Below are 57,671 nucleotides of genomic sequence, written 5' to 3' on the forward strand. Positions count from 1 at the left end.
CTAAAAAGCCGAAGATTTCGCCGTTTTTTACGTTTACCGAAATACCGTCTACAGCCTTTGTTTTAGAAGATCCGTAAGCCTTTGAAACATTTGAAATTTCAATCATAAATACCCCCGTGAACTGTTTATCGTAATTCCCCTAAACTGTTTTACCGTGCCTTGCGCATTTTTTTTATACTTTCTTCAAGATAACCGCACTCAACCAAATATTGTCTGCGAGAAACTACCAAGGCCATAAGCTCCTTGTACATTTCAAAATTAACTTCCAAAGCTATAGGAAAAATATAGAGCTCCGTCTCATTGCAATAGCGTTCAATAAATTCGGGATCCGTCACAAAACCCAAACTTATCATATTGCTTATTCTGTCGGCACATTTTAAAATTTTAGCCTTTTCGGACCCGTTTTTTATTATGTTTTTTAGATATTCGGTCTTCTCTTGACCCTTTTTCTTTGTAACCTCCAAAACAAGCTCATAAACCTGTCCTGATTCGGAATCGATACTTAAAATTTCGTTTACATTAAAATCCTCTATATCTTCGATAACATCATGAATTAAAGAAGCCTTTAAAAGAACACTGTCGATGTATCCGTAGTCTATAAGAATGCCCATAGTATCTACCTGATGCCGGAACATATTTCCTCCTGCATGACGGGCCTTTCCGATTAAGGCGGTAGCAACCTGCATGTAAGGAGCAAGATAAATTCCCTTTAATATTCCTAAATCTCTTGTCAAAGTAAACTCCTTATTATTATAAGCTAAAATTATACTAAAATAAAAAGTTTAGTGTCAAGAAGGGGAGAAAAGTACAAAGGACTTCTCACTTTGTTTCATCGGGGTGGAGGCCGGGTTTGGCATTGGCTAGGAGGAGTTTTAAGCGGTTGAGCTGGTTTACCTCGCTCGCCCCCGGGTCGAAGTCGATGGCAGAGATATTGGCCTCAGGGTAACGGCGTCGCAGCTCCTTTATCATTCCCTTGCCGGTTACATGATTGGGGAGGCAGGCAAAGGGCTGAACACAGGCAATATTTGAAACGCCTGAATGAATGAGTTCTATCATTTCAGCCGTCAAGAACCAGCCTTCTCCCGTCACATTACCCAGCTGCAAAATTCCGTCTACTGAATCAGCTAGTCTGTATATGCTCTCAGGAGGAGTAAAACGCTTGCTTCGCTTTAAAGCTTTTTTTATAGGCTTTCTGTATCTTTCCATGACCCAGATTGTAAAATTTGCAATGAATCGTTTTTTAAACGAATAATCGAGATAGGTATTGTGATAGATACCCGAAACAGAAGAATAAAGAAAAAAGTCCAAGAGATCAGGAACGACACATTCCGCTCCTTCTCTTTCGATTGTACTAAAGATATCGTTATTGGCTGCAGGGTGGAATTTAACCAGGATTTCCCCTACTACGCCGACCCTCGGTTTTCGGATATTTCTTAAGGGGAGATTGTCGAACTCGCTTACAATACCGTTTATTATTTCCCTATATTTTTTAGAGGACATTTTTTTTAACTCATCCTTGATACGGACGGCATATTTTTTATATATTTCGTTTGCAGAACCGGGAACCTTTTCGTATGGGCGGGTACGGTAAAGCACCCTCATCAAAAGGTCGCCTAAGCACATGGCTTGAGCAACCCTGTGTAAAACAGGGAGCTTTAATTTAAAACCGGGATTTTTTTCGATGGACTGGGCACTGATACCTATTACCGGAACAAAGCCCAAACCGGCATCTATAAGGGCCCGCCTGATAAAGCCTATGTAGTTTGTGGCCCGACAGCCTCCCCCTGTTTGGGTAATCGCCAAAGCTGTGGTGCGTAAATCGTAGCGGCCAGATTTTAGGGCTGCTATCATCTGTCCTGCAACAATGATGGCAGGATAACAGGCATCATTGTTTATATACTTTAAGCCGTACTCTACGGCAGTTTGATCTATTTCGGTAAGAATTTCAAGATTATAGCCTGAATGAGAAATAGCTGCCCCTATAAGGTCAAAATGAATGGGAGACATCTGAGGGGCTAAAATAGTGTATCGTTTTTCCATATCCTTTGAAAAAACTATGCGCTCATAGGCCGAGCTTTTTTTTGTTAAAGAAAGTTTATGCCTCTTTCTTTCCTTGACAGCAGCCAAAAGACTACGTACTCTTATTCTCACGGCTCCGAGGTTTGAACCCTCATCTATTTTTATGAGGGTGTACATCTTCCCCTTTGACTCAACTATTTCCTGAACCTGATCGGCCGTTACCGCATCCAAACCGCAGCCGAAGCTGGTAAGCTGTATAAATTCCAGATTATCTTGAGTTGCAGTAAAGTTTCCGGCCCTATAGAGACGGTTATGATAAGTCCACTGATCTACGACACGCAAGGGCCGCTCTATTTTTCCTAGGTGGGCAACCGAGTCCTCGGTTAAAACCGCAAGACCGAGACCGTTGAGCATTTCAGGGATGCCGTGGTTTATTTCGGGGTCAAGGTGATAGGGACGGCCTGCAAGCACAATGCCTTTAAGATTTTTTTCTTTCATTATGCGTAAAACCTCTTCTCCCTTCTCCTCCGTTTCCTTTTTAAAGCCTTCTTCTTCGGTCCATGCCGCATTAACGGCAGTCATTATTTCTTCCAAACGTATCGAAAACTTTGCACCCAGCTCCTCATGAAGACGATCTATCAATCGGTTCTTGTCATAATAGGGTAAAAAGGGATTTAAATAAATTATATTTGCATCCTGCCTGAGAACATCGATATTGTTTTTTAGAACCTCAGGATAGCTTGTAACAATGGGGCAATTATAATGATTTCCGGCTCCGTCATCTTCTTTTTTTTCGTAGGGAATACAGGGATAGAAAATATTTTTTACGCCTAATTTTAAGAGGGCCTCAATATGACCGTGAGCTATCTTTCCGGGATAACAAACCGATTCGGACGGAATAGATTCAAGACCCATCTCGTAGGTTCCTCTGGTTGAGCGGGGAGAAATTCTAACCGAAAATCCCAGCTCAGTAAAAAAGGTAAACCAGAACGGATAGTTTTCGTACATGTTTAAAACCCGCGGAATTCCTATCTCGCCTCGTGGAGCTTCATTTTTAGGAATGGGCTTATATTTAAAAAGCCTCTTATACTTCCAGTCAAAGAGGTTGGGTATATCTTTTTTGTTTACATCTTCTTGATCTTTAGAGGAAACTTGAGATGAACACTCTTCAATTCCGCTGTTTTTATCGAGTTCTGCACCGCGCTCACACCTGTTTCCCGTAATAAAACGGCGCTTTACCCCGCAAATGTCGAAGGTATTTACGGTTAAAAGGCAGTTATTCGGGCATTTGGGACAGCGCAATAAATCAAGCTTTACCTTAAAGTTTTCCAAGCCTTCCATATCGGCAATGTTCGATCTTATTTTTCCTTCGGAAAGATTTTCTTCGTCAAGGTCATGCCATTGATCTTTTGCAATTAAGGCAGCTCCGTATGCACCCATAAGGCCTGCAACATCGGGGCGGACAGCCTGTCTTCCCGAAACGAGCTCAAAGGCACGCAAAACGGCATCGTTATTAAAGGTTCCGCCCTGCACTATTACCTTGCTTCCTACCTCGGAGGCATCGCGCAATTTAATAACCTTAAAGAGGGCATTTTTTATAACGGAATAAGAAAGACCTGAAGAAATGTCTCCTACCGAGGCTCCTTCTTTTTGAGCCTGCTTAACGCGGCTGTTCATAAAAACCGTGCATCGTGTACCTAAATCTACGGGTTTTTCGGCAAGAAGAGCCTTATTTGCAAATTCGCTTATGCTCATTCCGAGGGATCGGGCAAAGTTATCCAAAAAGCTTCCGCAGCCTGAGGAACAAGCCTCATTCAGCTGAATAGAGCTTATGGCTCCGTTTTTCATGCGGAGGCACTTCATATCTTGACCGCCTATATCCAAAAGGAAGTCTACTCCGGGTAAAAAGAATTCTGCGGCACGGTAGTGTGCGATCGTTTCAACCTCTCCTGCATCTACACCCAAAGCAGCCTGAAAAAGCCCCTCCCCATATCCTGTAGAAACGGAGCGGGCTATATAGGCTTTTGGAGGAAGCATTTTGTAAAGGTCTTTTAAAACCCTTACTGCAAGTTCGACAGGATTTCCTGCATTTACATCATAAAAACGCCAGAGAATTTTTCCTTCCCCATCAATTAAAACGGCCTTGGTGGTAGTTGAGCCTGCATCAAGCCCTAAAAAGACGGGGCCGGAAGCAGAGGAAATATCGGCCGAGGGAGCTTTTTCCTTTGCATGCCTTATCCTGAAAGTCTCAAGTTCTTCTTCATTTTTAAAAAGAGGAGGAAGGCGCTGAACCTCGGGCATCTCGGAAGAAGCTATCTTATAAATATCTTTTTTGAATTTTGAAAGTGCTATAAACCGGGGTTTTGTCTCAGGCTCCTCCTCAAAAACAAGAGGCGATTTATTTTCGTCCTTTTTTGTAGAGGTTTTAAACTGAGCCTTTTTTAGGTCCAAGAGAGCAGACCGGTTAAAGGGAGAGCTTGAAGTCTTAGGTATCTTAAAGCCTCCGGCGGCACTCAAGGCTGCCCCCATGGCTACAAAGAGTTCCGAATTTTCAGGAGTGATAATTTCATCTTCTTTAAGCTTTAAGGTTTCGATAAACCTGTGCCTTAACTGATCTAAAAAATGTAAGGGGCCTCCCAAAAAAGCAACCTTTCCCCTTATGGGCTTACCGCAGGCAAGGCCCGAAATAGTCTGGCTTACAACAGCCTGAAAGATGCTGGCTGCTATGTCCTCTCTTTTTGCGCCCTCGTTTATAAGGGGCTGAACGTCGGTCTTGGCAAAGACTCCGCAGCGGGCGGCTATAGGGTAAATGGTCTTAGCATTTTTTGCAAGCTCGTTTAAGCCCAAGGCATCGGTTTCCAAGAGGGCGGCCATCTGGTCTATAAAAGAGCCCGTACCTCCTGCACAGGTTCCGTTCATTCTTTGCTCGATATTGGCGTGCTCAAAATAAGTAATCTTTGCATCCTCGCCGCCGAGTTCTATTATAACATCGGTGTGAGGAATTATTTTTTTTACGGCGGCAGTTGAGGCTACGACCTCTTGAATAAAGGGAATATTGAGCCAGTGCGAAACGGCAAGCCCTCCTGATCCCGTTACAATGAGGGAGAGCTCTACATCTTCTCCGTATTTTTTTTCGACAGCTTCAACAGCAAGTTCGCAAACGGATATAATAGTTGTCCGTATATCGGCCCTATGCCTTTGATACTTACTGAACAAAACCGTTCCGTCATCTTCTAAAACAATAACCTTTACGGTAGTCGATCCGACATCGATTCCAAAACGCAGCACACTCTCTCTATTCATAACACCAACCGATTTTAAATTATAATTTTATATCCATGTCCTTATCCAAGGGATATATTGGACGCGGAGTTTGAGGGTAATCCAAGGTTTCCAAGACCTCGTTTGAACAGCCCTTAGATTCCGCCAGTATCGCCCTCTTTGCTATTTTTTGAAAACAGGGTTCCAAATAACCCAGCTTTACAATGACTATACAATAATCTTCTGCATTTACACCCAAGGCAGGCAAAAGTTCATCATCCCCAAAGCCTATGTGATTTGAGGTTAAAACTATTCTTATGTCTTCCATTTCGACAAAAGCCAATCGGGAATCATAAACGCCGTAGTTTTTTACAAGTTTTAAAACCTTTACGGAGCAAGGAATTTTTTTGCCGTTGATTTTATCCCATGTTCCGCCTATAGTTATTTCTAAGGAAGCCCCCTCCCCTGCCTCAAAGCATTTTTCAACGGCAGCCTTATCGAAAAATCCGGAATAAAGCACCTTAGTGGGTAGAGCTCTTAAAGCTTCTTTTTGTTTTAAAAGAGCCTCAAAGCACTCGGTGGAATCTCCGGTAGAACCGGCTGTAGGATTATCTCCCGAATCGGAGACAAAGACGGGGCATTCTTTATTTTGCATTACCGATTCAACTGCGGTTTTTATTGCAGTAAAGGAATCATAATGCTCTACCTTAAATTTAAAATTATGACGCTCGGCCCAAAATTCCTTGGCTATCTTTAAGGCTGCCCTGTCTGCAAGGGCCTGATCGTTTAAGGCAGTTGTTACAATGTTTACTCCGTTATCCTTGCTGTCTGCCCACGGAAAGCCCAAAAGAACGGAGGCGGCAAGCAAGCCATTATCCTTTTCGGCCTCGACACAAGAGGCGATTAAACTCTTCATAGGCTCGGCGGCGGTTTCGCTTTTTTCTCCTGCCACCAGCATGGGGATTTTTACCCTTCCTATACAAAGTTTATTTGAAGGCTCTAAGGCAGCTTTTAAAAGTTCGGCTGCATGGACACCGGTTTCATAGCAGTCAATATGAGGAGCGGTTTTATAACCTACGATACCGTCACAATATTTAATCATCTCATCGGTTACGGTAGCATGCATGTCCAAAGCTGTCGTTAAAGGAATATGGGGAAGCTTTTCGCGGATTGCTTTTAAAAGGTCTCCTTCGGCAGGTCCTATTTTTTGAACCTTTAAAGAACCGTGAAGGCCTAAGCAGATGCCGTCAATCGGAGCTTCTAAAAGGGCCTTATCTATATAGGCTAAAAAATCTTTTTTAAGCTCGGTATATAGATTATAATCCACCAAGCCGTTCGGAACAGCCCTTGCAACTACGGCAGGTACTACCTCCCAGCCCCATTTTTGAATAGTTTCGATAATTCCGGTAGAAGAGTAATAGGGTTTTAAACCTTTTGTTAAAACTTCTTCTCCTCTAAAAATAACAAAATCTTCAATACCCGTAATAATAGGATTAAAGCTGTTCGACTCGTGATTTATGCATCCTACTAAAATTCGCTTCATTTTATATTCTTACCTTATTTCTTTTTTCCTTGATTTGCAACTGCATTTATTTTTGCGTTTATTTTTTCTTGGTCTCCCAGATAGCGTTTACTCATAACCTTAAAATTCTTATCGAATTCGTAGACCAAGGGAACGCCTGTCGGAATATTTACGGAAATGATTTCTTCATCGCTTAAATTTTCAAAGTACTTGACCAATGCCCTGAGGGAGTTCCCATGGGCTGTTATAAGAATTCTTTTTCCTTCAAGCATTTGAGGCTTTATAGTCTCTTCAAAAAAAGGAACGGCTCTGGCTATGGTATCTTTTAAGCTTTCGGTTAGAGGGAGCTCCGCTTTTTCAATACCCCTGTATTGTTCCTGCAAATAGGGACAACGCTTATCTCCTCCTTCCAAGACAGGAGGGGCAATATCAAAGGATCGGCGCCAAATTTTTACCTGATCCTCTCCGTATTTTTCGGCTGTTTCTGCTTTGTTTAAGCCCTGCAAGGCCCCATAATGCCTTTCGTTCAGCTTCCAAGTTTTTATGACGGGAAGCCATTCTCTATCCATCTCGCTTAAAATATGATTGAGGGTGTGGATTGCCCTTTTTAGATAGGAGGTATAGCATATATCGAAGTCAAAACCTTCTTTTTTTAAGTAAGTTCCGCCCTCCTTTGCTTCTTCTACACCCTTTTCGCTTAAATCTACATCCGTCCAGCCGGTAAATAGATTAAGCTTATTCCATTCACTTTCGCCATGCCTGACCAAAACCAATTTCATATAGTCCTCCAATTAAGGTTAATATTATACGATAGGTGTCATAGTGTCAAGAGAGAAAAAAATAAGCTTAGATAAAAAAAATAAAAAAAAATATATTTTTAAAAAAAGTACTATTGTTTTTAGCTAAAAGCTATAATATAATGGAGGCAGGAGGAAAATTAAGTGATTTCCGAAAGCTTCCATATTTTCTATGCATGGAAAAAATATTTTTTTACAAGGAGAAATTTATGGAAAATGGGAAAGATTTATATCACTTATTAGAAATGGATGATCTGATGAATGTAGTTGGAGGTGCCACCACAGTAAACACAAGGGATATCCATGTATGCAATCCGTCACCGGACCCGATCCATATAATCGATGATGACGGAAACCATCATTATGCACCCACGCCCAGCCCTGATCCAAGTCCTGCACCGGAGCCCGGCACAGACAACCCTGGAAATCCGCCGAACAACAGCAATGATGATGGAGGAAACGGAGATTGTGAAAATCCTGACGGTGATACATCTGAACCCGGCAATCCGGTAGACGGCAACAATCCGCCGAGCCCGGGCAATCCGGTAGACGATAATAATCCGCCGGCCGATAACTCGGACAATGATGGAGACGGTAATGATTCTTCAGGAGATACATCGGATAATGGTGATGATGAAACAGGAGGAAACATAAATCTTCCTACGGATGATGATGGAAACAGTGAAACCGGAACCGGAGAAAGCGAAGGACAAACAAACACCCCGCCTGCAGCAAACAATACTACGCAGACAACACAAGCAGACGATGCGGGCCCTAAACCTCCTTCACCAAGTGAGAGAGCGAGGATGGCTTTGTTCTCCAAAAGAAAGTCATCCGAAGATGATTTTTATAATGATGCTATAGGAGGAACAAAAAAAGATATACTTGATAAGTATACAAACAAAAAGCCTTCAAGCCTCGTTGTTGCCAGCGATATAAGGGGGCAGGACGTTACCTTTGATGATTTTAAGGTAGATGGTATGGATATTTCGATTAAGCGTGAGCATGACGGGTACGGAAATAAATTCGATTCGGTTCGGACTATTGAGACCGTAAAGTTAGCAAATGGGCAGGTTGTAAAGTGCAATATTCAGGACATGGTTGGTGCTAATGCGGAAAGTAAAGCCTTTGCCGATGAACGAGGTGGTATGACCTTACCTGACGGTAAATATTATTTTACGGCAGAAGACCTGACAGAGCAAGCAGATGGTACATATAATTCAATAAAATTTGCAAATACGTTGAGGCTGCAAACTAAGGATTCAAACATTCCTAAAAATATTAGGGATGGTATAAATTCCAAGTACTTTCTTTTTCATGCTACCGAATATAAAGAAGGTTTTATACCGGAAGACGGCGGTAATAGGATATGGATTAATCCTTGGTCTGCAGGATGTATTTCGTCCATAACAGGAGGACAGTCCACACATGATGATTTTATGAATATGTTGACAGGAATCACTCCCGAAAATATCAGCGTTACCATAACATCTAAACGGCATGTAAATATATAATTATTTACTAGCAACATTCTCCGGACAGGTTAAAAACCTGTCCGGGCTAAAAAATTACTTAAAAACTTTTATGAGGAGAAAAAAAATGTTTTTAAAAAGTAAAATCGGTTTATTTAAAAAAAGCTTATTTTTATGTCTTTTTTTAATTATGGGTAGTTTTGCCGTAGGACAAAACTTTGATTTGGCAGGCTTCGGATATACAGGTATGGTACCATGCCCCTATTTTATTGAATTCCAAAAAGGAAACAAAATCGAAATAAGCTGGTACAATGCAAATCAGAAAAGAGTAAAAAAGCTCTACACTTACAAAAAAAAATATATAGGTAGGTTTCCCTTATTTGAATTGGATGCCGATATACCTGAAGGCCTATATGCAGGACTTAATCCCGAATCAAAAAATTACTACGGAAATAAATTTATGCTTTTAACGGGCTTGGTAAAAAAAGCTTGGAAAGAAAACGAGGATGATATTATAGGTCTTGGCATGCTGCCTGCACACAAGGGTAAAAAAGCAGAAGGCTTTTTTACAAGATTTCCCTCAGGGGGCTCAGGAGAAACACCTTATTTTTACTATGAAAATGTAAGTTCTCATCTTGTCGAAAAATCAAAGGAAGGAAAAAGAGAATACAAGATAGAAAATCTATGCGACATGAGAGAAGACACTCCTTGGGTAGAAGGTGTAGACGGCTGGGGTATAGGAGAGTCCTTTGTTATAAAAACATGGAATAACAATGATGATAAATACATTTTACTGATGAACGGTTATATTTCCGCTTCGAATCCTAAGCTTTACGATGAAAATGGGAGAATTAAAAAGATAATGGTTGAGGGAGTTATAAGCGGCAAGAAAAAAGAATTTACCGTAAAGGATACGCCCCATCCGCAAACTGTGGATATAGGCTTTTTGCCGGAACAAGAAGATGTTAAGATTACGATATTGGATGTGTACAAGGGAACAAAGTATGAGGATACAGCTATTCATTTTATGATTTTGTGGAGGACCGAAGTTATTCCATACGAATAAAACTTTTATAAGGAGATGAAGAAAATGTTTTTAAAAAGAAAGATCGGTTTATTAAAAAAAAGTTCACTTTTGTGTCTTTTTTTAATTATGGGGAGTTTTGCAATGGGGCAAAACTTTGATTTGGCAGGCTTCGGATATACCGGCGGAGTTCCACTTGGTTATTTTATCGAATTCCAAAAAGGAAATAAGATCGAAATAAGCTGGTATAATGCAAAAGAAGAAGAGGTAAAAAAGGTCTATACTTACAAAAAAAAGTACATAGGCCGTTTTCCATTATTTGAATTGAATACCGATATGCCCGATGACCTATATGCAAACCTTGATCCAAAATCAAAAGAATATTTAGGCAATAAATTTATGCTTTTAACGGGATTAGCAAAAAAAGCTTGGGGAGAAAACGAGGATGCCGTTATAGGCCTCGGCATGCTGCCCGCACACAAGGGGAAAAAAGCTTCAGGATTTTTTACAAGATTTCCCATGGGAGGAACAGGAGAGTATCCTTTATTCAATTATGAAAATGTAAGTTCTCATCTTGTCGAAAAATCAAAGGAAGGAAAAAGAGAATACAAGATAGAAAATCTATGCGACATGAGAGAAGACACTCCTTGGGTAGAAGGTGTAGACGGCTGGGGTATAGGAGAGTCCTTTGTTATAAAAACATGGAAGAGCAGTGATGATAAATACATACTCTTGATGAACGGTTACATTTCCGCTTCAAATCCTAAACTTTATGATGAAAACGGAAGAATTAAAAAGATAATGGTTGAGGGTCTTACAAGCGGCAAGAAAAAAGAATTTATAGTAAAGGACACGCCCCATCCGCAAACTGTGGACATAAGTTTTTTACCCGAACAAGAAGATGTTAAGATTACCATATTGGATGTTTACAAGGGAACAAAGTACGAAGACACTGCTATTCATTTTATGATTTTGTGGAGGACCGAAGTTATTCCATACGAATAAAACTTTTATGAGGAGAAAAAAAATGTTTTTAAAAAGTAAAATCGGTTTATTTAAAAAAAGCTTATTTTTATGTCTTTTTTTAATTATGGGTAGTTTTGCCGTAGGACAAAACTTTGATTTGGCAGGATTCGGATATACGGATACGGTACCATGCCCCTATTTTATTGAATTCCAAAAAGGAAACAAGATCGAAATAAGCTGGTATAATGCAAATCAGAAAAGAGTAAAAAAAATCTATACTTACAAAAAAAAGTATATAGGCCGCTTTCCCTTATTTGAATTGAATGCCGATATGCCTGAAGACCTATATGCAGGACTTAATCCCGAATCAAAAAACTATTACGGAAATAAATTTATGCTTCTAACGGGCTTGGCAAAAAAAGCTTTGGGAGAAAATAAAGACGGTATTGTAGGCCTCGGTATGCTGCCTGCACGCAAGGGTAAAAAAGCTTCAGACTTTTTTTCTGATTTTCCCATGGGAGGAACAGGAGAGTATCCTTGTTTTAATTATGAAAATGTAAGTTCGTATTTTGTCGAAGAATCGAAAGAAGGAAAAAGAGACTATAAAATAGAAAATTTATCAATTATGGAACAGGACACCCCTTGGGTAGAAGGTGTAGACGGCTGGGGTATAGGAGAGACCTTTACAATAAGCACCGAAAACAGATCTTTTTATAAATACATACTCTTGATGAACGGTTATATTTCCGCTTCGAATCCTAAGCTTTACGATGAAAATGGGAGAATTAAAAAGATAATGGTTGAGGGAGTTATAAGCGGCAAGAAAAAAGAATTTACCGTAAAGGATACGCCCCATCCGCAAACTGTGGATATAGGCTTTTTGCCGGAACAAGAAGATGTTAAGATTACGATATTGGATGTGTACAAGGGAACAAAGTATGAGGATACAGCTATTCATTTTATGATTTTGTGGAGAACTGAGGTTATCCCATACGAATAAAAGATTTGGAGGAGTCTTAAGAAAAACAGTTTATATATTAATTTCGGTTCAACACTTAAAATCACGGCAGTTCCAACCCGGGGGTTGCCGTTCTTTTCGTTAAGGATAAAATATGAAAAAAAGCTTTATTTAAAGTTTGTTCCCTTACCTCATCCCTTGAACCTGAAAACTCATAAGTATGAGTTTTAAAAACAAGATCTTCTTTTTTTAAAGTTTTTAAATCATGGGATTTTTTAGAATCAAAAGATTTCGGATAAAAGAAAGCGGAAGAAATACATACTGTTCCGGGAGGATGACCTTCAAGACTTGAAGGACCGGCAGCTCCGCTTACGGCAATAGAAACTACAGGTTCAGGAGTAAAAGACGTGTCAAAGAAATTTTTAACGGCACCGAAGGCCATAGCTTCTACGTTTTGCGGGCTTATTACGCCAAATGTTTCTATTAACTTAGGTTCTATATTTAAAAAAGCTATTTTTGCTTGAGCCGTGTACACAACATAACCGCCCCAAAACACCTCTGACGTTCCCGGTATCTTTGTGAATTCGGAAGCTATCAAGCCTCCGGTCAAGGATTCGGCAGTTATAAGCTTAATCTTCCTTTCTTTTAGAACTAAAAAAACTTTTTTTATAAGCTCAAAATCAATCATTTAAGCCTCCTTAAAAAAAGCATTATTCACGGCTGAGCTGTTCTTTAAGCTGATCGGACTTTATAGAAAAAAAATTTTTTTCGGGGAAACTGTTATTTTTAATCATTCTAACAGAACCTTCAAAAGAAACCTTATCGGCTATCCTGAGACGTCCGGCCGTAATATCACCCTTAACGGAACATCCTGATTTTAGATCCACCTTGTCGGCAGCAGATAGAGAACCTACAACAGCACCTTCAACAACTATCGAAGCAGCCTTAACATATTGAACTCTGCAATCTGCATTTTTTGAAATGTATAAAGAGCCTTGAGAATCTATGGCCCCGATAAATTTTCCTTCAATTTGTAAAGTTTCGGAGAATTTCATCACCCCGTCAAATACGGTTTCTTTACCTAAAACCGTAACATTCTTTTCCTTATATTTATTATTCCGTTTCATTTGACCTCCGATCTTTTTTAATAAATTTATTAATTATGATAAAGCACAAATTTGAAATTAAAACCACTGTGCAAAGCAATCCAAAAAAATCAACAAGATAAGAGTAAACGGTTTTATACCCTTCTGTCAAGACGGTTACATCTGCAACCAAAACGTCCTTGGTAAATGGCGGAAGCATTTTTTGAATATTTCCGTTTTGATCGATAAAAGCAGTCTGACCTGAACTTGCAGCTCTTAAAACGGGAAGACGGTTTTCGACAGCCCTAAAAACTGCCATAGATAAATGCTGGTACTGACTTACGGCACTTTGAGCCCAAGCATCATTTGTAAGATTAATGATTATATTGGCTCCTTTTTTTGAAAAAGCTCTTGAAATATAACCGAAGGTATCTTCAAAACAAATTGGAGTTCCTATTTTTAAATTCTTAAATTCAAGAAGATTTGCTTCTTTACCTTTTTCCCAAAAATGAGTATCGTTTTCTTTTAAAAATTCATAAACTTGCGGAAAAAGTTTTTGATAAGGAAAATGCTCTGTAAAAGGAACTAAGTGCATTTTTCGGTACACTTGAGGCTCAGGAGGTAAAACATTTTTTTTAGGAATAAAGAGTAAGGCTGCATTATAGTCAAGCTTCTTATCCTCAAGACTGTCAAAATTGTTATCTAAAAATTTTTTATCCAAAACACCTTCATCATTTCCTATTAAAAAAGAAACTTTTTGATTATTCAAAAAATTCAGTAATTCCCGCACCAAAAGAGAATTAGGATTAGAGGTTGAGGTGTATTTATAATGCCATCTTATCATAGGAATAAAAGCAGTTTCCGGCCAGACTACTAATTCTATATCAGGAAAATTTTCAATAGCCTTTTCCGATAAATCTTTAAGTTCTTCATAATTATTTCTATAAACTTCCAAATTTCCAAGCCATGGGTCCCTATTAGGCTGGACAAGAGCAATCTTTGTTTTTGGAATTTCCGAAAGATTTTTTTTTGTAAAAGCTCCATATAAAATAAAGGCAAAAAATGTACCTATCCAAATCATCATAGGTAATTTATATCTTTTGTAAACATTTTTTATGTCTTTTTCTTTATAAAAATCAAAAAGAAAGGAGGCTGAACAAGATGAAAAGTAAACAAGTAAAAAAGAGAGTCCCCATACTCCAAATATTGAAGATACTCGAATTAATATGGGAAAATTCCATTGTGTATAGCCAATTATACCGTAGGAGTAACCTAAAAAACCTAGAGTGTTTAAATATTCAAACGCGACCCAAGCTATCGCTTGAAAAATAAAGCCATATTTTAAAGCATATGAATCTATTATTTTTAAAACAAAAAACAAAAAGGAATAAAAAATACAATACTTTGCAAGTATTATATAAATAGCAAGAGGATGAAAAAATATTATCCAAAAATTAAATATAAAATATGAAAAACTTCCTGAAAAAGCACCCCATAAAAACGAAAACTTTAGCTTAGTCCTTTTAAGCAATAAAAAAAACGGAACAAGGGCTATGTAGGCTAAAAAACCGAAACCGTTGAGATTCAAATAATTAGGGTGAGATAATGCAAAAAGAATAGAACCTAAAACGGCAAGCAGAAGATTCAAACAAAAAAAGACAAATTTATTTTTCATTATCAAAAAACTCTTTTATATTTATTTTATTAAGGGAATCTTTTAGTTCTTTTCCCGGCTTAAACCTTATTTTACATCTATCATCAGTCAAAACGGTTTCTCCCGTTTTAGGGTTGCGGGCATTTTTCCTTCCATGTAAAACAGTAAAATCGAAAGAACCCAAACCGCGTATCTCTACAGGTACTCCTTGCTGCAAAAGTATAGAAAGCTCCTCTAAAAACAAATTAGTTATAGCATTAATCTGCTTAAGTTGATATTGAGGATTATTTCGATAAACGGAATCTATTATGTCTATTTTTGAGCGTTTTTCTTTCATCTTTAGGTGAATGACAAATTGGGTAAGCTATAAAAAAATACCGCAATCCCAAAATCGGTTTTGCGGTTTTCTTCATTCTTATTTTGCTGCAAATGAAGCGTTGTACAAGAGCTGCATTCTTGACTTTTTGCGGGCTGCCGAATTCTTTGTTAAAATTCCTTTTCGGGCTGCAGAATCAAGCTGACTGGATAGCTCGCGAAGTAAGGCTGCGGCACTTTCCGCATTAGCTGCATGAACAGCCTCAGTATACTTTCTAGCTGTTGTACGTACTTCACTCTTTGCAGAGCGGTTTCGCATTCGACGGACTTCGCTCTGGTTATGTCTTTTAATCGCAGATCGATTTTTCATTTAAGGTACCTCCGTAATTAATTTAAAACTATAGTTATTGTATATGACATAATACAGCCGCTTAGATTACACCATATCAATTTTTTTTGCAATAGCTATACGCAATTTTTTTGCATCTTCTTCAGCTAAACCAAGATCCGAGGCAGAATCCAAGTCCTTGGCAGCTTCAGGATATAAGGCCAGTTTAAAATAGGACAAGGCACGCCTAAAATAAACATGGGCTTGAAATTTATTTGTTTCAAGCGATTTTGTAAAATATTCAATGGCTTCATCATCTCTGTTTAAGAGAGTTAAAGCAATTCCAACATAATAAAGAGAACGAAAATTTGCAGGATTATATTTACAACTCTGCAAAAAATCGGCATAAGCCTCTTCATAATTAGCTTGGGCAAAATAGGCCATACCTCTGTGTTTAAATACAACCGACAAAACTATATCGTTAGGATTTTGTTCAATTATCTTTGTATAAATCTTTTCGGCCTTATCAAAAAGATTTTGATTATGAGCTTCAATTGCAGCTAAAATCAAATCGTCTATAGTTTCGGCAAGTTTAACCTCCTCTCCATGTTCGACATTATCATGTTGAACAATATTAGTTTCAGGTAAAACTTGAGCCGTATATTCATCAGCCATAGAATAAAATTCAAAGCGCCTTTTTTCAAGCTCGGTATTAAGTTTGTTTTGATAATCGCGAATTTCCTGAAAAATAATATCAGCCAAGCTCAAACTTGCGTTTATCGAAGCAAGCTTTCTTTTTAAAGGTTGATCAAAAGGAGAAAACTCCGACTTATATACCAGTTCATGTTCAACCTCAGCCCAAGCATCTTGAAGAATAGTCCGAAGCTGAATCTCAAAAATTAAATTTTTAGGTAAAACAAGACCTACCTTAAATTCTTCAGGTATCTCAAGCAAAAAATGCACCGATTCATACCCGAATTCTCTAAAAGTTCTTTCGGAACCCTTACGTTCCACTTCTATTATTGTAAAATTCTTTAGCAGAATTGTTTCAACTTCATTTATATCCTGTAAAAACGGACATATTATCCTTACGCCCAGAATATCGGTAAGAACAGGAAGATCTGACGTATCCTTTTTAGGAGGAAATTTTAACAGTTTCAAATAATAACTATTAAAGCTTTTTACCCTCGTTTTATATGTAGGAGCAGAAGTTATTTTTACTATCGAACGTAGAAACTCCTCTATGCGCACTATCAAAACATTTAAATGAGGCACATAAGAAGTATAAATCTCCCTTAATTTTTCTTTTTTAGGGAGCCAAGGCAAGTCTTCAGACAACATATTTTGGTAAAATCATTATTACAGGGACATCAAACAAAAGCGGCCGAGCAGTCCCGACCGCTTTATAATTTTTTAGAACTTATTGTTCTTTCTTTTCGGAACCTTCAGAAGGTGTGAAACCTTCTTCTGTAGCCAACTTTTCCTGCTCGAGGAATCGTAAAACTTGAATATGGCCGAATTTTTCAACTTCAATCTTCTTTCTCTTCATTTCTCTTTCTGTTTGAATACCCCAGAGGTCCTCATCAGCAAAGTCACGTACTGTTGTCAAAACAGCTTTGTCATAGATGATCTTAACATCTTTGAAGTATGCGATAGCATCTCCGCCGTCATGAGCAGCGTCACGGGTAATTAAGAAACCTTCAAAAGCTACATGAGGAAGAGCTACAGGGTAAACAGGATAAAGCCTTAATTCCCTAGCCTTTACATGTGCAATATATGAAGGATTATTCCATACCATTTCTCTCCAACCATCAAACAAGAGGTAACCCATGAAGTATCTCTTAACTACATTGTTCTGATCTCTAAGAAGAACATAAAGACCATGAGGGAAGTTCATACCATAGGTATTTACTGCAATGGACTTGATAACGCCGGTATTTCGAACAACACCATAGCCTTCTTCAAATCTTGATTTACCGGAAGCCTTCTCTTCTGCAGTAGGCTCCTGCAAATTTCCTTGATCATCAACCTGGGCCATTCTTTCATAAGCAGGAATTAAAAATCCGGGCTTAATTTTTGCATTAGCATTGTTTGCCCACTCGGGGAACAAGATGCGGACGCCCATCAATTTCTGACCGGCAAATTTCTCGCCTTCAGCTCTTACTTCAGCTTCCTTAACTGTTGAAACTCCAACTGAAAGAGGGTTCTGAGCGGAAGAATTCAATTCAACTTCCCACTGCTCAAGAGCTAAAGATGATCTCATCAAAGCTTTTTGCTCATCTGTGTAAGAGGCACCGGCTACTTGACCGTAATCCATAACGGTTCTTCTGTTTTGTGTCATCTTACCATTAGGATCTGCGATAATATCTGCATTCAACAGTGCGAAATCAATAATAATCGCTTCCTCAGCAACCGCAACGGCACCCATTAAAAGGAATGCCATAGCAACAAGTATAAATGTTTTTTTCATTCAAAAACTCCTTTTATGCACTTAATTTATGCCCTGTATACTATAAGTATACGTAATAATTCAATTTTGTCAACACTTTTTTTGATTTTTAGTGTTATTTTTTTAATAATTCGTAAATCTCTATACCCTCAATGAAGATATGAGCAGCTTTTAAGTCCTTGCAATTTGTAAATATATTCTTTTGCAAAAGAGCCTTAATTTCATCGGAATCAAACTCTTGCTTTATATCTTCGATAAAAATTAAAGGTAAATCTGCATATAAAATACCGTCTTTTACAAAACAGGAGAGCAATTTGGAGCCGGCTTCGATAAAAGAATAACAATGATGATTAACCGGTCCAAGCATTAATTCTTCAAAAAAAGCAGCTTCCGGCTCCGTTATATTTTGGACCGGAACATAACGGATTTCCGTATCAATCTTTCCTGTTATGGAATTCTTAAAAAAAAGAACATACCTATCGTGTTTTTTATTAAAAACAGATGTAAAAAGCACAATTATTATTATGACAATCAATAAAGAGGCCGAAATAATCTTTGTTTTTATGTAATTCATTACATACCCCGAAATCAATTAGTTTCAAAATTGCTTATAAAAGCAGAAAGACCATTATATATACCCAAGGAGCATTTTTTCAAGTAGTCAGGGGAGTTTAAAAGCTTTATTTCGGTTTTATTGCTGATAAAACCAAGCTCTATCAAAACGCTGGGCATCTTTACATTACGAACCACAAACCACTGATTTTCGCGTATTCCTCTATTGGGACTCTTTTTTCCGATCTGGGCATCCAAACCGTCCAAAATATTTTGAGCCATTAAAATACTTTCCATTGTAAATTCTTCTTCCATCATCGAATTAAGTATGGAGTGAATTTCTTTCGGCACGGTCTTTTTATCTACTACCTCCCGCCTATACTCAGGAGGAAGATACCAGACCTCAAAACCGGAAGCCTTTGAGTTGAGGGAGGCATTTACATGGATTGAAACATAGAGAATACTCTCATTTTTTTTTAATTTTACGGAATTTGCCATGTTTACCCTTTCTTCAAGGGTCGGATAGACATCTTTATTTCTGGTTAAAAGGATCTTTTTGTCCGGATAGGCTTTTTTAAGCATCTTGTATAGGTCCAAACTGACCTTTAAGGCTACCGTTTTTTCATTGAGTACTACCGTTTTTTTATTTTCGACATAGGAGCCGACACAGCCCGGGTCCTTACCTCCGTGCCCGGGATCTATCAAGATAACTCCAACCCTGTACTTTGTTTCTTTTTGAGGTACGGCAAAAAATGTTTCAAGCTTTTTGTACATTTCACCGCTTATAAAGGTAAGGCCGTCTTTTTGATATGGAGGCGGAATAAAATCGGCTTTTTCGTTATCGAAGACTATAAGATTTTCACCTACCTTACAGCTAACTTCAGAGTTATTTTTCATAAAAATAAGTTCTTGAGAAAGCGGGTCCCATGAGATATCGAGATCAAGTCTTCCAGCAGCGTCGGTAACCGAAACACCCGCAGAAAAAGCTTTTACATAAAGAAAAATCAAGAGAAAAACAGAAAAAAAAGCTCTTTTATTTGCCCTATTTCTCATTAAAATTAAATCGTGTCAAGACATGCAATGCCCGGGAGCACCTTTCCTTCAAGGAATTCAAGAGAGGCTCCTCCTCCGGTAGAAACATGGCTCATCTTATCGGCAAGATTGAACTTATTTACAGCTGCAACAGAGTCTCCTCCGCCTACAATGCTTAAAGCACCTTTTCCGGTTGCTTCCGCCACAAGATAAGCCGTTTTTTCGGTACCCTTTGCAAAGGCATCGAATTCAAAAACGCCGACAGGTCCGTTCCATACGATGGACTTTGACTTCAAAACGATGTCTTTATAAAGAGCCAAGGTCTTAGGACCTACATCCATTCCCATAAAATTATCGGGAATATCGATGCCTTCAACTAAAACTGCTTCGGCATTTGGAGAAAAGGTTTCGGAACATACATGATCAACAGGAAGGATGATTTTTACACCCTGCTTTTCAGCCTCATCCAACAGATTTTTGGCAGTATCCATAAAATCTTCTTCAAACAAGGACTTACCGATTTTCTTTCCTTGAACCTTTAAGAAGGTATAGGCCATGCCTCCTCCTATTATTAAAGATGAAGCATTTTTTAAAAGGCTTTCTAAAACTGCGATTTTTGAAGAAACCTTTGCTCCGCCTATAATTGCAGTCATAGGCTTTTCGGGCTTATTTAACATGGGCTCAAGATATTTAATTTCTTTTTCCATGAGAAAGCCTGCAACCCTTGTATTGACAAAGTTTGAAATTTCGGCTGTAGAAGCATGGGCTCTGTGGGCTGTGCCGAAGGCATCATTTACATAAATATCGCCGTACAAGCTGAGTTCCTTTGCCAGAACTTGCTGTTCGGCCTTTTCTTTTGAAGTTTCTTCCTTATGGAAGCGGGTGTTTTCAAGCATTAAAATTCCGCCCTGAGGAAGGGCCTTTACTCTTTCAAGCTGCCCCATGCAGGAAGGAGCAAAATCAACCGGAAGTTTGAGAAGACCGGATAGGTATTCGGCCACCGGCTTCATCCTGTGCTTTCCGTTAATGTATGAAGCCTCATCAAAGGTTTTTCCGTCTTTTTCTGCCTTTTCCTTGGCTTTTTTTGTATCTTTTGCAGGATCGCCCAAATGGCTCATCAAAACAAGGGATCTTGCTCCTTGTTCAAGTATATAGTTTATGGTAGGAAGGGCGGCCCTTATTCGGGTATCGTCCTGCACTACTCCGTCTTTCATGGGAACGTTAAAATCGACACGCATTATTATGCGTTTATCCTTTAAATTTACATCTTTTACTGTTTTAATCATATTACCTCCGGATAATTTTTATATGGCTTTAGTCGTTTTCTTTTTTGAATTCGATGAAGTCTATTTCAACCCCGTTAGGATCTACGGCAGTCAAAATCTTTTTACCGTCTTTTACCGTTCTGGGAGGGGCCGTAATGCGGACATTTTTAGACTTTAGGTACTTTTCAGCCTCGCTTATTTGTTCTACTTGAACGGTGAGCGAAATTCTGCTTCCGTTATCGGGCTTTGGAACATCATGGCTGATAAGCTCCAAATTCATTCCACTGTCAGGCTCAGTCAAAAAAGCGATCCTTTTGCCGGGAGCTGCCGACATCATATAATTAAAAGTAAATCCAAGTACTTTTTCATAAAACTCAAGTGATTTTTCCATTTCATCCGTGCGGATGGCTACACTGTTTAAAAACATTTGTATACCTCTTAAAAAAAAGTATAACACAATCATTACCATAAGTCAATTAAAAATTGATTATATAAATTGTAAAAGATATTGTTAAAAAAAGAATGAAGGGCTTGACTTTTTTTTTAAATAAACTATACTCGTTTAGGTGTTGTATCAAGTAAACTTATCAATCAAATTATTAACAGTTTATAAGACTACAACAAAATGAGAATTTTCTCAAAAAAAAAGATTTAATCCGTAAACTTAAGGAACTTACGGAAAAGGAGAATCACGTGAAAAAACTTATTTTTGTTTTTTTATTGGTTGCATTGATTGCAACACCTTTGGCTGCACTTGATCTTAGTGCAGGCGGCGACTTTAGCTTTGCTCATGCATGGAACACAGCAAAAATTGAAAAAGCAAAAGCTACCGCCTCTATGAACTTTTTCGGCATTAACGGTTTCTTTGATGCCGAGTATGTAAGAGCCGGCTTAGGTCTCAATTTCAGTGTAGGCGGCCTAGCACTTAAAGCTAACGATGGAGAGGGAAATTCAGTATCTGAAACCGATAGCAAAGTTTCCAATACCAATTTCCGCCTTTCGGTTTTGGGAAAATATCCCTTTACCATTGCCGAGATCGTAAAGCTATATCCCTTAGCAGGCCTTGAATTCGACTTCAACGTTTCTGCTAAGAATGACGGCAAAGATATAAAAGAACATATGAGTGATGATCTAAAGAAAGACTTAAATCACACTTATTTAGTATTAGGTGCAGGAGCAGATATAACCGTTACGGGTAACCTCTTTGTAACACCCAAGGCAACCTTCGGCTTTGATTTAAGACAGACCTCAACAGCAAAAGAAGCAAAGGCAAAGGGCGGTCACACAATGAAGTTAGAATTCGGTGTAGGCGTAGGCTACAAATTCTAATTTTACACTGACCCTTAAAAAGCTCCATCTCAATAAAAGATGGGGCTTTTTTTATGGCTTAAATAAAAATTAATTTCCGCGAATCAAAATAGTTGCTCTTTGCTTAATTTTATGCTATACTCAACGTGGAGGCGGGTATTGATGATGAAAAACTTTGACGACTTGACCATTGTTGACGATTATATCTTCTGCACCGTTATGGAAGACCCTGAACTGTGCAAAGAACTTTTGACCATGCTTCTAAAAGATAAAGTCGGTAAGATAATTAAACTGTTTAAACAAAAGCCGATAGAAACTCAAATTGCTTCCAAGGGTGTACGTGTCGACATTATGATTGAGGATAAGCAAGGCAAGCTCTATGATGTTGAGATGCAAACCACTGATCAAAAGAACCTACCCGAACGTATGAGGTACTATCAATGTGCTATCGACAATAGTGCCATAAATAAGGGCGGAGACTATAATAACTTACCCGATACCTTTATAATTTTTTTATGCACCTTTGATTACCTACAGGAAGGCTTACCGGTATCACGATAAAGCCGGAGTGCAGAGAAACGGGACAGGTTTTTGATGACGGAACGACAAAAATAATAGTAAACAGTAGAGCCGCGGAATGTGGCGATAAAAACCTAAAAGCTTTTTTATCATATATGAATGGGAATCCGCCTGAGACAACATTTACCAAACAACTTGAAAAGCGGGTAAATGAAACCAAAGAAGACGAAGAAAAACGGAGGGAGTATATGTTATTAAAATCATTTGAAATGGACGCACGAAGAGCTGGACTGTTCGAAGGTATTCAACAAGGTATTCAACAAGGTATATCTCAAGGTTCTTATCAAACCAGACTTGAAACTGCTAAAATGATGAAACTAAAGAACTTTGATATAGCGTTGATTAAAGAAATATCGGGGCTCTCCGCTGAAGAAATCGAAAAACTTTAATACAAGAGTAAGATGTAATCAGTAGTAAAATTGATTTCCGTGGATAAAACAACTTATTTACTTGAAAAAAAAGTTTTTATCGGCTAAAATGTTTTTTATGAAGATTACGGAAAAGATTTTAATTGTGGATTTCGGCGGTCAGTATAATCAGCTCATAGCAAGGCGGGTACGCGACCTGAATGTTTATTCGGATATTGTGGGAGCCTCAAAGGCCCTTGATTACATAAAGGAAAATAAACCGATCGGTATTATTTTTACGGGAGGACCTAACAGTGTTTACGAAGAAAATGCGCCCCTTCCTCCAAAAGAAATTTTTGAATTAGGTATTCCGATTTTAGGCATCTGCTACGGTATGCAGGCAATGGCCCATTGCCTCGGCGGCAAGGTCGAAAAAAGCTTAAAAAGAGAATTCGGTAAAACCCTAACTAAATTCGATACGGCTCTGCCGCTATTTAAAAACATCAAAGACAAATCTTCGGTTTGGATGAGCCATGTAGACTGTGTTTCTCGCCTCCCTGAGGGCTTTATCTCGGCAGCTCAAACGGCAAACACAAAAAATGCTGCCATGGCAAACAAGGAAAAAAAGCTTTACGGCATCCAATTCCATGCCGAGGTTGAACATTCCGAAGAAGGCCAAAATATCATCAAAAACTTTTTGTACAATGTATGCGGAGCCAAGGGTGATTGGAACATGAAAAACTTTTTGGCAGAGGCAATAAAAGATGTACAAAATACGGTCGGTGACGGCAAGGTGCTTTTAGCCCTATCGGGAGGAGTAGACTCTTCCGTGCTTGCAGCCCTTTTAAACAAGGCTGTAGGAAAAAATCTGACCTGTATCTTTGTGGATCACGGCCTTATGCGCAAAAACGAGGGAGACGAGGTAGAGGCAGCCTTTAGGGACACTCCGATGAATTTTATCCGCGTAAATGCGGAAAGCCGTTTTTTAGGCAAGTTAAAAGGTGTTTCAGATCCCGAAAAAAAACGCAAGATAATCGGCGAAGAGTTTATCCGCGTTTTTGAAGAAGAAGCCAAAAAAATAGGAACAGTGGACTTCCTTGCCCAAGGCACAATTTACGCTGATGTAGTTGAAAGCGGAGCCAAGGGGTCTGCCGTAATAAAAAGCCATCACAATGTCGGAGGTCTTCCCGATCACATAAGTTTTAAGTCATTGATTGAGCCCTTAAAAACCCTATTTAAGGACGAAATAAGAAAATTGGGCACAGAGCTCGGCCTCCCCGATTATCTCGTACATCGCCAGCCCTTCCCCGGTCCCGGCCTTGCCATAAGAATCATGGGCGAGATAACCGAAGAAAAACTAGATATCCTGCGTGAAGCCGATGCAATCTGGCGGAGCGAACTTGAACGGGCAGACATAAAAAAAGATTTAAGCCAGTATTTTGCCGTGCTTACATCCACAAAGACGGTAGGCGTTATGGGAGACTTTAGAACATATGACTATACTCTCGCCCTGCGCGCAGTAAAAACCTCGGACTTTATGACAGCCGACTGGGTACGCATCCCCTACGAGATACTGGACAAGGTTTCTTCCCGTATCATAAACGAGGTAAGGGGCATAAACCGAATAGTCTACGACATAACCTCAAAACCGCCTGCAACGATTGAGTGGGAGTGATGGAAATAGCAGAGGAGGTTCATTATTCTAGCAATAAACCTAAAACAAAAATCAAGGATATTGATACCCTTTCTCTTGTTGCTTTTGCAGACGGCTGTTTACAGTCAAACAAACGGGGCAGCTGAAAGCAAATCCGTCATTGCTTTTCACACACATGTCAATTCCGATAAAACGGTCAAAAACCTGATAAAAGAACTGCCGGGCTTGCAGAAACGGGGAATCAACACGCTTTTTTTATCAATAGGTACCAATTATCAATGGAAATGCGATCCGAAACTCTACAACAAATACGGGCTTTCCGAATCTGCGGCACGCGAAATTGCGGCCGAATGCAGGAGACTTTCCATCGATCTCATCCCCGAAATCAACTGCATAGGCCATCAGTCGTGGAAAGATAAAACTTTTGACCTTCTCAAAGCATATCCGGAACTGGATGAAACGCCCGGCCTCTACCCAGGTAATAAGGGCATTTATTGCCGAAGCCTGTGCACTTCCAACGAAAAAGTATACCAAATTTTATTCGCCCTGATCGACGAAATTACCGAAGTATTTTCGGTAAAAAAAATCCATGTCGGCTTGGACGAGGTGTTTTTGATCGGCGAAGATGCCTGTCCCCTTTGCCGCGGAAAAGAAAAGGCCGAGCTTTTTGCCGGTGCTGTGAAAAGACTCTATGATCACTGTGTCAAAAAACGAGGACTTACAATGTATATGTGGGGAGACCGCCTCCTCGACTGCGATGATGAAGACAGCGGTTATAAGGGTGAATACGAAAGCTCATGTAACGGCACTGCCTCTGCCGTGGACCACATTCCTAATGACATCATCATTTGCGACTGGCACTATGATGCTCTTGAACGCTACGGCTCCATTCCGTTTTTTTTAAACAAGGGCTTCAGAGTCCTCCCTACCAGTTACAAAAACATTAAAGCGGTAAACGCTCTTATCGACTATTCGCTTTTGTATAAGGATAACCCTGCCATGCTCGGGCACTTGTACACGTCATGGGACAATATGACGAACAAAAACCTCGCGAGGTATAAGCCTATGGTAAAAACGATCGAAAAGCTGATCAGCGGATTATCGGACCGAGAATAAGGAAAATAAGGATTTGTTCCTGCATAGATAAAGAAGTATTCTCCCCATCCTCGTCAGTTCTCCCCAAAAATACTTGACGAGAATAGGTTTCATTTTTTTCCTTCAGCCTTCCCGTCTTTCAGCTCCAAGCCTTTTTCGAATAGGAAGCTGATGTAGTAATCTTCGATTGTGTTTTTGGGGCCGGCGGCGTTGAGGCGCTTACGGGCATCGGCGTTGTTTCGGCGCTGAACATAGGAAGAGTAAAAATGACGCGGGTCGGAATTATCAAAATCAAGCTGTTTGTTTAAGAGTTTTGACACATCATCCCTGCCCATTGCCGGTATCTTACAGCTTACCAGCTGATTTCGGACATAGAGGATGTCCTCATATGAGATGCCGAATAAAAACTCTTCCAGCGACTGCCCTACCGTTTTATTTGAAAGTTTTGCAAGCATGAAGCTTTGCCATGAGTCATCCAGTTTGGAAGAAAGCAAAAAAAGTTCGCTTGTGCCCATCATTGTGCCGAATACGGGAGCGATTGTATCACGGGCAGTCCAAACACGGGTTAAGACCGGTGCAAAAGAAGTGGTGTTTTGATCCAAACGGTGTTCCCAAAGATAGGTTAAAGCATTTGCAACCTTTTCTTGTTTTTGCTTATCCAAGATATTGCTGTCCAAAATCGAAATATATACATCTTCGGACATAATAGTAAACATGATATTCATGGTAGCTGCTCTGAGCTCTTCTATTTCTTCTTCCGAAAATGAGAAATTTGAAGCAACCTTGCTTAGAGCCGAAAAAATATGGAATTTGGCAACAAGAAAGCCTCGTCCCAATACAGCCTTTGTGGGCATTGAAAGAGTACGGGCATCGGAAGGGGTTTTACATAAGGTTTCTATGAGGGTTTCTTGGCTGCGTTTTTCGCCGGCAAGAACGCTCGTTTCATGAATGGAAGGAAACCGGGAAATAGCAGACGACATTCTTTCCAAGTCCATGAGCTTTTTTCCTATTTCTAAAACGGCAGACTTGTATTCTTCATTCAAACGCTCAAAAGCATGTTCGACCAAGGTTCTTTCGTGATCATTTAGAACAACAATATCTGTAGAGATGATAGTTCCGAATCCGGCATTATTTATTGTCATATTTTTTCGCAACTTCTCCAATATGCAATTTTATGGAAAGAATATTTTACTACATTCTGATGAATTTTTAAAGGGCTTTTTTATCTAAAAGCATAAAATTTTACTAAAAATAATCGGTACTCATTGACATAAATCCCCTTTACATGCAATATATTCACTCAAAAATGTTAGTTCGATACGGTCAAAATGCCGAAGGAAAGCAGGTTCGGCAGGCTTTAGTCTATACTAAGGACGAGCACCACATTGCCCCCGAAAAAATAGACCTTGAAGCCGTAAAAATTATACAGCGTTTAAATTCTCAAGGTTTTGAAGCCTACATAGTAGGAGGAGCAGTAAGGGATCTATTGATAGGCCATGTTCCAAAAGATTTTGATATTGCAACCTCGGCAGAACCTTCAAAAATACGGAAAATATTCCGGAATTCCAGAATTATAGGACGGCGGTTCAGGTTGGTTCATATATTTTTTGGAGAAAAGATATATGAAGTAAGCACCTTTAGATCTACCGAAGACGGAAGCATAGGAAATAAATTCGGTACAATTGACGAAGATGTACATAGACGAGATTTTACCCTAAATGCTCTTTATTATGACCCAATCCATGAGCTCGTAATCGATTATGTAGGCGGTGTTAAGGATATAAAATCGAAAAAAATACGACCTATTATTCCGCTTCAACTTATATTTTCGGAAGACCCTGTAAGAATGATACGTGCAATCAAGTATGCCGCAATGACGGATTCGAGCATTCCGTTTTTTGTTCAACTTCAAATACGTAAAAATGCCCATCTTTTGGAATTTGTTTCCCCCTCCAGAATAACGGAAGAAATAAACAAGATTATTTTTAGCGGGCACTCAAGCGATATCATAAAAAAACTTTTAGACTTTAAACTCTATGTTTACATACAGCCGGGAGCCTGTGCCTTTATAGATTCTTCTTCCAAATTCAAAAAGATGTATTTAGAAAATCTAGCCCTTTTGGATAAGGAAGTCGATGCTAAACCTCAAATAAAACAGGGAGAATGCTTAAAATCCTTATTAAAAGATTATACAAGGCTGATTGCAGATCCTGAAGGCCTTCCTCAAGAGGTCTACACTTATGTGTATAAAGAATGCAGGCATTTTATTCTTCCGATGAATCCGCAAAGAAAAGAGTTGGAGTTTGCAGTAAAGAGTATTTTAAATGATTTGGGAATTAAGGTATCAATGGAAAGAACTCAAGCCCGCCCAGCAAAACTCGGTAAACAGGTTAAGCATGTCCGCCGAAAGAAAAAGGTCAAGAAACAAGAAACACAAAAAGATACGGATTAAATAAACCCGTATCTTTCATATCCAAGAAAACTACAAAAGACTTAAGCTCTAATAAGCCTGTGAGTTATGAGGAGTGGATTTTTGAGTGTGTCGTTTACCGGACAATTATTGTCAACCAAGGTCATAAACTTTTCAAGTTCCTCATCGGAAGCATCCGACTTAATATGATATATCGTTTCAATCTCGGAAAGACCTACCTTCCCTGAGCCGAAAGAACCAATACATTCTACAGCCAAATAATCCAATTTTAGACCTTTTTTCTTTGCAAGCATCTTTGAAATAACGCACTTACAAGCTCCAAGGCCGCTCAAAAGAACTTCGATCGGGTTCATACCCAAATCGGTTCCGCCGAAGCTGACCGGTTCGTCAACAATAATCTTCTTACCGGATGCCTCGCATTCAACTTTAAAACCTTCGCCTAAATCGATTTCGGCCTTTGCCTTAAATTCATTTGCCATAATAAACCTCCAAATTTATTTATTTTTAACGGATATTTTAAGATTCTTTTTAATTTGAGAAGCAAGTTTTTGAATTTCGTCTAACCTATTCTGCTGCTTCAACTCCAAGCTTATATAATACAGCTTATCAAGTTTTTCCTTATCGGATTTTTTTATATCTCCCATAAAAATAGTTTCATCATAACAAGTATACTGATCTTGGTTATAAGGTTTTGCATTATAAGGAGCTGCCTGATCTATTTTTTGCTGCCATGCTTCAAGGAAATCTTGGGGAGCATTTTTGGGAGGTCTTAGGGTTTTTGCAAAACGTATATATGTATAATCATCACTTCGAGAATTTGAATACATATTAACTGCACATATATCAAAGGCAGGTTTGTTGTCTTTTACAAAAAAGCCCAAGGAAAGATCCATGTTTGTGTCTTTATCTGCAGCAAAATCTTTTTGAGAAATTACAAAGTCATAGTCACCGGCCTTTATAGCCGTATTCTTGGAATCAAAATTAAATTTCATCGAAGAGAATATAGGATCTATGGGATAAGTTTTTGGAGGCAGATTAAAAAATTCTTTCCATTCGCCGAAGGTTCCGGAATAAGATGGAAGGATATAATCCGATAAAAATGCATAATCATAATTATGACCGTTTCTGATCGAAGAAATGGAATCGATCCTTGTTATAACAAAGATGCCTCCCGGAACAGGAAGAGCAAAGGATATTACCTCAGAATCGGCAAATGGAAGCTCCCAATAATTTACCAGCCATTTTCTTCCGTAAATGTCAACATGACTTTCACTTCGTGAGGGCTCTCCATAAGAAGATATTGCAATTTTTTCTCCTGCTATATATCTATACATTCTGGATGCAGTTAAAATATAATCCATATATAGTTTTGGAGATGTTATAAGAGTTTTTTGATCAATGTCATTAGGCTTTTTTACAATTGCCATAACAGAACCAAGCATCTTACCGTAAATTACATTTCCGTTTTGAGGCAGCTTATATTCTTTTATATCATTAGGCAAAAAAAGATCCCATCTTTTATTTTCTTCTCTTGCTAAGATGAGAGAAAAACTCGGATTCCAAGAGTCATACAAAAGTTCTGTAGAGCCTTCTCCTTTAATAAAATTCTCACTACCCAAAAAATCATATTTTTTCTTTAAATCCTTAATTATATCCAAGGTGAAATTTTTGTAATCAAGGATAATAGACTTACGAAGCTCAGTCAGTTTTTTTGGAAGCTTTTGTTCATTTCGATATTCATAAAAAGCTCTTTCTTCAAGAATATGCGGCAGGTTATAAAAAATGGGAAGATATACCGTACCGATATTTTTTGCAATATTCTTTGTCTCGGCAAAGGGAAGTGCATAGTTTAAATTTTCGTTTTCGCTTTTCATGGTAATAATACCCAAGACCATTCCGTCGGGTGAAATAAGAGGTCCTCCGGAATTGCCGGGACTTGCTGCTGCCGAAAACCTAAGCCACTTCCATTCTCCGTTTCTTTCCTCAAAGGTTTGACTTGTAAGAAGTCCGTTACGGATAATAATACCTTCTCCTAAAGCATTGCCTACGGAAAAGGTCGGAGTATTTAAATTAAACTCATTTAAAACCGAAAGCCCTTCGCCCTTTACATGCTTATAATTTTCTGCCTCAAACACTATAAAATCCCTTTCTACAGAGTAGCTTAAAACCGATCCTACCTTATAGATTGCACCGGAGACGGCACGGAGATAATAGTCGTTATAAAAACTTTCTTCATAAAGATTAAAAACATGGGCGGCCGAGTAAAATTTACCGTCATCCATTAAAAAAGCGGTTCCGATAGGAATGTATTTGTCGTTTCGTATTGCAAAGGGAATCCTGTCCATAGGAAGTTTTTTTTCATATTCCACCTTCCCCTCTTCAGGTTTTAAAACAACAACTTCAAATACGGCTCCATTTATTTTGTTGAGAACTTCAGGACTTAAAACAGCCTGAGCTCCCAAAATTTGAAAAAGTACCGCAAAAAATAAAACCATAAAAATGTGCTTAAATTTCATCATAACTCCTAATGTTTAATTACTATAGTTGTCAAAACCATCGGCTCAGAGCCGGTGTTCTCAAGGCTGTGAAGCTGGTTATCCTCGGTGATTACTACATCTCCCGGGCCTACTTCCTGCTTTTCACCCATATCGGTAACAAGTCCGGTACCTTCATGTATAATGTAGATTTCGGTTTCACCTGTATGAACATGTTCTCCTATACTTGCTCCAACCGGGACAGTCATTTCGGAAAACATACGGCAGTTTTCGACAGTTCTGACACTTAAAAATTCTATTACGCTTATTTCGCCCTTTCCGCCGCGTAAATTAGGTTTCAGCTTTTTAGGCACTTCATTTTTGTTTATTATCATATAATTACCTCCAATCAAGACTCTTAGTCCAAAAGTTTTTCGATATCTTTTTTTAACTCTTCAGGAGCAACAGTCGGTGCATAGGCAGTAACTCTTTCTCCTGTTTTGTCTACTAAGAATTTGGCAAAATTCCATTTGATATCTTCGCTGTTTGAAGCTTTTTTTAAAAAAGAAAAAAGAGGTTCGGTATTTTCACCGTTTACTTCAATTTTTGCCATTATGGGGAAAGAAACCCCGTACTTGCTTTTAGCAAAATTTCTTATTTCTTCGTTTGTTCCGGGATCTTGGCCTCCGAACTGATTGCACGGAAAGGCTGCAACAAGGAAGTTCTTATCCTTGTATTCTTTGTATAATGCTTCCAAACCTTGGAAGTGAGGGGTAAGGCCTCACTCGCAAGCCGTGTTCACTATTAAAATGACATGATCTTTATAATCTTTAAAAGAAAAGTCATTTCCTAAGCTGTCTTTAACAGTGTAGTTATAAATTCCCATTAGATTTCTCCTTAAAAAATTATAGAAAAAAGCTATTTTAGCCGCTAAAATTATACAAAAGACCGTAAATAAATTCAATAGTTGGAAATTTAATAATTTTTTTTAAAAATTTCGTTTAATGTTTTTGCAATTTTTAATCCCAAATCTTCATTAAATTTCGTTTCCCTGCGGTCATAGGTGAATATGCCGTTTATTTCATCTTCTACATCGCTTACCTGAGTATAGATTGAAGCGCTCAAGCCTTTTTCGATAGCAGGGAAAACATCCTTTGAATAAAGCCTCCATACGGCCTCATTCAATTCTTTTTTTGTTTTGAACATTTTATAGCCGAATAAAATATCGGAGCTCATGCGCCCTTGAAAAGGCAAACTGAAACCTCCGAATTCAGTAAGGGCGAGTACCCTGCCCCGCTTGTCTTTTTTAGGCCTAAAAGCCTTGTAATAAATATGGTAGCTGTGAAAATCGCCCGCGCCCTGATCAAAGTAACCGCTTGCATGGTCAATTAAACGCCTTGCATCCTTTTTGCGTACAAAGGAAGCTGTAGATGAGGCATCAAACTGCCCCCAGCCCTCGTTAAAGGGAACCCAAACTGCAAGAGAAGTTACACTGTACAATAAATCGATGGTACGTTCCGCATCGCGCATAAAAATTTTACGGCCCGTTTCGCTTTTTCTTCCGTGAAGAGCATAACGGCTTTTTCCGTCCTTAAACTTAAAGCCGAGCCAGGGAGCGTATTTTACGAAGAGGTCTTTATAAGGGCCTCCTCCGCTTACAAAGTCCTGCCATACAAGCATACCGATTTTATCGCAGTGATAATACCAGCGAAGAGGTTCTATTTTTATGTGTTTCCTTAGCATATTAAAGCCCATGTTTTTAAGCGTTTTAATTTCCCATATCATTGCCTCATCGGAAGGTGCGGTGTACATACCGTCGCTCCAATAGCCTTGATCCAAAAGGCCGTGATGAAAAATCGGCTTTCCGTTTAAACTTAAAACAGGCCCCGCTTTCCCTTCAAGGATTCCGAATTCCCTCATACCGAAATAAGAACGTACGGTATCTTTTCCCGCATTGATTTCGACATCGTATAAAAAAGGACTTTCGGGGCTCCAGCTTTTAAAGTCTTCAGGCATCTTTAAAAGTGCGCGGTTATTTTGAAAGTTTCCTGTTACAATCGTTTTTTTCCCGTCAAAGATTGTAACCAAAGCATTGCAGGTCAAAGAAGCATTGTCTGTAAGAGAAGAATTGGAGCCAAGAGGGACGGCCCCGCCTCCGCCAATAAAAAGCTCAAGCTCAACCTCGGCTTCTTTAAAGCGCTGGGTGATTTTTATATCCTCGATGTAGGAGGCGGGAACTCTTTCGCACCATACCGTCTGCCAAATACCGCTTTGTCCCGTGTACCAAATCTCTCCGCGGTTTAAGGTTTGCTTCCCGTAGGCTTCATCCCCTGAATCCGTATCATCCGTAACGGAAACTATAATTTCGCTTTTACCGTCTTTTAAAAAGTCGCTTATATCGAAATAAAAGGGCCAGTAACCTCCCGAATGGGAGCCTGCCTTTTTGCCGTTTATGTATACGGAACAATGCTGATCGACCGCACCGAAATGCAATAAAAGCCTTTCGCCCTCCTTACATTTTTCAAAGGCAAAGACTCTGCGGTACCACAGCGTTTGTCCGGGAAGAAGCTGTTTTTTGACACCCGACAAAAGGCTTTCAGGGGAAAAGGGAACGATGATCGTTCCGTCCCAGGCTTCGGGAATCTCTTTGTTTTCCGTTAGTTCATAAGTTTCCGTTATTACGGAGCTTTCAGTGATTGCATAGTCCCAGGGACCGTTTAAGCACTGCCAGTTTTCCCTTACAAGCTGAGGGCGCGGATATTCGTTTAAGGGGCAGTCAGGGTTTATGTTTTCGCCCCAGGGAGTTAAAAGCTGCTTTACAGGTTTATTTTTTCTCATAGAATTTATACTCTAAAATAAGGGAGATGTATTGTCAAGCTATAGACCGGACAAATTTCTTTATTGTTAGTTTTCAATTTCTACTAGACATCGGCCTAAATAAATGCTATCATCACGGGTTCTATGATGAAAAAAAACGATAATTATGCCATTTTAGGAGTTTCACCGAAAGCCTCGGCAGCCGAAATAAAGACGGCTTTTAGAAAAAAAGCTAAGCTTCACCATCCGGACTTAACTCAAAATAAGACAAAAGAAGAAAAGGAAAAATCCGAATCGGCTATGAGGCTTCTTTTAAATGCCTATCAAAGTCTTTTAAAAGAAAAAACTGCTGATGAAAACCCATTTGATTATTTCGATTTTTTTTCAAAGAAAAATGCGGCGGAAAGTTTTGACTACAGGCTTTGGCTTTTAAAAAAAACGGATTACGAAAGCCGGGCTAAACTCATCTTTTTTGATCTTTTCCACGGATTGGAACAGTCTGCCGTAGAAGAATACAATAAAAGAAGAAGCGAGGCAGGAGGCTTTTATCTTTCAAAGTATTTTAATAAAGAAGATTTTATGGACTGCGGCTTTGTCCTTGCAGAAGAACTTTATTTCCGCGGAGAATACTACGAATCTTTTTTGCTTTTGGAAGAAATCTTTTATATGGAAAAAGAAAAGCCTTATTTTAAACATTTTTTTCCTGAGGTTACCGGCTTGATAAAATCCATAATAAGCGATAAACTGCATAGGTATACCGAAGACGAGCTTGCCTTAGACTGTTATGAAGCTGCTCTGGAACTAGGCTTTAAAAAGATAGATAAAGCTAACATCCTTAAGCGTATGTCCGAAATATATTATAGGTTTGGAGACACATACAGAGCCTCTCAATGTTTAAATGAGGCAATGCTGCTCAGCCCCAAATTAAGGGGCGTTAAAATTATTCAAAATCAATTGGAGAATCGCTATGATTATAATTAAAACGGAAGAACAAATTAACGGCATCAGAAAGTCCTGTAAGGCCCTTGCCCAACTTTTCGAAGAATTAAAACCGGTAATAAAACCCGGTATGAGTACAAAAGAGCTTGATGATTTTTGTGTCAACTATATAAAAAAAATCGGCGGTGTTCCTGCCTGGTATTCTGAAGGTTTTCCGGGAGCAGCCTGTATTTCGATAAATGAAGAGGTAATTCACGGTCTTCCGGGAAAAAGAATAGTAAAAGACGGCGACCTTGTTTCGATGGATATAGGAATCGACCTTGGAGGCTACATAAGCGATGCCTGCGTAACCTATCCTGTCGGAAATGTTTCAAAGGAAAACCTCAAACTTTTGGAAGTTACTACTCAGTGCCTTTACGCAGGAATCGAAGCATGCAAGGCAGGTAAAAGAGTTTCAGATATTTCGAAGGCTGTCTTTAATCTGGCAAGCGCCCATAATTACGGGGTGGTTTATGACTATTGCGGACACGGAGTAGGCCTCGGCGTACACGAAGATCCGAGTATTCCGAACGTGATTGAAAGAATGAGGCCGAATCCCCGCCTTAGAGCCGGAATGGTGGTCGCAATAGAGCCCATGATTAACATGGGAACAGCCGATGTCGAAGTAAAAAAAGACGGATGGACTGTAGTAACGGCCGATAGGTCAGTTTCATGCCACATGGAACATACCGTTGCAATCTTTGAAGACCACACGGAAATTTTGTCTCAGTTATAAAAAACATTTTTATAGGGGTTATAATGAATTCGATTATTTCATGGAATGTAAACGGCATTAGGGCTGTAGAAAAAAAAGGCTTTTTGGATTGGCTAAATACCGAAAATCCGGATGTACTTTGCGTACAGGAAACAAAGGCAGCAAAGCCTCAACTCAGCAAGGAGCTTACGGAACCGGATCTCCCGAACGGAAAATATTTTGCCTATTGGGCTTCTGCAAAGAAGGCAGGCTATTCGGGAACTGCCATTTTTACAAAAAAAGAACCCTTGCAGGTAAGAACCATGGGTTTAAAGGAATTTGATGATGAAGGAAGGGTCTTGGTAGCCGACTTTGACAAGCTTTCAATTATTTCGGCTTATTTTCCCAACTCGCAGGACGGAGGAGCCCGCCTAGGCTACAAGCTGGAATTTTGTGCAGCCATCCTCGAATTCTGCGATTCCATTCAAAAAAAAGGAAACAACGTAATCCTTTGCGGCGACTACAACATAGCCCATAAGCCGATAGACCTTGCAAACCCCAAGAGCAACGAAAAAAATCCGGGCTACCTTCCCGAAGAAAGGGCCTGGATGGATGAGTTTACCTCATCAGGTTATTCGGACACCTTTAGACATTTTTGCCAAGAACCTGCAAAATATACATGGTGGAGCTACCGCTTTAGAGCCAGAGAGAAAAATATAGGCTGGCGTATAGATTACCATTGTGTAAACGATTCTTTTTTGCCGAAGATAAAGGATTCTATTATTTTGGACGGAGTAATGGGCTCGGATCACTGCCCCGTCAAATTGATATATTAACTAATCTATTTAAACAAGGCAATTTATTGGAAAAAGATTTGAAAAAACTATTGACATAATTTGGAAAAACTGATAATATCGCCTGTGTTACGCCGTTGTAGCTCAGTCGGTAGAGCAAAGGACTGAAAATCCTTGTGTCGACAGTTCGATTCTGTCCGACGGCACTTAAAGGGATATAAGATTTTCTTATATCCCTTTTTTATTAAAAATTATCATAAATTTTGTCTTTTTTTGCATATTTTAAGTAAAAAATTTAAGTTTTTTTTGTATACACCCGATAATGTAATTAACGGTCGGGGTTACAGACGGCATTATTTTGACATCCGGATGCCGTTTTTTATAACCGATAATGATACGTTTTGAATCTTATTTCAAGGACGTTTAATTTAGAGATTGGCAAAGGTGCCAATCTCTTTTTTTTTAAAATCGGATACCTTGTCTTTTTTATATGTAAATGTTATAATAGGATCACGGAAATTTACAATAAGGAGTATGCAAATGGCTTATAAAATTTCTAACGAATGCACGAACTGTGCCGCGTGCGAAAGTGAATGCCCCGTAAACGCTATCAGCGAAGCCGGCGGCAAACATGTGATTGATGCAGATACATGCATCAGCTGTGGTGCTTGCGCAGGTGTTTGTCCTGTTGAAGCAATCTCAGAGGAATAATCCGGCTAAAATTTTTAGGCGGGTTAAACCTTAATCACGAGTCCGGAGGGTTGTATGAGTTTTGGAAAAATTATTAAGGGATACGGATCCGTTTTTTTCGGCCTGTTGACCTTTTCGGCCATTGCCGGAGTGTGCGTACTTGCAGGTATTGCGGTAGCCTACCCCTTGTGGCTCTTAGCTACGGTAAATGTAAGCTTATACACAATAATTTCCATAAGTATCTTTGTATGCGCAATTCTTTACCTTTTGGTAAAGAAGGCAATCAAAGCATATAAAAAAAGCCCTCGCGGACTCATCATTTCAATCTTAAAAAAAATAACCGTAATAGGCGGTCTTATCTTATGTGTCAACTTAGTTTTGAACTTTAATAAGATACCGGCTCTAATTGTACTTGTTTTAATTTTTGTTATCTACGGGTTTTTAGCCTTCGGAATAGACCAGTCAAAAAATAACGGTAATGAAGGCTTTTAAATTTCTATTTCTATTATTTTTTTTCTCGGCCTCGGTATTAAAGGCCCAAATACCCTATCCTCAGATAGAAAAATTAAATATTGATGACTATATCTTTGTTCAATACAGCGATGATGTGGCAGAGGCCCGTAAGGCCTTAGCCGCAGCAAAAACAGGAAATGAACTTCCTATCAGATTTTATACATACAAGGCCAACAGTGAAGACACCATAATAAAAATTGCAGCCCGGTGCTCTATTCCCTATGATGCAATTGTAACATTAAATAGAATTGAGTCCGTTCAAACGGATATTGCAGGGCGGATTCTAATTCTTCCGACAATGCCGGGAGTTTATCTTCCCGAAAAAGCCCTTTCGAGTATCGAAAAACTTATTCAAGCTCTTTTTAAAAAGTATAAGACCGAGCCTTTAAAAATAAAAATATACGGCACGGAAGAAAAGCGGGAGGTCTTTTGCTTTCCGGGAGAAATTTTTGACGGAACCGTAAGAGCCTTTTTCTTTATGCCTTTTTACCGCTTTCCTCTTAAAGAGGCTGTTATGACTTCAGGCTTCGGCAAAAGGCAGGACCCATTCACAGGCAAAACAAGTTACCATCCCGGGATAGACCTTGCAGCTCCCACAGGAAGTCCTGTTATGGCCTGTGCCGGAGGCAGAGTAAAGGAAATATCTTACAGTGCAGTTTATGGAAACTACATCATTTTAGCCCACACCGACGGAAGAGCGAGCCTATACGGTCATTTAAGCAAGGTCTATGCGAGCTTGAATGAAACAGTAAAATCGGGTACAATTATCGGCGCTGTGGGTTCTACCGGAATGTCAACAGGACCTCATCTTCATTTTGAAATACATGAGCAAGGTATACCCAAAAATCCTGCCAATTTTGTAAACGACAAAAAATAAGAGGTTATACATGAAAAAAACTAAATTGTTAACTGATGATTATAAAGAAGAATTTGACAAACTTGTATCTCATCCAATTCAATCATGGATTTGGGGTGACTTTAAAAAAAGTATGGGAGCCATTCCTGAAAGAATAGGTTTTTTTGAAGACGGAAAATTAAAAAGCGGAATTCAGATTATTTTTTCTAAAATACCCAAAACTAATTATACGGTCGGCATAGCCTCAAAAACCCTAATGCCGGAACAAGAACACATCGAAGCCTTAAAAGAAGCGGCAAAAAAACATAGAGCTGTCTTTATAAAAATAGAGCCGGATCTCTTTAAGCCCGTACAAAAAGACAGATCTTTAAAAGAAGCTTCTAATGAGGCAGATCCTTTAGAAACTCTTATCGAAGAAAAGAAAGAATTCTTATTTAAAAACGGAGCAAAAAACGGAAAGCCTTTTTTTGAAAGATATAATTTTCTTTTAAATATCGAAAAAACGGAAGAAGAACTTTTAGCCTCTTTTCATTCCAAAACAAGGTATAATATCCGTCTTGCCGAAAAAAAAGGGGTTACCATAATCGATGAGAGCACCGAAGAAGGCATGGAAGATTATATAAAGCTGATGGAAGAAACCACAAAAAGACAAGGCTTTTTTAATCATAACGGGGAATATTTTAGGCGGATGTTCAAAGCTTTCCCAAAGGATACCCTTAGAATATTTGAAGCCGTCTATAATGAAGAAGTCTTAACTGCATGGATCCTTTTTAAATTTAACGGAAAACTTTACTATCCGTACGGAGCCTCAAGCAATAATCATAGGGAATTGATGCCCAATAACCTCATAATGTGGGAAGCAATTAAATACGGAAAAAATTTAAATTGTTCTATTTTTGATCTTTGGGGCTGCTTAGGGCCTAATCCGGATACCGAAAATTCATGGTACGGCTTTCATAAATTTAAGGCAGGATATAATCCGCAATTGGTAGAATATATAGGAACCTTCGACTTTGTTTATAAACCTCTTATGTACAAGTTGTTTAATATTGCAGATAAAATCAGATGGATTATTTTAAAAAATAAGAAAAGATAGCTTTAAGTTTTTTGATACTTAGCCGATAAATAAATATCGGCGGGCGGTTCCCCTCCCACCCACCGTCTGCCGATAGCCTGATGGGCGGGCCGGTTTTTTAACCGGCTCTTTTTTTTTACCTTAACAAAAAAATTATCTGCTTTTAAAACTGTCAAAACCTACCTACTTGTAAAAAACTTAAAATTGTGTTCTTATATAACACTATGAATAAGCTGAGCAAGATAGTATATCTATATCTTATTTTAATTTTTTTGATCCTGGCAGGAGGAGCCTTTGCCATCGGAACAATGCTGGCAATGACAAAAAATATAAAACAGAGTGAATTATTTGTCGACTTCAATCCGGCCCTGCCGTCAAGAATATTGGATATCAGAGGGGATCTAATCACCGAATTTTCTTTGGACGAAAAACGGGAGCTTATCAACTACGGAGATATTTCGCCTAACCTGATTGCGGCTCTTTTAGCCCGTGAGGACCGCCTCTTCTATGAACACAAGGGTTTTAGAATCAAATCAATCATCAGGGCTGTCATAGGGCAGCTTACAGGAAGGTCCTTAGGAGGCGGAAGTACAATTACTCAGCAAATTGCAGGTCTCCTATATTGCGACAGAACCGATAAAAGCGTAAAAAGAAAGGTAAAAGAACTTTGGTGGGCTATCCAGATGGAAAGGCGGCACTCAAAAGACGAGATAATGATGCTCTACCTAAATGAAGCCTATTTTGGAGGCGGAACAAACGGGGTAAGCGCAGCCTCCCGTTTTTACTTCGGACACTCTGCTGCTGAACTTACGCCGGCAGAAGCTGCCATCTTAATCATTCAACTTTCAAACCCGACAAGATATAATCCCTTTAATTACCCGAACAGGGCGAAGGAAAGACAGGAAAATGTCCTTGAAGGTATGATAGGCTTAGGCTTTATATCGAAGGAAGAGGCTGCTGAATCTTTTGAAGACTACTGGGCTAACTTTGACTATACCCGAATTGCCCTGTCGGCATGGCTTACCCGTGAGGACAAAGCCAGATGGTTTTCGGAATATGTAAGGCGTGAAGTAGCGGATAATATGATGTACGGAACTATGAACCTTTATAAGGACGGGTATACCGTACATACAACCTGCGATTTAAGGCATCAAGAAATAGCCGATAGGGAGTTTCAAAAATACATTGCAATAGCTAATGACAGGGTTTCGGCCTCAACATCCACATCATTCAGTCAGGCGGAGCAATACAGTAACCTTACGGCCCTATTAAGCCTATGCTTCGGAATAGAATCCCTAAATGTCGGAGAAAAACAGCTCAAGGTAAAAACTCACTCCTATTACCGTAACGAATTAAACAATACTATCGATGTACTAGCCCTAATATGCGGTATAGACAATTTAAAAACTCTTACAAAACAGTCAACAGCCAAAACACAGGAAGTTTTAATGGAAAGGGTGGTAGAAGGTACCTTTATTTCTATTGAAAATGAAACAGGCTATATAACAGCCATCATAGGGGGAAGCAAATACAGCGAGACCAACCAGCTTATCAGAGCAACCCAGTCAAAACTTCAGGTAGGAAGTACAATAAAACCTTTGATATACTCGGCCGCTATTGACGAAAAAATAATTACTGCAGCCACAAGACTAGATGATACTCCCCAGGTTTTTGAATCGGCAGACGGAGTGCAATATATTCCTAACAACTACAGCGGTAAATGGAACGGAACTGTTCTTGTATATAAGGCCTTACCCCTCTCTTTAAATATTCCGGCGATTAAAACTTTGGAACTGGTAGGTTTTGACAGAGCCATAGACCGTATCGCAAGCCTCATGGGCATTACAGACCCTGCGGAAATAGATAAAACCTTTGAAAAAGTATATCCCTTAGCCCTCGGAATCAGTGCAGTAACGCCTGCTCAGCTTTTAAGAGCCTTTGCAGTATTCGGAAATCAAGGAAGGGCTGTAGACCCGATAGCCGTAAGAGCAATAGAAGACAGAGATGGAGTTACGATAATGGATCCGGAATTGGATTTGAGAATTGAACAGCGCAGACGCGGAGCCGCAATGCAGGTTATAAGCCCCAGCAATGCCTTTATTATGACGGAAATTCTTAAAAAGACTCTTACCTTGGGAACCCTTTACGGAGCTTCTTCCGGCGGTAGAAAATTCGATTATAAAAACGAAAAAACGGGAAAGACATTTAGAATGCCGATGGCTGCAAAATCGGGAACAACTCAAAACTGGGCAGACTCATGGACGGCTATATATTCCCCATACTACTCGGCAGTTGTTTGGTACGGTTTTGACCGCGGAAGTTACTCGCTTGGAACCGATAATGCAGGAGCCGCACTTTCAGGATATGTAGCGGCAAACTTTATGCGTGAGGTTCATAAAAACAAGCCCTTTAAAGATTTTGTAAGGCCCGAAAAAGGTGTAATAATGGTCGATGTCTGCAAAAAATCGGGGATGATACCTTCGGAAAACTGTACGGATGAAACCATTACCCTGCCCTTTTTATATGGTACTGAACCCACTGAGATTTGTACGGAACATACAGCAGGTATAAAATTACGGGATATCGGTATAGATAGAATTAAGGACTCAGGTTTAGCTCAAGGCGAAGAAGAAATAAAAATAGACACAGCACCTATTGAAATAGATCCTTCAATTTTTATAGATCCTCCGGCAGACGGCGAAAACTTAAGTGAAACCGAAAACACCGAGGAAGGGTCAACAGAATCAACAGAATCGGAATCTAACCAACAAAATACTGAAGAAGGCGGAGAATCGGAAAATCCATGGGTATAAATTATTGAGAAGTTTTTATCTTGCTATTGACTTTTTTTTGATTATCTGATAAAATCCATTTCAGTTGCGGCGGTGGTGGAATGGTAGACACGTCAGCTTGAGGTGCTGATGCCTTAACGGGTGTGCTGGTTCAAGTCCAGTTCGCCGCAAAAAAAGAACTCAACATCTGAGTTCTTTTTTTTTGCATAATTGTTTTTAAACATAAAAAACCCTTATAAGATTCTTTCTTATAAGGGCTTTACGCTAAACTTTATAGACTTTGTTTTAAAGGTTTATTTAAAGAGCTCGTATATTTCTTTGCGGTAAAGCTGATTTATCTTATGGCGCATCATTTCGCCCTTTGCAGACAACTCCCTTCCGGCTTGGAACTCTTCCGGAAGAAGCACAATCTTGTTTATCCTTTCAAAAAGCTTAAAGCCTGTTTTGGAATTGACCAGCTCTGCAACCTCAGCCTCATACATTTTTTGTACATTAGAGTCATGTACAAGCTCTGAAACGGGAACGTTTCGTAAACCGTTATTTGCGGCCCACGATTGGAGGTTTTCTTTATGAACAACTATCAAGGCACCCAAAGACCTTTGATCTTGCCCTAAAACAACAGCAATCGAAATTAAGGGAGATTCTTGCAGTTTTACCTCAATCGGAACAGGCTCTATATTTTCGCCGCCGCGTAAAACTATGGTATTCTTTCGGCGTCCTTTAAGAATCAACTCTCCGTCAATTGTCTTCATCGCAAGGTCTCCGGTATCAAACCATCCGTCCTTATCGATAACTTCCGCAGTTCGTTCAGGGTCCTTATAATACCCCTTTGTTACAGCATCGCCTCTTACAAGCAGCAAGCCCTTTCGGTTATGAGGAAGCTCTTTTCCATTTTTGTCGATAATTTTTGTCTCAAAACATGCAAGAGGCTTACCCAGAGTGCCGAACACGGGTCTCGGCATGGGACGGACCGAAATAACGGGCGCCGTCTCGGTAATACCGTAGCCTTCCATTACATTTATGCGGACTGCCCAAAAAAAATCGTCAACATTGGGCGGTAAGGCTCCTCCGCCTGAAACACCGGCTCTAAAGCATTTACCGAACTTTTTGCGGATTGTGCGGTAAATAAGAAGGTCTCCTATATAATAAAGAGGGGCTATACACAAAAGAGGAAGCACAGCCAGTATTGGATATATAAACTTGCTTCTTCTTTGGAAATGCGGGCACTGTCCGGTAACACGGCGCTTTAAGCGCATCGTCTTTATTCCAATATCAACAAAGAACAAGAAAAGATAGTAGAGAGGCCTTCCCCTTTTTTTCATTACCTTAAAAATACCGTCGTAAACAGCTTCCCAAATTCGAGGAACAGATGGGAAAAGAGTCGGATTTATCTTTACCATATCTGCTAAAAGAACGCTTCCTATAGGCTTTGAATAAGCAATAGTACCGCCTGAAATTATTATAACGTACTCGCAGGCTCTTTCAAATGAGTGCCAGACAGGAAGAACACATATAGCTTTTTGACCGGGTTTAAGGATAATCCTATCCGGAAGCTCTACAAGCTGTGTCATAAAATTCCTATGGGTCATCATAACCCCCTTAGGATTGCCTGTGGTACCTGAGGTAAAGATTATCGAAGCCAAATCATCGGTATCGACATTTTCGGCATATTCTTCAGGCTTAAATTTACCTTCAATTCTTGCAGTCTTCCCCAGATTAATAATATCGGCATAGGTATGAAATTCAATCTTTCTTTCTTTAAGCTTGAATTCTTCTTCAAGTTTTTTAAAATCGGCATTATCAATGCTGATAATCGACTCCAAAAGGGGGATTTCTGCCAGACGGCTAAGAACTTTTCGGATTTGAGCTTCATTTTCTAAAACTGCAAATTTACATTCCGAAAACGAAAGAATGTGGGTAATTTCCTGCTCGGTAGCATCGCAGCCCCGCGGAACATCAGCCGCCCCGATATTCATAATACCGAAACTTGAGTGAAGCCATTCTTTACGGTTATCGGCTATAAGACCGATATGATCCTTGGGTCTTGCCCCTATAGAAAGCAAGCCTGCCGCAAAATCAAGCCCAGTTTCGTAAAGCTCTTTGTAAGAAAGGCTTTTGAATTCCTTATCTTCGCCCTTAAACATCTGAGCCCTTATATTGGGATATTTTTCAGAAATCCGTTTTAATAATAACGGTAATGATTTGTCTAGAGTTTTCATATAGTAAATGCTATCATAAATGTAAGAATATATCAATATCTAAATAAAAAATGTCAATAATTTATATTAATAATAAATAAAAGATATTGTCATAAGTGCTTGATTTATATAGAGAAAGTTGATATTATTATCGGGTTTAGGGTAAATTGCTTTTATCTTACCTCTTAGACCATCATAATATATGCTTAACTTAAGGAGAGAAGATTATGAACCACAAAAAAATTTTTCTTTGCTGTATTGTACTAGTTGTAATTTTAGCATCATGTAAACAAGGTTTTATTAAAAAAGTCAAGATAAAGGCAAATCCTCAAATAAAGGTTAATCTTGGAAGCAAGGAAGTAAATCTGGGAAATATTGTTTATGATAATATAAACAAGACCTTAAAAGACAAGGATAATTTACATGTTTATAAATATACACCAAAAAATAACCAAGACAATATTCTTCACTATCTGTTTCATTATTCTGTACCTGAAAACAAAATAAATATGGCTAACTATATACAAAGTATAGAAAAAGCAACCGAAGGTCAAACAATAACTATTAATCAAAAAAAAATAAGAATTCCAACCATCAATATTGAAGGTACTAGCGGAACATTACCCTCTATCAGCAATCCTGGAACAGATAAGCTTACGCTAAATGAAAGTATTAATATAACAAACTTTAATCCCATAAATGTAAGTGTAACGGATTTAGACTATGCCGTAATTCAAAACGGGAATATAAAAATAACTGTAGAAGGTCTTGACGACACTTTAAAAAAAGCACTTACAATAAAGTATGAAAATATCACGATAAATCATAACGGGGGGCCGTTAACCCCTATCAAAAACAAGGATAAGCTGACCGGCGAACTTGATTTACATGATAAAACAATAACCAATGACAAAAAAATTGAAGTTTCCGGCAAGATAAATATAAGCGGCACAATTCCTGCCGGTTATGCGGGAGGAAACAATTTAAAACTAAAAGTCGAAGCTAAAATAGAAAGATTGAAAGAGATCAAAATTAAAAATCAAAACATTGAAACAGTTATTAATAAAGATATAACCCTAGATGCTGATATAAGCACTTATGTTAAGAAAATAACTTTAAATCCTATCTCGATAAATGCTAATATAAAAAATAAATTACCTAAAGATACCGATATAAAGATAAAATTGGATTCTGAAGCTCTTAATATTCACAGTGAATTTGTGCAATTTAAGGCAAATCCGGATAGTAATGAAGGTCAGAAAAAAACTATATTCGAAGAATCAAGAACACTGACTCCTACCGGCTCCTTGGATATTAAGGCTACGCTTAAAATTAAAGGATATGATCAGGCTAACAAAACCTTAACACTTCAAAATATTGCTCCGGAAAATGAATACTCATTCGGAGGTGAGGCAAATATTAAATTCGATTTTGAAAAAGCTGTAGTTACGCCCTCAGGAGAAAATTTTAAAATAAATAACCAATATCCTGTCAATACAGACATATTTAAAAACAATGAAATTTTAAGCAAGATGAATCCTAAACCTATTAATGCTTATATCTATCTTGTTTCCGATTTAGCGGGTAGTGAAGCTCCTATACTAACTACAAAAATAGACCTGTTATACAGCACCAAAACACAAAATATTATTAATGAGGATCATAAAAGCACACCATTTGTATCCGATCCTAATTTTAATCAGGGTGAAATTCCTCAAGCCAGCATCAATGAAAATGAGATAAAACTGGAAGATATTTTTGAATCAAAACCGAAACAAATTGAATTTAAGATTGATATGAACCTAAACCAAATAACAGTTACAAATAATGCACTAGAAAACATCAAAAAAAATAATAACAAGGCTGTAATTAAAGCCCATGCTCTTTTTGACGTACCTTTAACTGTAAGCATAAAAAATGACATAATTGAAAAGGTATTGTCTATCAAAGATATATTATCAAGAAAGGCCGGTGAAAATATACCGGGTCAGTTCGATAAAATTACTGATACAATAAAAGAACTAAATCTTATTGTTGAATACACAAATAATACAGGGATGATTTTTGATGCAAGAATTTATAATCCCGAATGGAAAGAAGGCGGTATATTCCAATTTGAAAAAAAATTAAAGTTAAAAGACAAGGGATCTATACATATCAATTTATCAAAGAAAGAAATACAAGATATAAAAAAAAGAAACCAATTTCCCATTGTTATTGAAGTAAAGCTTCCTAAGGACAGCGAAATAAATATCAAAAACGGCACATTAAACTTTTCAGCTTACACTATAACAAATATGGATGTAACTTATGAATTTTAGGAGGTAAGGCAGATGAAAAAATACATTTTTATATTCAGTATTATCTCACTTATTTTTTTTAATGCTTATTCTGAAGATGTCATCAACGAGCGAACTGAAAATATGCTCAATGAAATTAGAAACAGGAATGGAGTAGATTATTTTGAGGCTCAGGCTGAAGATGAGGAACTATCCCAAGATGAAACCGAAAAAACTGAGCCCGAAATACCCGAAACCGCTGTTACAAGTGAAAACGAAGATGAAGAAGCGGAAATCGAAAAGCCTCCTAAGGAGCCTTTTTTAAAAAACGGCAGACAAGCATTTGCCTTCGGTGTCGAAATTAAAGTTGGAGCCTCCAATTCATATTTTAAAATTATGGATTTGTTTAAAGACAGTCTTGAAGTAGATTTAGTTGATATGTCGAATAAATTACCTAAGACCGGATTCGGAGTATCAGCAGCTACAGCCGCAAATATATACTTGGATATTTATATAAAATCAAAGGCCGAATTTGGTTTTTTTATAAAAGCAGATGCTTACGGATTTTCAAATATTCCCAAAAATATAATCGATTTTGCAGCAAAGGGAAATCTTTCTTCAAACAGCTTTAACGGAAAAATCATGGGCTCATGGCAAGCCTTTGCAGATACCGGTATTTTTTACGGAATGAAATTTAATTCATTTAAATTTAGAGTAAGCACTTCTTATTTTATACCCGCATTTTATATGGAATCTGATATGGGCGATTATGAGTTTATCAATGATCCTATAACAGGCAGTATAGCTGCAAGAGGTAAGTTAAAACTAAATATGTACTCTCATATTCCCATATTCGGAAACCCAAACAGCAAATTCGATCTAGGAGATATTTTATCAAGGGGAGGCGTTGATTTTAATTTTTACGGTACCTATACTTTTAATGAACTAGCCAACCTGAATTTTAATGTCATAAATATTCCTATTTTTCCGGCACGATTAAATAAGGGTATTTCAAAAATATATGAAGGTGATTTTAGAATAGAATCTTTAATTCAATATATGAATAACTTTATAACACCTGATCAAGCAGCCCAAATAAAACCGCCCAGCGGATCTTTTAATGAGACAAATTTAGCATATAACTTACCGCAAAAAAAAATATTCCGTCCCTTAAAACTCGCAGTAAGTTCGGATATAAGGCCTTTTTTAAACGATTATTTGATTATTACACCAAGCCTAGGCTGCCATTGCTATAAGCCATTTTATGTAGATGCCGGCTTAAAATTGGAAAGCCGTTTTTTAAAAGTATTGGGCGCCTACATAGGAATGAGTTATGAAGACAGGGTATGGAAAAATACGGGAGGCCTTTTTTTGGAAACAAGAATATTTAGGCTTGAAACGGCTGTTTCGGCAGCATCTCCTTCATTTACAGGAAGTTTTAAAGGAACAGGAGCCGAAGCAACAATAAAAATGGTATTCGGCTATTAAAAGATAAAGGCAGTCTAAAAGACTGCCTTTTTTTTGCAAAAAAAAAAGAACTTCGTTTTAAAAAACGAAGTTCTTTATCGGGCAACCCGGATTTGAACCGGGGACCCCAAGTCCCCCAGTACTCTAGTTGTCTAGTTTTTAGGCGTTTTAGACCGTTTTAGGCGGTTTTTTCGCCAAAAACGGCTAAAAACTGCCTAATATTTTCGATTTAGTCGACAGTTTGGTCGACAGTTGCTAATAGCAATATTAGCACAAAAAGGATAGAAAGTAAAGGATAAATAAAAAAAAGGCAGGATGTTTTTTCCCTGCCTTTTAATTTTCATCTTTTTAAAATCATTCTTTTAATCTGAAAAATATATACAATCCCAAAGCTGCAAAACCAAAAGCTGCAAGAATTATAACGCCTTTAAATTGTACAAATCCTATCGTTATTAAAATTAAAATCCCAATCCATAGCGGGACAAGTGCAATTTTTCGCCGAGAATATTTGACGGTATCAAATACCGCCAAGGCTCCCCCCGCTAAGCCGATAGCTGCGCCGATGCAGTCAATCAAAAGAGACTGGCCGTAATTTACGATGAAGATCGAAAGAATTACCAAGCCTACAATTACAAAAAACATAAACTTGTTTTTCATATTTTAAAACCTCCTAAGTTTTAATTTCATTTTTAAAATAAAAAATCCTACACCACCTAAAATGAAAACCCCTAAAACACAAGACAAAATTACAAGGGCTAGTTTCAATTTATAATTTTTAATCTTTAACTCTGCAATTTCTTCTCTCTTCTCTTCAATTTTTTTTTGCTTTTCCTGTATCGTCTTTTCCTTTTTTGCTATCACGTTCATGCTTTCTCTTTCGTACTCTTCTAATGATTTCTCTGATTTCTTCAAAGATAGCCTCGCTTGAGTCAATTGATCTGTTAAGTTCTCTTGATATTTCTGCGCCTCGCTTAATTCTGTTTCCAAGCTCTGTATTTGAGATAATTGCATCTGTTTGGTGTTCTCTAACTTCTCCAACAGACTCTCTAACCTCATGAGCTCTGACTCTGTCATCATGTATTCCGCCTGCTGTCCGACAGCTGGTAAAAAGCAAAATACAAATAATAAAAATAAAAAACTTCTTTTCATTCATTTACACCTCCATCATTTTAGCAGCTGTGTTTTTGAATATCTTACATAATTGCTCCGATATTCCGAACCTATTTTTGTTTATTTCAATCGATCTAAAAATATCCCCATCATCGTGCCTTTCACTTGCTGCTTTCCAATCAATAAACATTTCAACTAAATCTACAAGAGTAAAATCATCTATTCCATTTTTATAATGTTCAGGATGATGAGAGTTGTTTGCATAGTGATGATCAAGTGCAGGTTTTAATTCATCAAGAGCCTTTTTATAATCATCGCTTCCATAAGTAAGCCCTTTTAATAAGGGTGTCATTTTGTCAAATAAAGGCTTTTCAGGCTCTTGAAGTTTTGAATTGTCGTGTTGTATTGCTCTATCAATAATTTCTTTTGTAAATTGTAGAAGTAGTTCATTTACTCTTTTGATGTGAAGCAATGTATCTTTTATAGAGTCATATTTCATTTACCGCCCCTTTTTAAATTCTTCAAAGATATTTTTAATCTCAAAAGTTCCGGACTCCCAGCCTGTGATTATGTTTTTATCTAGGCCGGAAAAATCCAAGCCTTCATGCGGATAGGGCGGATTTCCAATCATCTGATGAAAATCGGTACTGGGCTTACTGTTACAAGGATATATCCCTCCATCAAGAATATAAGTTTTAGGATCTATGGTTGCATCTTTACCCATATATGGATTTTTAGTTGTTGCAGGATATACACTAACGTGTAAATGTTTATTCGGCCCCGGAATACCACGGCCTGTATCGCCCATAATACCTAAAAAACCGCCTGCTGTAACCGTTTGTCCCACATTGACTGCTATCGATTTCAAGTGTGCATACCTGCTTATTATACCTTGCCGGTCTTTAATTATGACATAGTTACCATAAACACTAGCCTTTGCATCTCTATTGATTTTTATAATTCGCCCTTCTTTAATAGCAAATATACCCCATTTTTCTGCTCTCATCTTTTACCTCCCAAAATTAAATTATCCTATTTGTCAGCTTTTCCAAAACAGCCCGCAAGTTTTTGGCCTGTTTTAATTTTTTTTCCATTTTATCACGGCAAAAATCTGCCCTTATCTTATCCCCTATTTTTTCAAAAAGCGGCTTATAGTTTAAATACATATCCGCCTTGCTTTTAACTTCCAGTAAATAGATTTTGGTAACTCTTTTTGTAAAATCTTGAGCAATAAAAAAAATCTTTTCTTTTTTTACTTCATTTAAAGGCCTAGTAGTACAAGTTTTAGATCGTATAATTTCTTTGTTTAACCTTATAAATAATTCTTCTGCAAGCTGCTTTATGTAAATATTTACGGTATCAACCGTTAAATCTTCAAAGCCGTTTTTATAAAGGCGTTTGTTTAGGATTGATTCAGCTCTATACATACAGCAGGCCAGAACGCTTATATCGCTTAAAAGATAAGATAAATCCGGTAAAATATCTTCTATACGCTCTTTTCTTAAAAGTTCAATTTTTTCACAATTATCTTTCATCAAATACATCAAGCCGATACTATCTATCGTTTGAATTTTACCACCTTCAGATACTTCAATAGTTTGTCCAAAAAATGACAACTTTCCGCCTTTTTTTAAAAGTAAGATAAAAAGTGCCGGAATCACTATAAGCCCGATTATTAAAATCACCGCCCAGCCTATTACGGGTATTTTGTCTAAATTTTCCATGTTTTTATTTGCTCCTATTTCTTTTAAACCTTTCACTATAATAGGTGAAGTTATTGACATTTTTTTCATTAAAGGATAAAATATTTCTAAATAAAGGAGATATTTTTTATGAAAAGATTTGTTTTGATTGTTTTATGCGCTATGTTGCTAGCTTGCGGCAAAAAAGAAAAAGGTGTTATTTCTGTTGAAAATAAATCATCTCATGTCATTAAATTTGAATTTGCCCAAAACTATGAATCTAAAATTATCACCCTTCAACCCACTAAATCAATCGATTGTGCATGGGAAAGATATTTCCATTGCATAATTCAAGAACCAAATATAAATTTATTAAGGAAGCAGAAAACAAAAGAAAAAATAACGATTTTTGATAACGATCAATTAAATTCTTATACCGTCATAAATGGTGTATGTAATTTAACAATATTAGATGCCGGCCAATTCCTTTTAGCCGATTCTTCGAATGCTCATATAACATCATTACCACTTGCACAGGGAACCACCAATATTAAAACATTTAAACCTCTTTCGTTTAAAAATATAATATTTGACGAGTCACCTACTTTTAATATTGGAAGTTTAACTTATAAACAAATAGAGAAAATCGAAAATGTTTATTATTTAAATGAAAATAATTCAGGAAACTTGATTACAACAAGGCTAAATATAATAATAAACAATGGTACTATTAAAATAACAAAATAATTTACTTTATATTTGCTTTATTTTTAAAAAACCATCCTCCACATAAACCCTCCCATAAGAATATGTATCGCTGTAGCCCTGTGGTAGTTGAGTCAGCTCCATTGTTGTAGTACTCGTGTTTAAAGAAAATTTTAAATGTCCAATTTTGATAAGGTTTTCCCAGTAAGGGATGTTTATATCTGGAAGATCCTCTAAAGAACAATCGTATCTAGTACCATTAGCCCAAATATGTGGGTGTATAATATGAAGAGTTTCAATAGTTTCTGTTGAACCGTCTTCATAAAACAAGCTTAAAGAAAATTTATTTATATTGTATTTTAAATCACCTTTGGTGTAGAAAGACTTTCCATGAGTTGCCCTATGGCGTTCATAAACAATATTATGGAAAATTTTATTAGCCTTTTCATAATAATTAGACAACCCTTTTATTTTTTTCCCTTTGTATGTTCCTTGACATTCCATATAGCCTAAGAATGGAAGAGTGTTATCAGATGTAGAAAAGACATTATTTTTTATAATTTTAAAAAGATATTCATTATTAAATTCAAATGATCCCGGCGTAGATTGTCCTTGAATTAATTTAAAAGGAGGCGTTATTATGTCTCCACAAAAGAAAGCCTTACCAGTCGGCAAAATTTCAAAAATAGTTTTGCCGTTGTTCTTTGCTAAAATCCCAACATCTCTATTTATCGACAATTCAAAATCCAACGGATCGTTTATATCATGATCAACCAACAATTTTTTTACCGTGAGATTATCCAAAAGTGCCGTGTTTGCAGCGAGCGACTCGCCGACGGCTTTGTTAAATCCTAAAAATTGGCAAAAAACAGAACCGAAAAAATTAGTGTCGCCGAATAAATCTTTACACTTTTCAAGCTGATCTTTTAAACATACCGAGTATTCCTCCGTGTAGTTTGCAGGAGGATCCAACTTTTCCCAAACTCGGCCCGTCCATCGGTAGCACCATCCTTTTTGGTAATTTGCCAAAGGCTCGATAATTAAAATCCAATCGCCTATTGTTGCATCGTTAAATCCATTTTTAGGGCCGAGGGCTATGTTTACCCTTCCCCCTTCAGGCGGAGTTTTAACCGTGCCCAAATAATGCGGAGTGTGAAGCGGTACACTTTGCTCGATTAAATGTTCAACATGGCCTAACACCGTGCCTTTACTTACCAAATGATAAAGACCTCGGATGTAGTCTTCTTCTAAAACTTCGGCATAAATAGCCACTTCGTCAAAAGTAGCGTGTGTTCTTCCTCCTCCGAGTCTTAACCCTTCGGAAAAATCCACGGGGTCGTTCCCTGCGGTAAGTTCCGCTCTTAATTCGGCGTTTTTGTAGATTTTGAAAAAACTGTTTTTTGCAAACAAGAAGCACCAGTGCGTTTGCTCTTGGTCGTCTTTGATGTCGGTTACTGTTTTAGTATCTTCAAGCTCAACGGTTAAAAGGTCTGTTCCTTGGTCAAAGTAAACCTTAATATTTGCCGTTGCAAAAACACCTCTATAGTCGTCTGCTTCAACGACTCCATCCCATTGCCTCCATAAAGAGATTGTAAGCTCATTCCTATCACCGGCAATATTTACTTTTCCGAAACCTGCCGGTAAATAAAGAGCATTACCCGATACTCCTTGAACAAATTGAGCATCGGCGGGTAATGTCATGTTCGCTCCGCCTGCGTAATTGATTGATTCCATAGATTACACCTCGTTTTCCGTAAACATTCCTGCAAAATAAAAATGTCTTTCGTTTTCCGGAACATCAATATTAAACTGCAAAAGTTTAAGGCCGTTAATCTCTACCGTGTTTTGAATAACTTCTTGTTCAGGAACATGGACAAAGCCCCATTGATAATCATGCAAGGGTTGTTTTATCTTTGCAAAGTTACCGCAAATAATTTTGTCAAATGGAAATTCCGTGTTTGTTTTAAAGCCTGAAAAAGCAGGATTCGGAGTGAGATGATCAGTGCTACAAAATATTCCTATTATTAAATTTCCCGTTTTTGAATAAGGTATTTTTATATTAGTGTGTTTTTTATTTGCAATAAAATGGGATAATGTCAGCCCTCTAAATAGTGAATTGTGAGTGCTCTTGCTTGCCGGATTATAGAATTCTAAATCAAAAATTCTTGCAGGTGTCCATAAGAAATCCGTGTTTCTTTCGGCGACAGCCCAGCCCCCGATGTTCCAAGTTGCGACAGAGCCGGAAAGGGCTATGTAAGAATAGCCTTCATCATCTTTGATTATATCTTCTTTGTTATAATTAAACCCTATCCATTGATAATATCTTGAATCCCATGCGTCTTGGTTTTTAGGATTAAAAACAACGCTTTTAGCATAATCGGCATGTTTATCTGCGACCTGCGACCCTAAAAGTTTGTTAATACTTTTGTCAACGTTGCATATCCATGCTGTAGTAATTCCATGTGCCCAGTTGTCGGAGTTTGCGTATTTTATAAAAAATGTACCGTCTTTGTTTTCCGGTAGTTTTATTTTTATGACAATATAATTTGTAGGCGTTTGAGTTTCACAATTTGAAATGACGGTACATCCTGTCAATTTAACCATATACTGGGCGTACCATTTCCCATATTTTGAAACACCCCCTGTTCCGACACCAATTAAACTGGTAATAGGTTCGTCCGTCATTTGGAAATCTTCCCGCCCATCCCAGATTATTTGTCCGTTTTTGTAAAGCGGTTGTAAAAGGGCCGCTTGTTTTTTAACTTCACCCAAGCCTGCCTTAACCTCGTTGTAAGTTTCCGTAAGCCGATTAACGGCTTCTAATATTTGTTCATTTGTCATTTTTTTATCTCCTTATATAACTTTTATAAAGGGGTATACCCCGTATGATTTAACTCTATTGTCTTCGGCTGTAGGGACGACTTTTGAAGCATTAAATCCTAGAAGTCTTAAGTAACTACTGCTTTGAGATGTTCCGGAGTCAATATAACCTGTATCTAGTGTTTGAAATACTCCAGTTGTAACATTGGGGTACCCATCGTTACCCTGAACGCCAACACGGCCCTTAATATTCCTTATTGCATCTCCTTGATATTCCAGAGCTAAGTCAGCTCCTCCTCGGCCGCTGCCGTCATCGACAGCTCTTAAAGCTACGCCCCGTAAGTCAGGCAGTTTTGGATAGCCGAAAGCATCATAGCCCAGATAGTTTTTCTTATTCTTATTCCCAAAATTTTCAAGCCAGAATTGATAAAATTCGGGGTAAAGTTCCGGGATAAAAGAATAGCCGTTAGCATACAAATAGCCATATACAAATTTTTTGCCGGTGAAGTATCGAATTTCGCCGATAGGGCCTGACTCTTTTATAAGGCGGTCTTTGTGAGCATTTTCCAGCTCGTTTGTTTTTTCTTGGATAAAGAGAAGCATTTTATTTTTTTCTGTAATGAAAAAACTATTTACTTCGTTTTGAAAATTTGTTATTGTTTGAAGGGCTGTATTGTTTAGCGTGTTTTCTGTATTTTGTAAAATCTCATCAATCAAAGATTGCTTGATATTGCCCTCAAAAGCCCACACATTCCCTCTAAAATCAACGACTGCATAACAACCCAGCCCATAAGTTTCGGTATTTATATTTTGCGATATTTTGTTTGTGCCGGCTTCTTCGGTTCCGATTGTAACATTAAAATTTCCTGTCAACTTATAAACTATCAAATACTGCTTTGCACCGTTGCCGTTTTGTTTGTTAAAGAAAAGTTTTAATTTAAAATCATTTTTTAATTCTCCTGAAAGAATAATTACATTGTTTAACGCTTCTTCAAAAGTCATCTTGATTTCTTGTTTATCTGTACAATCGTACTCTATTATTTTACTTTGCCAAGCGGTAAAATAGGGATCAGGAATAGAAATTGTTTTTTTTGATTCATCAAAATTAAAAAGAGCAATCTTTTTGTTTTCTTTTGGAAAAAAAGCGCCCTTACCGGGTTTTCCATCTTTACCCGGTTTGCCTTCTTTCCCGTCTTGCGGAGGGTTAGGCTCCGCCTCGATCTCCGATTCTGTTTCTGTCGGCGGGGAGTAAGCTCCCACTGTTTCGGCGGCATATTCTATATAATTTTCAAGGACATTTATTTTCTTTTCTAAAATTCTTACTAGACCCGTGCCGATGTTTCTATCCTGAATGGAGACAACAGCTCCCAACTTATAATCTTTTATAGTTTTAAATTTATATGTTATGTTGGAGAGGTTATAATAATTTAATAAGTCTTTTGATAGAATGTCAGCTCTAACTTTCGTATAAATATATTTAGCCTGAATATTTAATCTTTTGTCATTTGTTGTATTGTTAGCTGCTTTTGATTTATTTTTAGTTTTTTTAACATAAACTTTTTCGGCTTTAAAATTTAATTTTCTAATCCAGTTAGAAAAGAGGTTGTCCGTATTTTTTATTTTAATAAACGCTTTTGTGTTTAAGGGTTCGAATTTTTGAACGGCAATATTTGACATATCGCCCTCTATTTCAAGGGTTACATTTTCGGCAAAAATAACCTCGCCCTGATTACTTTGATAAGGAATATAGATTCCATCTTGAGCTCCTCTGTAATAGGTGGCTGGCAAAAGTTCTATAAAGCAAGAGTAGCCCATTTGAGCCCCTGCCGTTTCTTTAAAAGCATAAGAGTCTTCAACTATTTCAACACCAGCCCACTCCGTGGAAACTTCCGTTTTTTTTCTTTCATCATGATTTAAACTTATTAAATCTAAACATTCTTTGCCTGTTATTAAATGTTCAGATTGGGGATTTTGTAAAAATAGATTTATAAAATCTATTTTTCCTTCTTGATTAAAAATAAAACTATACCCATATTCAAAAAGAATATCGGTTAATATTTTATGATAGGAGTCGGCAGGTTTTAAATGAACCCCATAAAGTGTATCGTTTATTTGCGGTATAGAATTATAATTTATTCCGGCAAGGTCTAAAATTTCTTTTAATGTTGCCGTTACTGTTTTTTTTGTTTTAATAAAAACATCACGCCCTACTTTTTGCTTTAATAAATAACCGCCTGATACAATTTCTAATTTTACAGGTTGTAGTTTTTGAGCTTTTGGAATTGTAAAATTCTTTTTTAAATATCCTGTAAAAAAAATCTTATTGTTCTTTATTATTTGAGCTTGAACATCAAATTCACCCATTCCTAAAAGTAGATTATTTAATTCAATATTTGGTAATAAGCTTACTTGACAAGAGGCATCGGCAGGCTTTAAATCTTTGTGTAAAATTTCGGTTATTGAAAAATCGTTTAAAATAAAATTATATTCTTTCCAATCCAGCCCTTGAAATTTTATTTTTAATTTATAACTATCTTTCATTTAATACCCCATCTTTTCAGCTTCTTTAATTTCTTCTCTTAGCCTTAATGCGATTTCTCGCGCGTCCCCATTGACGAATGAATGATCAAAGTGTATGTTAATTTCTGTAGGTTTAGCTGCAACTGCGGCCGAGACTCCGCCTGCTGCATTTTGAGCCCCTGAGGCTCCGCCTAATTTTAAAACTGCCCTACCTTCCATCGATAAGTCTGTATCTGTTATTTTTTCAAGTTTACCTTCATTAAGGGATCTATAACTTGCCCTTCCTAAATTAACCATTCCAAAAGTAACAATGCTAACAAGCGTTGAAATTCCGTTTATAAAAGCTGCAAAAGCATTGTGAATAAGGTTAAACATGAAGATAAGGCCGTTGCCTATAGGGACTAATACGTTATTGTATAAGAATAAGAAAGCTTTAATCAAAGGTCTTAGAATAGGTTCTAACAGTCGCAAAAGAGGATTTAAAACTATTCCCAGAAATTTACCAATAACTCTTAACATCCCAAATAACGGAGCAAGAATTGAATTTAAAACAGGACCGATAATTTCAATTAAACCTTCGAGTACTATTTTTAAAAGTTCAACGACAATGACTAAGGGATTTCCTGACATTGCCGCTTTCTCGGCAACGTTGCCTATCCATCCTATAGCCCCGCCTGCATTTTTAACATTATCAATAAGTTCTGAAAATGGGGCTGTTTCATATGTTTTTTTTTGCGGAGGAGGTGCCGTCTCTTCTCCTTCTGCCCCACCTTCAACCTCCTTTTTCTCCGGTTTTTTAGACATTATATTTTCAAACTTCCCGGAGAACTCGCCAAACTCCTCTTTAAATAGATTCCCATAATCTGCCCCGGCATCTTTTACTGTTTCAGAAACAGCCGAAGCACTATTAACTATTGTGTCTCCTAAATTTTTAAATCCACCCTTTATATTCTCCCAAATTTTATTTTCAGGAGGCTTTTTGTCGTCTTTCCCCCATTTTTCAAACTTTGCTATTTTTTCTTTTCCAAAAAAATCTCTCACGTAATTAATCTTATCTAATAAATCATTTAAGCCGTCTACAAAAAAATTCATCA

General features: G+C 38.0%; 53 protein-coding genes and 2 tRNA genes (2 of these 55 cut by a window edge). 23 read left to right on the forward strand and 32 right to left on the reverse strand.

Features of this window, described 5'->3' with window-relative positions; translation table 11 throughout:
- From E4O04_RS08660 to gpmA, 5 genes are all read right to left on the reverse strand, one after another.
- Positions 1-106 carry the 5' portion of an ABC transporter ATP-binding protein gene (locus E4O04_RS08660; RefSeq protein ID WP_253687710.1) on the reverse strand. 653 nt of this gene lie to the left of the window's left edge, so the window shows 106 of its 759 coding nt (coding positions 1-106); it begins with the start codon at positions 104-106; the stop codon falls past the left edge of the window.
- 43 nt (positions 107-149) lie between these two features.
- On the reverse strand, positions 150-734 hold the full coding sequence (locus tag E4O04_RS08665) for a hypothetical protein (protein ID WP_253687709.1): 585 nt from the start codon (positions 732-734) through the stop codon (positions 150-152).
- An 85-nt stretch (positions 735-819) separates the two neighbouring features.
- Complete coding sequence (locus E4O04_RS08670) at positions 820-5,322, reverse strand: 2-hydroxyacyl-CoA dehydratase (RefSeq protein ID WP_253707357.1); 4,503 nt, start codon at positions 5,320-5,322, stop codon at positions 820-822.
- A 19-nt stretch (positions 5,323-5,341) separates the two neighbouring features.
- Entirely contained in the window at positions 5,342-6,823 is a 1,482-nt protein-coding gene (locus E4O04_RS08675; protein WP_253707359.1) for a M81 family metallopeptidase, read from the reverse strand.
- A gap of 14 nt (positions 6,824-6,837) precedes the next feature.
- Positions 6,838-7,581 carry a 2,3-diphosphoglycerate-dependent phosphoglycerate mutase gene (gene gpmA / locus E4O04_RS08680; protein WP_253687706.1) on the reverse strand — a complete coding sequence of 248 codons (744 nt, stop codon included), beginning with the start codon at positions 7,579-7,581 and terminating at the stop codon, positions 6,838-6,840.
- Between the two features lie 227 nt (positions 7,582-7,808).
- Between gpmA and E4O04_RS08685 the strand changes: the two genes are divergently transcribed.
- The 4 genes from E4O04_RS08685 (at position 7,809) to E4O04_RS08700 (ending at position 12,061) form a co-directional block, all read left to right on the forward strand.
- Complete coding sequence (locus E4O04_RS08685; protein ID WP_253707361.1) at positions 7,809-9,113, forward strand: MSCRAMM family adhesin; 1,305 nt, start codon at positions 7,809-7,811, stop codon at positions 9,111-9,113.
- Positions 9,114-9,198: 85 nt separating this feature from the next.
- Positions 9,199-10,137: an NADase-type glycan-binding domain-containing protein gene (locus E4O04_RS08690; RefSeq protein WP_253707363.1), complete on the forward strand. Its 939-nt coding sequence runs from the start codon at positions 9,199-9,201 to the stop codon at positions 10,135-10,137.
- A 24-nt stretch (positions 10,138-10,161) separates the two neighbouring features.
- The gene (locus tag E4O04_RS08695; protein ID WP_253707365.1) at positions 10,162-11,100 is read left to right on the forward strand and encodes an NADase-type glycan-binding domain-containing protein; all 939 of its coding nucleotides are present in this window, start codon (positions 10,162-10,164) and stop codon (positions 11,098-11,100) included.
- 22 nt (positions 11,101-11,122) lie between these two features.
- A complete protein-coding gene (locus tag E4O04_RS08700) occupies positions 11,123-12,061 on the forward strand; it encodes an NADase-type glycan-binding domain-containing protein (RefSeq protein WP_253707366.1) in 939 nt (312 codons plus the stop codon).
- 61 nt (positions 12,062-12,122) lie between these two features.
- Here E4O04_RS08700 and E4O04_RS08705 read toward each other — a convergent pair whose 3' ends face one another.
- The 11 genes from E4O04_RS08705 to E4O04_RS08755 all read right to left on the reverse strand — a co-directional run bounded on the left by E4O04_RS08705 (position 12,123) and on the right by E4O04_RS08755 (position 21,126).
- Positions 12,123-12,707, reverse strand: a complete 585-nt coding sequence (locus E4O04_RS08705; RefSeq protein WP_253707368.1) for a CinA family protein — start codon at positions 12,705-12,707, stop codon at positions 12,123-12,125.
- A gap of 22 nt (positions 12,708-12,729) precedes the next feature.
- The gene (locus E4O04_RS08710) at positions 12,730-13,146 is read right to left on the reverse strand and encodes a bactofilin family protein (RefSeq protein ID WP_253687700.1); all 417 of its coding nucleotides are present in this window, start codon (positions 13,144-13,146) and stop codon (positions 12,730-12,732) included.
- Positions 13,133-14,779 carry an apolipoprotein N-acyltransferase gene (lnt, locus tag E4O04_RS08715; protein WP_253707370.1) on the reverse strand — a complete coding sequence of 549 codons (1,647 nt, stop codon included), beginning with the start codon at positions 14,777-14,779 and terminating at the stop codon, positions 13,133-13,135. The genes E4O04_RS08710 and lnt overlap by 14 nt, the downstream gene beginning before the upstream one ends.
- Positions 14,769-15,095, reverse strand: a complete 327-nt coding sequence (locus tag E4O04_RS08720) for an HU family DNA-binding protein (RefSeq protein WP_253707371.1) — start codon at positions 15,093-15,095, stop codon at positions 14,769-14,771. Before E4O04_RS08720 ends, lnt begins: the two co-directional genes overlap by 11 nt.
- 78 nt (positions 15,096-15,173) lie before the next feature.
- Positions 15,174-15,443 carry a 30S ribosomal protein S20 gene (rpsT, locus tag E4O04_RS08725; RefSeq protein WP_010697461.1) on the reverse strand — a complete coding sequence of 90 codons (270 nt, stop codon included), beginning with the start codon at positions 15,441-15,443 and terminating at the stop codon, positions 15,174-15,176.
- 66 nt (positions 15,444-15,509) lie between these two features.
- Positions 15,510-16,742, reverse strand: coding sequence for a tetratricopeptide repeat protein (locus E4O04_RS08730; protein WP_253707373.1), 1,233 nt, complete (start codon positions 16,740-16,742; stop codon positions 15,510-15,512).
- Between the two features lie 79 nt (positions 16,743-16,821).
- Positions 16,822-17,871, reverse strand: coding sequence for a flagellar filament outer layer protein FlaA (locus tag E4O04_RS08735; RefSeq protein ID WP_253707375.1), 1,050 nt, complete (start codon positions 17,869-17,871; stop codon positions 16,822-16,824).
- 94 nt (positions 17,872-17,965) lie between these two features.
- Positions 17,966-18,424, reverse strand: coding sequence for a GerMN domain-containing protein (locus tag E4O04_RS08740; RefSeq protein WP_253707376.1), 459 nt, complete (start codon positions 18,422-18,424; stop codon positions 17,966-17,968).
- A gap of 14 nt (positions 18,425-18,438) precedes the next feature.
- Positions 18,439-19,455, reverse strand: a complete 1,017-nt coding sequence (locus E4O04_RS08745) for an N-acetylmuramoyl-L-alanine amidase (RefSeq protein WP_253707378.1) — start codon at positions 19,453-19,455, stop codon at positions 18,439-18,441.
- A 5-nt stretch (positions 19,456-19,460) separates the two neighbouring features.
- Positions 19,461-20,720: a phosphoglycerate kinase gene (pgk, locus tag E4O04_RS08750; RefSeq protein ID WP_253707380.1), complete on the reverse strand. Its 1,260-nt coding sequence runs from the start codon at positions 20,718-20,720 to the stop codon at positions 19,461-19,463.
- Positions 20,721-20,748: 28 nt separating this feature from the next.
- Entirely contained in the window at positions 20,749-21,126 is a 378-nt protein-coding gene (locus E4O04_RS08755) for a VOC family protein (protein ID WP_253679346.1), read from the reverse strand.
- 266 nt (positions 21,127-21,392) lie between these two features.
- On the opposite strand from E4O04_RS08755, the gene E4O04_RS08760 reads away from it, so the two are divergent.
- From E4O04_RS08760 to E4O04_RS08780, 5 genes are all read left to right on the forward strand, one after another.
- Entirely contained in the window at positions 21,393-22,028 is a 636-nt protein-coding gene (locus E4O04_RS08760) for a TDE1717 family outer membrane beta-barrel protein (protein ID WP_253707381.1), read from the forward strand.
- A gap of 141 nt (positions 22,029-22,169) precedes the next feature.
- A complete protein-coding gene (locus E4O04_RS08765) occupies positions 22,170-22,568 on the forward strand; it encodes an Rpn family recombination-promoting nuclease/putative transposase (RefSeq protein ID WP_253707383.1) in 399 nt (132 codons plus the stop codon).
- 113 nt (positions 22,569-22,681) lie between these two features.
- Positions 22,682-22,975, forward strand: coding sequence for a hypothetical protein (locus tag E4O04_RS08770; protein ID WP_253707385.1), 294 nt, complete (start codon positions 22,682-22,684; stop codon positions 22,973-22,975).
- An 88-nt stretch (positions 22,976-23,063) separates the two neighbouring features.
- The gene (gene guaA / locus E4O04_RS08775; RefSeq protein WP_371922289.1) at positions 23,064-24,608 is read left to right on the forward strand and encodes a glutamine-hydrolyzing GMP synthase; all 1,545 of its coding nucleotides are present in this window, start codon (positions 23,064-23,066) and stop codon (positions 24,606-24,608) included.
- A 24-nt stretch (positions 24,609-24,632) separates the two neighbouring features.
- Positions 24,633-25,703, forward strand: coding sequence for a family 20 glycosylhydrolase (locus tag E4O04_RS08780; protein WP_371922290.1), 1,071 nt, complete (start codon positions 24,633-24,635; stop codon positions 25,701-25,703).
- 89 nt (positions 25,704-25,792) lie between these two features.
- Here the strand turns inward: E4O04_RS08780 and E4O04_RS08785 are convergent, their stop codons facing one another.
- Positions 25,793-26,824, reverse strand: a complete 1,032-nt coding sequence (locus E4O04_RS08785) for a hypothetical protein (RefSeq protein ID WP_253707391.1) — start codon at positions 26,822-26,824, stop codon at positions 25,793-25,795.
- 164 nt (positions 26,825-26,988) lie between these two features.
- Here E4O04_RS08785 and pcnB point away from each other — a divergent pair, with 164 nt between their 5' ends.
- Positions 26,989-28,134, forward strand: a complete 1,146-nt coding sequence (pcnB, locus tag E4O04_RS08790; protein WP_253707392.1) for a polynucleotide adenylyltransferase PcnB — start codon at positions 26,989-26,991, stop codon at positions 28,132-28,134.
- Positions 28,135-28,175: 41 nt separating this feature from the next.
- On the opposite strand, the gene E4O04_RS08795 is transcribed toward pcnB, so the two are convergent.
- From E4O04_RS08795 to E4O04_RS08815, 5 genes are all read right to left on the reverse strand, one after another.
- The gene (locus tag E4O04_RS08795) at positions 28,176-28,592 is read right to left on the reverse strand and encodes an OsmC family protein (RefSeq protein WP_253707394.1); all 417 of its coding nucleotides are present in this window, start codon (positions 28,590-28,592) and stop codon (positions 28,176-28,178) included.
- Between the two features lie 15 nt (positions 28,593-28,607).
- Entirely contained in the window at positions 28,608-30,632 is a 2,025-nt protein-coding gene (locus tag E4O04_RS08800) for a S1 family peptidase (protein ID WP_253707396.1), read from the reverse strand.
- Positions 30,633-30,637: 5 nt separating this feature from the next.
- On the reverse strand, positions 30,638-30,982 hold the full coding sequence (locus tag E4O04_RS08805) for a cupin domain-containing protein (RefSeq protein ID WP_253687684.1): 345 nt from the start codon (positions 30,980-30,982) through the stop codon (positions 30,638-30,640).
- Positions 30,983-31,005: 23 nt separating this feature from the next.
- Positions 31,006-31,473 carry a glutathione peroxidase gene (locus E4O04_RS08810; protein WP_253707398.1) on the reverse strand — a complete coding sequence of 156 codons (468 nt, stop codon included), beginning with the start codon at positions 31,471-31,473 and terminating at the stop codon, positions 31,006-31,008.
- Between the two features lie 89 nt (positions 31,474-31,562).
- The gene (locus E4O04_RS08815; RefSeq protein ID WP_253707400.1) at positions 31,563-33,425 is read right to left on the reverse strand and encodes a glycoside hydrolase family 2 protein; all 1,863 of its coding nucleotides are present in this window, start codon (positions 33,423-33,425) and stop codon (positions 31,563-31,565) included.
- Positions 33,426-33,548: 123 nt separating this feature from the next.
- On the opposite strand from E4O04_RS08815, the gene E4O04_RS08820 reads away from it, so the two are divergent.
- The 10 genes from E4O04_RS08820 (at position 33,549) to E4O04_RS08865 (ending at position 41,966) form a co-directional block, all read left to right on the forward strand.
- The gene (locus E4O04_RS08820) at positions 33,549-34,385 is read left to right on the forward strand and encodes a DnaJ domain-containing protein (protein ID WP_253707402.1); all 837 of its coding nucleotides are present in this window, start codon (positions 33,549-33,551) and stop codon (positions 34,383-34,385) included.
- A complete protein-coding gene (gene map, locus E4O04_RS08825) occupies positions 34,372-35,118 on the forward strand; it encodes a type I methionyl aminopeptidase (protein WP_253707403.1) in 747 nt (248 codons plus the stop codon). Before E4O04_RS08820 ends, map begins: the two co-directional genes overlap by 14 nt.
- A 23-nt stretch (positions 35,119-35,141) precedes the next feature.
- Entirely contained in the window at positions 35,142-35,912 is a 771-nt protein-coding gene (locus E4O04_RS08830; protein ID WP_253707405.1) for an exodeoxyribonuclease III, read from the forward strand.
- 91 nt (positions 35,913-36,003) lie between these two features.
- Positions 36,004-36,076, forward strand: a tRNA-Phe gene (locus E4O04_RS08835).
- Positions 36,077-36,410: 334 nt separating this feature from the next.
- Entirely contained in the window at positions 36,411-36,581 is a 171-nt protein-coding gene (locus tag E4O04_RS08840) for a DUF362 domain-containing protein (RefSeq protein WP_002670897.1), read from the forward strand.
- 54 nt (positions 36,582-36,635) lie between these two features.
- Positions 36,636-37,052: a hypothetical protein gene (locus tag E4O04_RS08845; RefSeq protein WP_253707407.1), complete on the forward strand. Its 417-nt coding sequence runs from the start codon at positions 36,636-36,638 to the stop codon at positions 37,050-37,052.
- Positions 37,039-37,950 (forward strand): LysM peptidoglycan-binding domain-containing M23 family metallopeptidase, encoded by a 912-nt coding sequence (locus E4O04_RS08850; protein ID WP_253707409.1) that lies wholly within the window; start codon positions 37,039-37,041, stop codon positions 37,948-37,950. Before E4O04_RS08845 ends, E4O04_RS08850 begins: the two co-directional genes overlap by 14 nt.
- Before the next feature lie 10 nt (positions 37,951-37,960).
- Entirely contained in the window at positions 37,961-39,025 is a 1,065-nt protein-coding gene (locus E4O04_RS08855; RefSeq protein WP_253687676.1) for a lipid II:glycine glycyltransferase FemX, read from the forward strand.
- Positions 39,026-39,228: 203 nt separating this feature from the next.
- Positions 39,229-41,817, forward strand: coding sequence for a penicillin-binding protein 1A (locus E4O04_RS08860; protein WP_253707411.1), 2,589 nt, complete (start codon positions 39,229-39,231; stop codon positions 41,815-41,817).
- A gap of 66 nt (positions 41,818-41,883) precedes the next feature.
- Positions 41,884-41,966: transfer RNA gene (locus tag E4O04_RS08865), tRNA-Leu, on the forward strand.
- Between the two features lie 123 nt (positions 41,967-42,089).
- On the opposite strand, the gene E4O04_RS08870 is transcribed toward E4O04_RS08865, so the two are convergent.
- Positions 42,090-44,015: an AMP-dependent synthetase/ligase gene (locus E4O04_RS08870; RefSeq protein WP_256488793.1), complete on the reverse strand. Its 1,926-nt coding sequence runs from the start codon at positions 44,013-44,015 to the stop codon at positions 42,090-42,092.
- A 206-nt stretch (positions 44,016-44,221) separates the two neighbouring features.
- Here E4O04_RS08870 and E4O04_RS08875 point away from each other — a divergent pair, with 206 nt between their 5' ends.
- Positions 44,222-46,315, forward strand: a complete 2,094-nt coding sequence (locus E4O04_RS08875) for a hypothetical protein (protein WP_253707413.1) — start codon at positions 44,222-44,224, stop codon at positions 46,313-46,315.
- A 12-nt stretch (positions 46,316-46,327) separates the two neighbouring features.
- A complete protein-coding gene (locus E4O04_RS08880; protein ID WP_253687673.1) occupies positions 46,328-47,761 on the forward strand; it encodes a hypothetical protein in 1,434 nt (477 codons plus the stop codon).
- Between the two features lie 333 nt (positions 47,762-48,094).
- On the opposite strand, the gene E4O04_RS08885 is transcribed toward E4O04_RS08880, so the two are convergent.
- Genes E4O04_RS08885 through E4O04_RS08905 form a run of 5 tightly spaced genes read right to left on the reverse strand, consistent with a single transcriptional unit; the run spans position 48,095 to position 50,574 of the window.
- On the reverse strand, positions 48,095-48,397 hold the full coding sequence (locus E4O04_RS08885; RefSeq protein ID WP_253707415.1) for a hypothetical protein: 303 nt from the start codon (positions 48,395-48,397) through the stop codon (positions 48,095-48,097).
- A gap of 3 nt (positions 48,398-48,400) precedes the next feature.
- The gene (locus E4O04_RS08890) at positions 48,401-48,889 is read right to left on the reverse strand and encodes a hypothetical protein (protein WP_253707417.1); all 489 of its coding nucleotides are present in this window, start codon (positions 48,887-48,889) and stop codon (positions 48,401-48,403) included.
- Between the two features lie 4 nt (positions 48,890-48,893).
- The gene (locus tag E4O04_RS08895) at positions 48,894-49,349 is read right to left on the reverse strand and encodes a DUF5662 family protein (protein ID WP_253688331.1); all 456 of its coding nucleotides are present in this window, start codon (positions 49,347-49,349) and stop codon (positions 48,894-48,896) included.
- Positions 49,350-49,856: a M23 family metallopeptidase gene (locus E4O04_RS08900; protein ID WP_253707419.1), complete on the reverse strand. Its 507-nt coding sequence runs from the start codon at positions 49,854-49,856 to the stop codon at positions 49,350-49,352.
- Between the two features lie 16 nt (positions 49,857-49,872).
- Complete coding sequence (locus E4O04_RS08905; RefSeq protein ID WP_253707421.1) at positions 49,873-50,574, reverse strand: hypothetical protein; 702 nt, start codon at positions 50,572-50,574, stop codon at positions 49,873-49,875.
- 108 nt (positions 50,575-50,682) lie between these two features.
- On the opposite strand from E4O04_RS08905, the gene E4O04_RS08910 reads away from it, so the two are divergent.
- Complete coding sequence (locus E4O04_RS08910; protein WP_253707423.1) at positions 50,683-51,279, forward strand: putative periplasmic lipoprotein; 597 nt, start codon at positions 50,683-50,685, stop codon at positions 51,277-51,279.
- 6 nt (positions 51,280-51,285) lie between these two features.
- Here the strand turns inward: E4O04_RS08910 and E4O04_RS08915 are convergent, their stop codons facing one another.
- The 4 genes in view from E4O04_RS08915 to E4O04_RS08930 are tightly spaced (at most 12 nt apart) and all read right to left on the reverse strand, a layout consistent with a single transcriptional unit that may run on beyond the window.
- On the reverse strand, positions 51,286-52,971 hold the full coding sequence (locus E4O04_RS08915; RefSeq protein WP_253707425.1) for a LamG domain-containing protein: 1,686 nt from the start codon (positions 52,969-52,971) through the stop codon (positions 51,286-51,288).
- A 3-nt stretch (positions 52,972-52,974) separates the two neighbouring features.
- Positions 52,975-54,078, reverse strand: coding sequence for a hypothetical protein (locus tag E4O04_RS08920; RefSeq protein WP_253707426.1), 1,104 nt, complete (start codon positions 54,076-54,078; stop codon positions 52,975-52,977).
- A gap of 12 nt (positions 54,079-54,090) precedes the next feature.
- The gene (locus E4O04_RS08925) at positions 54,091-56,598 is read right to left on the reverse strand and encodes a hypothetical protein (RefSeq protein ID WP_253707428.1); all 2,508 of its coding nucleotides are present in this window, start codon (positions 56,596-56,598) and stop codon (positions 54,091-54,093) included.
- Positions 56,599-57,671 carry the 3' portion of a hypothetical protein gene (locus E4O04_RS08930; protein ID WP_253707430.1) on the reverse strand. It continues 1,012 nt past the right edge of the window, so 1,073 of the gene's 2,085 nt are visible here — the last part of the coding sequence; its start codon lies off the right edge, out of view; the stop codon is at positions 56,599-56,601. It abuts the gene before it with no gap.

It is taken from the genome of Treponema sp. OMZ 799 (assembly GCF_024181365.1).
GTDB lineage: Bacteria > Spirochaetota > Spirochaetia > Treponematales > Treponemataceae > Treponema_B.

Bases quoted from the DNA above. Each gene is read 5' to 3' on its own strand.
- E4O04_RS08670 (WP_253707357.1), bottom strand. From the start codon at position 5,322: ATGAATAGAGAGAGTGTGCTGCGTTTTGGAATCGATGTCGGATCGACT.
- E4O04_RS08675 (WP_253707359.1), bottom strand. From the start codon at position 6,823: ATGAAGCGAATTTTAGTAGGATGCATAAATCACGAGTCGAACAGCTTT.
- gpmA (WP_253687706.1), bottom strand. From the start codon at position 7,581: ATGAAATTGGTTTTGGTCAGGCATGGCGAAAGTGAATGGAATAAGCTT.
- E4O04_RS08685 (WP_253707361.1), top strand. From the start codon at position 7,809: ATGGAAAATGGGAAAGATTTATATCACTTATTAGAAATGGATGATCTG.
- E4O04_RS08690 (WP_253707363.1), top strand. From the start codon at position 9,199: ATGTTTTTAAAAAGTAAAATCGGTTTATTTAAAAAAAGCTTATTTTTA.
- E4O04_RS08695 (WP_253707365.1), top strand. From the start codon at position 10,162: ATGTTTTTAAAAAGAAAGATCGGTTTATTAAAAAAAAGTTCACTTTTG.
- E4O04_RS08700 (WP_253707366.1), top strand. From the start codon at position 11,123: ATGTTTTTAAAAAGTAAAATCGGTTTATTTAAAAAAAGCTTATTTTTA.
- E4O04_RS08705 (WP_253707368.1), bottom strand. From the start codon at position 12,707: ATGATTGATTTTGAGCTTATAAAAAAAGTTTTTTTAGTTCTAAAAGAA.
- E4O04_RS08710 (WP_253687700.1), bottom strand. From the start codon at position 13,146: ATGAAACGGAATAATAAATATAAGGAAAAGAATGTTACGGTTTTAGGT.
- lnt (WP_253707370.1), bottom strand. From the start codon at position 14,779: ATGAAAAATAAATTTGTCTTTTTTTGTTTGAATCTTCTGCTTGCCGTT.
- E4O04_RS08720 (WP_253707371.1), bottom strand. From the start codon at position 15,095: ATGAAAGAAAAACGCTCAAAAATAGACATAATAGATTCCGTTTATCGA.
- rpsT (WP_010697461.1), bottom strand. From the start codon at position 15,443: ATGAAAAATCGATCTGCGATTAAAAGACATAACCAGAGCGAAGTCCGT.
- E4O04_RS08730 (WP_253707373.1), bottom strand. From the start codon at position 16,742: ATGTTGTCTGAAGACTTGCCTTGGCTCCCTAAAAAAGAAAAATTAAGG.
- E4O04_RS08735 (WP_253707375.1), bottom strand. From the start codon at position 17,871: ATGAAAAAAACATTTATACTTGTTGCTATGGCATTCCTTTTAATGGGT.
- E4O04_RS08740 (WP_253707376.1), bottom strand. From the start codon at position 18,424: ATGAATTACATAAAAACAAAGATTATTTCGGCCTCTTTATTGATTGTC.
- E4O04_RS08745 (WP_253707378.1), bottom strand. From the start codon at position 19,455: ATGAGAAATAGGGCAAATAAAAGAGCTTTTTTTTCTGTTTTTCTCTTG.
- pgk (WP_253707380.1), bottom strand. From the start codon at position 20,720: ATGATTAAAACAGTAAAAGATGTAAATTTAAAGGATAAACGCATAATA.
- E4O04_RS08755 (WP_253679346.1), bottom strand. From the start codon at position 21,126: ATGTTTTTAAACAGTGTAGCCATCCGCACGGATGAAATGGAAAAATCA.
- E4O04_RS08765 (WP_253707383.1), top strand. From the start codon at position 22,170: ATGATGAAAAACTTTGACGACTTGACCATTGTTGACGATTATATCTTC.
- E4O04_RS08770 (WP_253707385.1), top strand. From the start codon at position 22,682: ATGAATGGGAATCCGCCTGAGACAACATTTACCAAACAACTTGAAAAG.
- guaA (WP_371922289.1), top strand. From the start codon at position 23,064: ATGTTTTTTATGAAGATTACGGAAAAGATTTTAATTGTGGATTTCGGC.
- E4O04_RS08785 (WP_253707391.1), bottom strand. From the start codon at position 26,824: ATGACAATAAATAATGCCGGATTCGGAACTATCATCTCTACAGATATT.
- pcnB (WP_253707392.1), top strand. From the start codon at position 26,989: ATGTTAGTTCGATACGGTCAAAATGCCGAAGGAAAGCAGGTTCGGCAG.
- E4O04_RS08795 (WP_253707394.1), bottom strand. From the start codon at position 28,592: ATGGCAAATGAATTTAAGGCAAAGGCCGAAATCGATTTAGGCGAAGGT.
- E4O04_RS08800 (WP_253707396.1), bottom strand. From the start codon at position 30,632: ATGATGAAATTTAAGCACATTTTTATGGTTTTATTTTTTGCGGTACTT.
- E4O04_RS08805 (WP_253687684.1), bottom strand. From the start codon at position 30,982: ATGATAATAAACAAAAATGAAGTGCCTAAAAAGCTGAAACCTAATTTA.
- E4O04_RS08815 (WP_253707400.1), bottom strand. From the start codon at position 33,425: ATGAGAAAAAATAAACCTGTAAAGCAGCTTTTAACTCCCTGGGGCGAA.
- E4O04_RS08820 (WP_253707402.1), top strand. From the start codon at position 33,549: ATGATGAAAAAAAACGATAATTATGCCATTTTAGGAGTTTCACCGAAA.
- map (WP_253707403.1), top strand. From the start codon at position 34,372: ATGATTATAATTAAAACGGAAGAACAAATTAACGGCATCAGAAAGTCC.
- E4O04_RS08830 (WP_253707405.1), top strand. From the start codon at position 35,142: ATGAATTCGATTATTTCATGGAATGTAAACGGCATTAGGGCTGTAGAA.
- E4O04_RS08840 (WP_002670897.1), top strand. From the start codon at position 36,411: ATGGCTTATAAAATTTCTAACGAATGCACGAACTGTGCCGCGTGCGAA.
- E4O04_RS08845 (WP_253707407.1), top strand. From the start codon at position 36,636: ATGAGTTTTGGAAAAATTATTAAGGGATACGGATCCGTTTTTTTCGGC.
- E4O04_RS08850 (WP_253707409.1), top strand. From the start codon at position 37,039: ATGAAGGCTTTTAAATTTCTATTTCTATTATTTTTTTTCTCGGCCTCG.
- E4O04_RS08855 (WP_253687676.1), top strand. From the start codon at position 37,961: ATGAAAAAAACTAAATTGTTAACTGATGATTATAAAGAAGAATTTGAC.
- E4O04_RS08860 (WP_253707411.1), top strand. From the start codon at position 39,229: ATGAATAAGCTGAGCAAGATAGTATATCTATATCTTATTTTAATTTTT.
- E4O04_RS08870 (WP_256488793.1), bottom strand. From the start codon at position 44,015: ATGAAAACTCTAGACAAATCATTACCGTTATTATTAAAACGGATTTCT.
- E4O04_RS08875 (WP_253707413.1), top strand. From the start codon at position 44,222: ATGAACCACAAAAAAATTTTTCTTTGCTGTATTGTACTAGTTGTAATT.
- E4O04_RS08880 (WP_253687673.1), top strand. From the start codon at position 46,328: ATGAAAAAATACATTTTTATATTCAGTATTATCTCACTTATTTTTTTT.
- E4O04_RS08885 (WP_253707415.1), bottom strand. From the start codon at position 48,397: ATGAAAAACAAGTTTATGTTTTTTGTAATTGTAGGCTTGGTAATTCTT.
- E4O04_RS08890 (WP_253707417.1), bottom strand. From the start codon at position 48,889: ATGAAAAGAAGTTTTTTATTTTTATTATTTGTATTTTGCTTTTTACCA.
- E4O04_RS08895 (WP_253688331.1), bottom strand. From the start codon at position 49,349: ATGAAATATGACTCTATAAAAGATACATTGCTTCACATCAAAAGAGTA.
- E4O04_RS08900 (WP_253707419.1), bottom strand. From the start codon at position 49,856: ATGAGAGCAGAAAAATGGGGTATATTTGCTATTAAAGAAGGGCGAATT.
- E4O04_RS08905 (WP_253707421.1), bottom strand. From the start codon at position 50,574: ATGGAAAATTTAGACAAAATACCCGTAATAGGCTGGGCGGTGATTTTA.
- E4O04_RS08910 (WP_253707423.1), top strand. From the start codon at position 50,683: ATGAAAAGATTTGTTTTGATTGTTTTATGCGCTATGTTGCTAGCTTGC.
- E4O04_RS08915 (WP_253707425.1), bottom strand. From the start codon at position 52,971: ATGGAATCAATCAATTACGCAGGCGGAGCGAACATGACATTACCCGCC.
- E4O04_RS08920 (WP_253707426.1), bottom strand. From the start codon at position 54,078: ATGACAAATGAACAAATATTAGAAGCCGTTAATCGGCTTACGGAAACT.
- E4O04_RS08925 (WP_253707428.1), bottom strand. From the start codon at position 56,598: ATGAAAGATAGTTATAAATTAAAAATAAAATTTCAAGGGCTGGATTGG.